The sequence below is a fragment of the Thioalkalivibrio sp. ALJ16 genome (assembly GCF_000377345.1).
Classification (GTDB): Bacteria; Pseudomonadota; Gammaproteobacteria; order Ectothiorhodospirales; family Ectothiorhodospiraceae; genus Thioalkalivibrio.
In genome coordinates this window covers 1-53,433 of sequence record NZ_KB898039.1, presented here as the reverse complement: position 1 = coordinate 53,433, position 53,433 = coordinate 1, and the positions used below count along the sequence as shown (strand labels likewise).

General features: G+C 67.2%; 65 protein-coding genes and 1 pseudogene (1 of these 66 only partly in view). 12 read left to right on the top strand and 54 right to left on the bottom strand.

Annotated elements, in window-relative coordinates; all coding sequences use genetic code 11:
* On the top strand, positions 1-358 hold the final stretch of the coding sequence (locus D000_RS0103940; protein ID WP_018872253.1) for a PEP-CTERM sorting domain-containing protein. The gene continues 383 nt to the left of window position 1, outside the view; 358 of the gene's 741 nt are visible here — the last part of the coding sequence; its start codon lies beyond the left edge, outside the window; its stop codon occupies positions 356-358.
* Positions 359-649: 291 nt separating this feature from the next.
* Complete coding sequence (locus tag D000_RS0103935) at positions 650-1,036, top strand: hypothetical protein (protein WP_018872252.1); 387 nt, start codon at positions 650-652, stop codon at positions 1,034-1,036.
* Between the two features lie 57 nt (positions 1,037-1,093).
* On the opposite strand, the gene parE is transcribed toward D000_RS0103935, so the two are convergent.
* A complete protein-coding gene (parE, locus tag D000_RS0103930; RefSeq protein WP_018872251.1) occupies positions 1,094-2,980 on the bottom strand; it encodes a DNA topoisomerase IV subunit B in 1,887 nt (628 codons plus the stop codon).
* 323 nt (positions 2,981-3,303) lie between these two features.
* Here parE and trxA point away from each other — a divergent pair, with 323 nt between their 5' ends.
* A complete protein-coding gene (gene trxA / locus D000_RS0103925; RefSeq protein WP_018872250.1) occupies positions 3,304-4,179 on the top strand; it encodes a thioredoxin in 876 nt (291 codons plus the stop codon).
* 87 nt (positions 4,180-4,266) lie between these two features.
* Here trxA and D000_RS0103920 read toward each other — a convergent pair whose 3' ends face one another.
* The 4 genes from D000_RS0103920 to D000_RS0103905 all read right to left on the bottom strand — a co-directional run bounded on the left by D000_RS0103920 (position 4,267) and on the right by D000_RS0103905 (position 8,449).
* Positions 4,267-4,980, bottom strand: a complete 714-nt coding sequence (locus tag D000_RS0103920) for a DsbC family protein (RefSeq protein WP_018872249.1) — start codon at positions 4,978-4,980, stop codon at positions 4,267-4,269.
* Between the two features lie 104 nt (positions 4,981-5,084).
* Positions 5,085-5,990, bottom strand: a complete 906-nt coding sequence (gene xerD / locus D000_RS0103915) for a site-specific tyrosine recombinase XerD (protein WP_018872248.1) — start codon at positions 5,988-5,990, stop codon at positions 5,085-5,087.
* Positions 5,991-6,004: 14 nt separating this feature from the next.
* On the bottom strand, positions 6,005-6,850 hold the full coding sequence (locus tag D000_RS0103910) for a slipin family protein (protein WP_018872247.1): 846 nt from the start codon (positions 6,848-6,850) through the stop codon (positions 6,005-6,007).
* A 36-nt stretch (positions 6,851-6,886) separates the two neighbouring features.
* Complete coding sequence (locus D000_RS0103905; protein ID WP_018872246.1) at positions 6,887-8,449, bottom strand: nodulation protein NfeD; 1,563 nt, start codon at positions 8,447-8,449, stop codon at positions 6,887-6,889.
* Positions 8,450-8,559: 110 nt separating this feature from the next.
* On the opposite strand from D000_RS0103905, the gene mobA reads away from it, so the two are divergent.
* From mobA to glp, 3 genes are all read left to right on the top strand, one after another.
* Positions 8,560-9,153, top strand: a complete 594-nt coding sequence (gene mobA, locus D000_RS0103900; RefSeq protein ID WP_038047491.1) for a molybdenum cofactor guanylyltransferase MobA — start codon at positions 8,560-8,562, stop codon at positions 9,151-9,153.
* A gap of 70 nt (positions 9,154-9,223) precedes the next feature.
* Positions 9,224-9,760 carry a molybdopterin-guanine dinucleotide biosynthesis protein B gene (gene mobB / locus D000_RS0103895; RefSeq protein ID WP_018872244.1) on the top strand — a complete coding sequence of 179 codons (537 nt, stop codon included), beginning with the start codon at positions 9,224-9,226 and terminating at the stop codon, positions 9,758-9,760.
* Between the two features lie 19 nt (positions 9,761-9,779).
* A complete protein-coding gene (gene glp, locus D000_RS0103890) occupies positions 9,780-11,033 on the top strand; it encodes a gephyrin-like molybdotransferase Glp (RefSeq protein ID WP_018872243.1) in 1,254 nt (417 codons plus the stop codon).
* A 61-nt stretch (positions 11,034-11,094) separates the two neighbouring features.
* Here glp and D000_RS0103885 read toward each other — a convergent pair whose 3' ends face one another.
* On the bottom strand, positions 11,095-11,448 hold the full coding sequence (locus D000_RS0103885) for a PilZ domain-containing protein (RefSeq protein WP_018872242.1): 354 nt from the start codon (positions 11,446-11,448) through the stop codon (positions 11,095-11,097).
* 59 nt (positions 11,449-11,507) lie between these two features.
* Here D000_RS0103885 and D000_RS0103880 point away from each other — a divergent pair, with 59 nt between their 5' ends.
* Complete coding sequence (locus D000_RS0103880) at positions 11,508-12,044, top strand: RDD family protein (protein ID WP_018872241.1); 537 nt, start codon at positions 11,508-11,510, stop codon at positions 12,042-12,044.
* A 214-nt stretch (positions 12,045-12,258) separates the two neighbouring features.
* Here the strand turns inward: D000_RS0103880 and D000_RS0103875 are convergent, their stop codons facing one another.
* Genes D000_RS0103875 through lptF form a run of 3 tightly spaced genes read right to left on the bottom strand, consistent with a single transcriptional unit; the run spans position 12,259 to position 15,088 of the window.
* Positions 12,259-12,903 (bottom strand): GDSL-type esterase/lipase family protein, encoded by a 645-nt coding sequence (locus D000_RS0103875; RefSeq protein WP_018872240.1) that lies wholly within the window; start codon positions 12,901-12,903, stop codon positions 12,259-12,261.
* Positions 12,900-13,973, bottom strand: a complete 1,074-nt coding sequence (lptG, locus tag D000_RS0103870) for an LPS export ABC transporter permease LptG (RefSeq protein ID WP_018872239.1) — start codon at positions 13,971-13,973, stop codon at positions 12,900-12,902. The genes D000_RS0103875 and lptG overlap by 4 nt, the downstream gene beginning before the upstream one ends.
* On the bottom strand, positions 13,970-15,088 hold the full coding sequence (gene lptF / locus D000_RS0103865) for an LPS export ABC transporter permease LptF (protein WP_018872238.1): 1,119 nt from the start codon (positions 15,086-15,088) through the stop codon (positions 13,970-13,972). Before lptF ends, lptG begins: the two co-directional genes overlap by 4 nt.
* 88 nt (positions 15,089-15,176) lie before the next feature.
* Between lptF and D000_RS0103860 the strand changes: the two genes are divergently transcribed.
* Together D000_RS0103860 and D000_RS0103855 are read left to right on the top strand one after the other, a co-directional pair.
* Complete coding sequence (locus D000_RS0103860; protein ID WP_018872237.1) at positions 15,177-16,670, top strand: leucyl aminopeptidase; 1,494 nt, start codon at positions 15,177-15,179, stop codon at positions 16,668-16,670.
* Positions 16,671-16,686: 16 nt separating this feature from the next.
* On the top strand, positions 16,687-17,109 hold the full coding sequence (locus tag D000_RS0103855; RefSeq protein ID WP_018865706.1) for a DNA polymerase III subunit chi: 423 nt from the start codon (positions 16,687-16,689) through the stop codon (positions 17,107-17,109).
* A gap of 21 nt (positions 17,110-17,130) precedes the next feature.
* Here the strand turns inward: D000_RS0103855 and D000_RS0103850 are convergent, their stop codons facing one another.
* The 8 genes from D000_RS0103850 to leuS are packed head-to-tail and all read right to left on the bottom strand — an operon-like array spanning position 17,131 to position 24,728.
* Positions 17,131-17,721: a nucleoside triphosphate pyrophosphatase gene (locus tag D000_RS0103850; protein WP_018872236.1), complete on the bottom strand. Its 591-nt coding sequence runs from the start codon at positions 17,719-17,721 to the stop codon at positions 17,131-17,133.
* Positions 17,721-18,191 carry a 23S rRNA (pseudouridine(1915)-N(3))-methyltransferase RlmH gene (gene rlmH, locus D000_RS0103845; RefSeq protein WP_018872235.1) on the bottom strand — a complete coding sequence of 157 codons (471 nt, stop codon included), beginning with the start codon at positions 18,189-18,191 and terminating at the stop codon, positions 17,721-17,723. Before rlmH ends, D000_RS0103850 begins: the two co-directional genes overlap by 1 nt.
* 15 nt (positions 18,192-18,206) lie before the next feature.
* Positions 18,207-18,599: a ribosome silencing factor gene (gene rsfS, locus D000_RS0103840; protein ID WP_018872234.1), complete on the bottom strand. Its 393-nt coding sequence runs from the start codon at positions 18,597-18,599 to the stop codon at positions 18,207-18,209.
* Positions 18,600-18,606: 7 nt separating this feature from the next.
* Positions 18,607-19,257 carry a nicotinate-nucleotide adenylyltransferase gene (gene nadD / locus D000_RS0103835; protein WP_018872233.1) on the bottom strand — a complete coding sequence of 217 codons (651 nt, stop codon included), beginning with the start codon at positions 19,255-19,257 and terminating at the stop codon, positions 18,607-18,609.
* A 6-nt stretch (positions 19,258-19,263) separates the two neighbouring features.
* A complete protein-coding gene (locus D000_RS0103830; RefSeq protein WP_018872232.1) occupies positions 19,264-20,568 on the bottom strand; it encodes a glutamate-5-semialdehyde dehydrogenase in 1,305 nt (434 codons plus the stop codon).
* Between the two features lie 4 nt (positions 20,569-20,572).
* On the bottom strand, positions 20,573-21,610 hold the full coding sequence (holA, locus tag D000_RS0103825) for a DNA polymerase III subunit delta (protein WP_018872231.1): 1,038 nt from the start codon (positions 21,608-21,610) through the stop codon (positions 20,573-20,575).
* Positions 21,610-22,140, bottom strand: a complete 531-nt coding sequence (lptE, locus tag D000_RS0103820; RefSeq protein WP_018872230.1) for an LPS assembly lipoprotein LptE — start codon at positions 22,138-22,140, stop codon at positions 21,610-21,612. Before lptE ends, holA begins: the two co-directional genes overlap by 1 nt.
* Entirely contained in the window at positions 22,137-24,728 is a 2,592-nt protein-coding gene (leuS, locus tag D000_RS0103815) for a leucine--tRNA ligase (protein WP_018872229.1), read from the bottom strand. Before leuS ends, lptE begins: the two co-directional genes overlap by 4 nt.
* 242 nt (positions 24,729-24,970) lie before the next feature.
* On the opposite strand from leuS, the gene D000_RS0103805 reads away from it, so the two are divergent.
* The gene (locus D000_RS0103805; protein ID WP_018872228.1) at positions 24,971-25,843 is read left to right on the top strand and encodes a DUF2189 domain-containing protein; all 873 of its coding nucleotides are present in this window, start codon (positions 24,971-24,973) and stop codon (positions 25,841-25,843) included.
* Positions 25,844-25,855: 12 nt separating this feature from the next.
* Here the strand turns inward: D000_RS0103805 and D000_RS0103800 are convergent, their stop codons facing one another.
* On the bottom strand, positions 25,856-28,276 hold the full coding sequence (locus D000_RS0103800; RefSeq protein ID WP_018872227.1) for a Lon protease family protein: 2,421 nt from the start codon (positions 28,274-28,276) through the stop codon (positions 25,856-25,858).
* A 160-nt stretch (positions 28,277-28,436) separates the two neighbouring features.
* Here D000_RS0103800 and D000_RS0103795 point away from each other — a divergent pair, with 160 nt between their 5' ends.
* On the top strand, positions 28,437-28,994 hold the full coding sequence (locus tag D000_RS0103795) for a zinc ribbon-containing protein (protein ID WP_018872226.1): 558 nt from the start codon (positions 28,437-28,439) through the stop codon (positions 28,992-28,994).
* Between the two features lie 42 nt (positions 28,995-29,036).
* On the opposite strand, the gene lnt is transcribed toward D000_RS0103795, so the two are convergent.
* The 7 genes from lnt to D000_RS0103760 form a co-directional block, all read right to left on the bottom strand.
* Positions 29,037-30,515, bottom strand: coding sequence for an apolipoprotein N-acyltransferase (gene lnt / locus D000_RS0103790; protein ID WP_018872225.1), 1,479 nt, complete (start codon positions 30,513-30,515; stop codon positions 29,037-29,039).
* 3 nt (positions 30,516-30,518) lie between these two features.
* Positions 30,519-31,448, bottom strand: a complete 930-nt coding sequence (locus tag D000_RS0103785; protein ID WP_018872224.1) for an HlyC/CorC family transporter — start codon at positions 31,446-31,448, stop codon at positions 30,519-30,521.
* A complete protein-coding gene (gene ybeY / locus D000_RS0103780) occupies positions 31,441-31,956 on the bottom strand; it encodes an rRNA maturation RNase YbeY (RefSeq protein ID WP_018872223.1) in 516 nt (171 codons plus the stop codon). The genes D000_RS0103785 and ybeY overlap by 8 nt, the downstream gene beginning before the upstream one ends.
* Complete coding sequence (locus tag D000_RS0103775) at positions 31,943-32,938, bottom strand: PhoH family protein (RefSeq protein WP_018872222.1); 996 nt, start codon at positions 32,936-32,938, stop codon at positions 31,943-31,945. Before D000_RS0103775 ends, ybeY begins: the two co-directional genes overlap by 14 nt.
* A 6-nt stretch (positions 32,939-32,944) precedes the next feature.
* On the bottom strand, positions 32,945-34,297 hold the full coding sequence (miaB, locus tag D000_RS13300; protein WP_018872221.1) for a tRNA (N6-isopentenyl adenosine(37)-C2)-methylthiotransferase MiaB: 1,353 nt from the start codon (positions 34,295-34,297) through the stop codon (positions 32,945-32,947).
* 48 nt (positions 34,298-34,345) lie between these two features.
* Positions 34,346-34,828 carry a single-stranded DNA-binding protein gene (ssb, locus tag D000_RS0103765; RefSeq protein ID WP_018872220.1) on the bottom strand — a complete coding sequence of 161 codons (483 nt, stop codon included), beginning with the start codon at positions 34,826-34,828 and terminating at the stop codon, positions 34,346-34,348.
* 93 nt (positions 34,829-34,921) lie between these two features.
* The gene (locus D000_RS0103760; protein ID WP_018872219.1) at positions 34,922-36,325 is read right to left on the bottom strand and encodes an MFS transporter; all 1,404 of its coding nucleotides are present in this window, start codon (positions 36,323-36,325) and stop codon (positions 34,922-34,924) included.
* A gap of 177 nt (positions 36,326-36,502) precedes the next feature.
* On the opposite strand from D000_RS0103760, the gene uvrA reads away from it, so the two are divergent.
* Positions 36,503-39,358: an excinuclease ABC subunit UvrA gene (uvrA, locus tag D000_RS0103755; protein WP_018872218.1), complete on the top strand. Its 2,856-nt coding sequence runs from the start codon at positions 36,503-36,505 to the stop codon at positions 39,356-39,358.
* A gap of 254 nt (positions 39,359-39,612) precedes the next feature.
* Here the strand turns inward: uvrA and rplQ are convergent, their stop codons facing one another.
* The 29 genes and pseudogenes from rplQ to D000_RS13295 form a co-directional block, all read right to left on the bottom strand.
* Positions 39,613-40,002, bottom strand: coding sequence for a 50S ribosomal protein L17 (rplQ, locus tag D000_RS0103750; protein ID WP_018872217.1), 390 nt, complete (start codon positions 40,000-40,002; stop codon positions 39,613-39,615).
* 44 nt (positions 40,003-40,046) lie between these two features.
* On the bottom strand, positions 40,047-41,036 hold the full coding sequence (gene rpoA, locus D000_RS0103745; protein ID WP_018872216.1) for a DNA-directed RNA polymerase subunit alpha: 990 nt from the start codon (positions 41,034-41,036) through the stop codon (positions 40,047-40,049).
* 30 nt (positions 41,037-41,066) lie between these two features.
* A complete protein-coding gene (gene rpsD, locus D000_RS0103740; RefSeq protein ID WP_018872215.1) occupies positions 41,067-41,687 on the bottom strand; it encodes a 30S ribosomal protein S4 in 621 nt (206 codons plus the stop codon).
* A 15-nt stretch (positions 41,688-41,702) separates the two neighbouring features.
* Complete coding sequence (rpsK, locus tag D000_RS0103735; RefSeq protein WP_018872214.1) at positions 41,703-42,092, bottom strand: 30S ribosomal protein S11; 390 nt, start codon at positions 42,090-42,092, stop codon at positions 41,703-41,705.
* A gap of 21 nt (positions 42,093-42,113) precedes the next feature.
* The gene (gene rpsM, locus D000_RS0103730; RefSeq protein ID WP_018872213.1) at positions 42,114-42,470 is read right to left on the bottom strand and encodes a 30S ribosomal protein S13; all 357 of its coding nucleotides are present in this window, start codon (positions 42,468-42,470) and stop codon (positions 42,114-42,116) included.
* A 66-nt stretch (positions 42,471-42,536) separates the two neighbouring features.
* Entirely contained in the window at positions 42,537-42,650 is a 114-nt protein-coding gene (rpmJ, locus tag D000_RS13720) for a 50S ribosomal protein L36 (RefSeq protein ID WP_018881305.1), read from the bottom strand.
* Between the two features lie 15 nt (positions 42,651-42,665).
* Positions 42,666-44,012: a preprotein translocase subunit SecY gene (secY, locus tag D000_RS0103725; RefSeq protein WP_026279744.1), complete on the bottom strand. Its 1,347-nt coding sequence runs from the start codon at positions 44,010-44,012 to the stop codon at positions 42,666-42,668.
* A gap of 3 nt (positions 44,013-44,015) precedes the next feature.
* Positions 44,016-44,447, bottom strand: a complete 432-nt coding sequence (gene rplO, locus D000_RS0103720) for a 50S ribosomal protein L15 (RefSeq protein WP_018872211.1) — start codon at positions 44,445-44,447, stop codon at positions 44,016-44,018.
* Between the two features lie 2 nt (positions 44,448-44,449).
* Positions 44,450-44,629, bottom strand: a complete 180-nt coding sequence (gene rpmD / locus D000_RS0103715) for a 50S ribosomal protein L30 (protein WP_017941089.1) — start codon at positions 44,627-44,629, stop codon at positions 44,450-44,452.
* A 3-nt stretch (positions 44,630-44,632) separates the two neighbouring features.
* Entirely contained in the window at positions 44,633-45,139 is a 507-nt protein-coding gene (gene rpsE / locus D000_RS0103710) for a 30S ribosomal protein S5 (RefSeq protein WP_018872210.1), read from the bottom strand.
* Positions 45,140-45,165: 26 nt separating this feature from the next.
* Positions 45,166-45,519, bottom strand: coding sequence for a 50S ribosomal protein L18 (gene rplR / locus D000_RS0103705; protein ID WP_017941087.1), 354 nt, complete (start codon positions 45,517-45,519; stop codon positions 45,166-45,168).
* Positions 45,520-45,529: 10 nt separating this feature from the next.
* Positions 45,530-46,060: a 50S ribosomal protein L6 gene (rplF, locus tag D000_RS0103700; protein WP_018872209.1), complete on the bottom strand. Its 531-nt coding sequence runs from the start codon at positions 46,058-46,060 to the stop codon at positions 45,530-45,532.
* A gap of 10 nt (positions 46,061-46,070) precedes the next feature.
* Entirely contained in the window at positions 46,071-46,463 is a 393-nt protein-coding gene (gene rpsH, locus D000_RS0103695; RefSeq protein WP_018872208.1) for a 30S ribosomal protein S8, read from the bottom strand.
* A gap of 14 nt (positions 46,464-46,477) precedes the next feature.
* Complete coding sequence (rpsN, locus tag D000_RS0103690; RefSeq protein WP_018872207.1) at positions 46,478-46,783, bottom strand: 30S ribosomal protein S14; 306 nt, start codon at positions 46,781-46,783, stop codon at positions 46,478-46,480.
* A gap of 15 nt (positions 46,784-46,798) precedes the next feature.
* Positions 46,799-47,338, bottom strand: coding sequence for a 50S ribosomal protein L5 (gene rplE / locus D000_RS0103685; protein ID WP_018872206.1), 540 nt, complete (start codon positions 47,336-47,338; stop codon positions 46,799-46,801).
* Positions 47,339-47,355: 17 nt separating this feature from the next.
* Complete coding sequence (rplX, locus tag D000_RS0103680) at positions 47,356-47,670, bottom strand: 50S ribosomal protein L24 (protein WP_017941082.1); 315 nt, start codon at positions 47,668-47,670, stop codon at positions 47,356-47,358.
* A 7-nt stretch (positions 47,671-47,677) separates the two neighbouring features.
* On the bottom strand, positions 47,678-48,046 hold the full coding sequence (rplN, locus tag D000_RS0103675) for a 50S ribosomal protein L14 (protein ID WP_012983522.1): 369 nt from the start codon (positions 48,044-48,046) through the stop codon (positions 47,678-47,680).
* A 22-nt stretch (positions 48,047-48,068) separates the two neighbouring features.
* On the bottom strand, positions 48,069-48,335 hold the full coding sequence (rpsQ, locus tag D000_RS0103670; RefSeq protein ID WP_018872205.1) for a 30S ribosomal protein S17: 267 nt from the start codon (positions 48,333-48,335) through the stop codon (positions 48,069-48,071).
* A 4-nt stretch (positions 48,336-48,339) separates the two neighbouring features.
* Positions 48,340-48,534, bottom strand: coding sequence for a 50S ribosomal protein L29 (gene rpmC, locus D000_RS0103665; protein ID WP_018872204.1), 195 nt, complete (start codon positions 48,532-48,534; stop codon positions 48,340-48,342).
* Complete coding sequence (gene rplP / locus D000_RS0103660; RefSeq protein ID WP_018872203.1) at positions 48,534-48,947, bottom strand: 50S ribosomal protein L16; 414 nt, start codon at positions 48,945-48,947, stop codon at positions 48,534-48,536. The genes rpmC and rplP overlap by 1 nt, the downstream gene beginning before the upstream one ends.
* A 10-nt stretch (positions 48,948-48,957) precedes the next feature.
* Entirely contained in the window at positions 48,958-49,638 is a 681-nt protein-coding gene (gene rpsC / locus D000_RS0103655; protein ID WP_018872202.1) for a 30S ribosomal protein S3, read from the bottom strand.
* Between the two features lie 2 nt (positions 49,639-49,640).
* Positions 49,641-49,982 (bottom strand): 50S ribosomal protein L22, encoded by a 342-nt coding sequence (gene rplV, locus D000_RS0103650; protein ID WP_018872201.1) that lies wholly within the window; start codon positions 49,980-49,982, stop codon positions 49,641-49,643.
* Positions 49,983-49,991: 9 nt separating this feature from the next.
* The gene (rpsS, locus tag D000_RS0103645) at positions 49,992-50,264 is read right to left on the bottom strand and encodes a 30S ribosomal protein S19 (protein WP_018872200.1); all 273 of its coding nucleotides are present in this window, start codon (positions 50,262-50,264) and stop codon (positions 49,992-49,994) included.
* Positions 50,265-50,276: 12 nt separating this feature from the next.
* Entirely contained in the window at positions 50,277-51,098 is an 822-nt protein-coding gene (gene rplB, locus D000_RS0103640; RefSeq protein WP_018872199.1) for a 50S ribosomal protein L2, read from the bottom strand.
* 2 nt (positions 51,099-51,100) lie between these two features.
* The gene (gene rplW, locus D000_RS0103635; protein WP_018872198.1) at positions 51,101-51,397 is read right to left on the bottom strand and encodes a 50S ribosomal protein L23; all 297 of its coding nucleotides are present in this window, start codon (positions 51,395-51,397) and stop codon (positions 51,101-51,103) included.
* Positions 51,394-51,999 (bottom strand): 50S ribosomal protein L4, encoded by a 606-nt coding sequence (gene rplD, locus D000_RS0103630; RefSeq protein ID WP_018872197.1) that lies wholly within the window; start codon positions 51,997-51,999, stop codon positions 51,394-51,396. Before rplD ends, rplW begins: the two co-directional genes overlap by 4 nt.
* 4 nt (positions 52,000-52,003) lie before the next feature.
* Entirely contained in the window at positions 52,004-52,648 is a 645-nt protein-coding gene (rplC, locus tag D000_RS0103625) for a 50S ribosomal protein L3 (RefSeq protein WP_018872196.1), read from the bottom strand.
* Between the two features lie 110 nt (positions 52,649-52,758).
* Positions 52,759-53,070, bottom strand: a complete 312-nt coding sequence (rpsJ, locus tag D000_RS0103620) for a 30S ribosomal protein S10 (RefSeq protein ID WP_018139871.1) — start codon at positions 53,068-53,070, stop codon at positions 52,759-52,761.
* Positions 53,071-53,075: 5 nt separating this feature from the next.
* Positions 53,076-53,433, bottom strand: a pseudogene (locus D000_RS13295) (elongation factor Tu); the annotation flags it as partial.

Here is a 53,433-nt window from a genome sequence, read left to right as displayed (position 1 = left end):
CCTCGAAATCGACGGCCATCCGATCTTCCTGGATCTCCCGGACCTGATCGACCTGCAAAATCCGGGCTGGGGCGTCTGGTCCAGCGGCTGGACGGCCGGCGCGGGCGCAACCGGTCTCGGCAGCCTGGCCGGCGGCTCCGCGGCGGTCCTCGGCAACAATGGCCAGAGCCTGCTCCTGGGGCCGCTGTTCGACGCCTATGCCGACACCGGCGCGGGAGCGCAACTGGTCGTCAACTCCATCCAGTTCCTGCGCGGGGATCCCACCCCGGTCCCGGAACCTGAAGCCATCGCCCTGATGGCCATCGGTTTGCTGGCACTCGGCATCGTGATGCGCCGGCGTGGCCAGAACACCGGGTAGGCGCCACGGTTCTTGGCAGCAGGACACGCCCCCGCCTTCCGCGGGGGCTCTATAACCTCGGCCATGCGTCCGCCACCGGTTCCGGCCTGCCCGTGTGCTGGCACCCGGGTGCCGTGCGTCCGCGGCACTCAAGCACTTTCTAATTAACGCAAGGGCTTGCCGGACACCACCGCCAGCGGCACGGTGGGCGGCGAGCAGCCTGGACTGCTCGTCAGGGATGGCCCGACCGCTGCGCCCCGGCAGGGGCGGCATGCGGCCGGCAACGCAACCAGAAGATCAAGGACGAGACACATGACTGAACCCGTCAACACCGCCAGCGACAGCATCGCCACCGCCACCTCTCCGGCCCTGGATGACCGCGTCGAAAGCGCTCGCAAGACCAGCCTGCTGGTCTACATCCTGCAGGCCTCCGGTTTCTTTTTCGGCATCACGTTTATCGCGGCCGTAATCGTCAACTACATCAAGAAGGACGAGGTGCAGGGCACCTGGCTGGAATCGCACTTCCGCTGGCAGATGCGCACCTTCTGGTTTTCCGCGATGTGGACAGTGCTCGCAGCCATCCTGTTCATCGTGGTGATCGGCTATTTCATCCTGCTGGCCAACGTGGTCTGGACCCTCTACCGCGTGATCAAGGGCCTCATCCGCCTGAACGGCCAGCAGGAGATGTACACCAACTGAGCTTGAACCCCGGGGTCGGATGGCCGACCCCGGTTTCTCCCCGATTCCCCCTCCGGGTCAAACGGCGACGTCGGCCAGGTGGCCCTTGCCTTCCAGCCAGGCGCGGCGTTCGGCCGCGCGCTTCTTCCCGAGCAGCATGTCCATCAGTTGCTGGGTGTCGTCGGCGGCGTCCAGGGTGAGCTGCACCAGGCGCCGGGTGTCCGGGTTCATGGTGGTCTCGCGCAGCTGCAGCGGATTCATCTCGCCGAGACCCTTGAAGCGGGTCACGGAGACCTTGCCCTTCAGCTTCTCCGCCTCAATGCGTTCCAGCACGCCGGCCTTCTCGTCGTCGTCCAGTGCGTAAAAGGTCTGCTTGCCGACATCCACGCGATACAGCGGCGGCATCGCCACATAGACATGGCCCTGCTCCACCAGCGGCCGGAAGTGCCTCAGGAACAGCGCACACAGCAGCGTGGCGATGTGCGCGCCATCGGAGTCCGCATCCGCCAGGATGCAGACCTTGCCGTAGCGCAGCCCGTCCAGGCTGGGCTGACCCGGGTCCACGCCCATGGCCACGGAGATATCGTGGATCTCCTGCGATCCGAGCACCTGGTCGGGATCGACCTCCCAGGAATTCAGGATCTTGCCGCGCAGCGGCATGATCGCCTGGAAGTCGCGGTCGCGCGCCTGCTTGGCGGAGCCACCGGCGGAGTCGCCCTCGACCAGAAACAGCTCGGTGCGCTCCAGGTCCTGGCTGGCGCAGTCGGCCAGCTTGCCCGGCAGCGTCGGGCCCTGGGTGACCTTCTTGCGCACCACCTTGCGCCCGGCGCGGCTGCGCTTCTGCGCGTTCTGGATCGCCAGCTCGGCGATGCGCTCGCCCTGCTGCGGGTGCTGGTTCAGCCACAGGCTGAACGCGTCCTTGACCACGCCGGAGACAAACGGCGCGGCCTGGCGCGAGGACAGGCGCTCCTTGGTCTGCCCGGCAAACTGCGGGTCCTGCATCTTGAACGACAGCACGCTGGCGACCCGCTCCCAGACATCCTCCGGCGCCAGCTTGATGCCGCGCGGCAGCAGGCTGCGAAACTCGCAGAACTCGCGCACGGCGTCGGTCAAACCCGTGCGCAGGCCGTTCACATGCGTCCCGCCCTGGGTGGTCGGGATCAGGTTCACGTAGCTCTCGCTGACCACCTCGCCGCCCTCCGGCAACCAGGTCACCGCCCAGTCCACTGCCTCGGTGGCGCCGGCCATCGAGCCCATGAACGGCTCCTCCGGCAGGCGCTCCAGGCCATCCAGCGCCTCCACCAGGTAGTCGCGCAGGCCCGCCTGGTAGCACCACTCGCAGGCCTCGCCGGTGGTCTCGTCGCGGAAGGTGACGGTCAGGCCCGGGCACAGCACGGCCTTGGCGCGCAGGATGTGCTTGAGTCGGGGGACCGAGAACTTCGCGGAGTCGAAGTACTGCGGGTCCGGCCAGAAGTGCAGTGTGGTGCCGGTGTTGCGCTTGCCGACCTCCCCCACCGCTTCCAGGTCCTGTGTCTTGTGACCGCCGGCGAAGGCCATGCGGTACTCGCGGCCGTCGCGCTTGATCTGTACCTCGAGCTGCTGCGACAGGGCATTGACCACCGAGACCCCCACTCCATGCAGGCCGCCGGAGAACTGGTAGTTCTTGCCCGAGAACTTCCCGCCCGCGTGCAGGGTGGACAGGATCACCTCGACCCCCGGGCGATTCTCGCGCGGGTGCAGGTCTACCGGCATGCCGCGGCCGTCATCGGCAACGGATACCGAGTCGTCCTTGTGCAGGATCACATCGATGCGCTTCGCGTAGCCGCTGATCGCCTCGTCCACCGAGTTGTCGATCACCTCCTGCGCGAGGTGATTCGGGCGGGTGGTGTCGGTATACATACCCGGGCGCTTGCGCACCGGGTCCAGCCCCTCGAGGACCTCGATATCGGATGCGGAATAGCTCACACAAACCCCTTTATTGATTATGCCCCCCAGCCAAGCTCGGTCGGCTCGACAGACACCGCCAGGCCAAGGGGCAAAACGACGAAGCAGACCCGGGCGCGGATATCGGCACTGGGTTGCCGGCGTTCGAGGCGCCCGGGGAGATTGCTTCGTCGGCTACGCCTCCTCGCAATGACGGGGGCAACCGTATTTGCGGCCAGCGCGGTCGCGCAGTGGCCTGTGCGCAGCGTACCAAAGCCTGCGGGGAAAAGGCTGCTTGCATTCCCGGGGACGATCCCAACAATGCACAGCAGATTCCGTACTCAAGCCCCGCAGGAGGTTTCCCCATGACCGAAGCCGCGAGCGCAACCGGCGACGACATCCTCGACGTCACCGAGGAGAGCTTCCAGCAAACGGTGCTGGACGAGTCCCACCGGCGCCCCGTCGTGGTCGACTTCTGGGCCGCCTGGTGCGGCCCCTGCCAGCAGCTGATGCCGCTGCTGCAGCAACTGGCCGCGCAGTACGCGGGCAAGTTCCGCCTGGCCAAGGTCAACAGCGACGAGCAGCAGGCCCTGGCCCAGCAATACGGCGTACGCAGTCTGCCCACCGTGATGGTGTTCCGCCACGGCAAGCCGGTGGACCAGTTCATGGGCGTGCAGCCGGAGCCGAACATCCGCGCGATGATTGACCGCTACCTGGAAAAGCCCTCGGACAGGATCATCGAACAGGCGCGGGAACAGGCCAAAACCGGCGACGTGGACGGCGCCCTGGCCGCGCTTGGGACCGCGCTGGAGGAAGACCCCGACAATGGCGACCTGCGCATCGAGCTGGCCCGCGCGCTGGCCCAGTCCGGCGATGCAGACGCCGCCGAGGCGGAACTGAACAGACTGCCGATGGACCAGCACGAGCAGGAGGCGGTAAAGGAACTTCGGGCGCGACTGGTATTCGCCAAAACCGCCGCGGGCATCGATCCGCAGGCCATCGCGCGGGAGCTGCAGCAGGACAACCCGCGCCCCGAGGCACTGGAACAGATGGCCGCCTACGCGATGCTCTCGGGCCGCGCCGAGGAGGCCCTGGGCCTGTACCTGCAACTCATGAAGCAGCACCGCGCCTACAACGACGGCGCCGGCCAGAAAGGCCTGCTGGCCGCGTTCAAGGTGCTGGGCGATGACCATCCGCTGGTCGGACAGTACCGCCGCCAGATGGCGTCGCTGCTGTACTGAATCACCGCCGGCGAACCGCGTTGGGCTCGACCGAGGCGCGGCCCTGCCACAACCGCGCCGCCGGTGGCGGCGCGGCCCGCGGCGCGATCAGTCGCCGCCGAGGATGCGGTCGATCACTACCTGCGGCTCCTGATAGCCGGACATCTGCTGCCCGCTGTCGGTGATCAGTGCCGGGGTGCCACGCAGCCCCAGCTGCTGCCCCATCACCATGTGCTCATCCTGCGGGGTAGCGCAGCTGCCATCGATGTCATCCAGCTTGTCACCGGCCTTCGCTCGGTCCATCGCATCCTCGCGATCATCGGCGCACCAGATACGGTCCATGATCTGCGGGGAATCCCGCCCGAGGACCGGGAACATCAGGTAGCGCACCTTGATGCCGGCCGCCAGGTATTCCGGGAGGTCCTGGTGGATATCCCGGCAAAACGGGCAGTTCGGATCGGTGAAGATGTTCAGCACGCCACGGGTGTCCCCGTTCGGCGCGTAGGTCACGAGTTCACTGTCTTCGAGCGCCGCGAACATGTCCGCGCGCACCCCGCTCAGGGCCGACTGGGTCAGATTCTCGCGGGTCTCGAGGTCGATCAGGGTGCCCTGCATCAGGTAGCGGCCATCCCCGGAGACGTAGAAGATATCGGTCCCGTAGCGCACCGCGTAGATGCCGTCGACCGGGGTGGACTGGATGCTGTCGATCTCCGCATCCGGGATCACCCGGGACATGTACTCCTCGATGGCGTCGGTGGCCATGAGCGGGGTGCTGAATACGGCCAGGGCCGCGGCGAGGGGAAGAGTGCGTTTCAGGAACATGGATTCTCTCGTATCGATACAAAAAACCGCGCCAGTCTAGCAGCCCCGAGACGGGGTGCCCGCCGAGACTGGCATGACGGGGTCGGCAGAACGTTCAATAGACGTCAGCCGCGGGGATGATGTTCCGCATGCAGGCTTTGCAGGCGGGCACGCGCAACGTGGGTATAGATTTGAGTGGTCGACAGGCTGGAGTGGCCCAGCAGCATCTGCACCACGCGCAGATCCGCCCCGTGGTCGAGCAGATGGGTCGCGAACGCATGGCGCAGGGTATGTGGCGACAGCGGCGCCTCGATGCCGGCCGCCCGCGCATAGTGCTTGATGCGATACCAGAAGGCCTGGCGCGTCAGGCCCCGGCCACGCCGGGTCACGAACACGGTATCCACCGGCGGATGGCCGGCCATCAGCTCGCCCCGCGCCTCGCGCAGATAGCGGGCCAGCCAGTGCACGGCCTCCTCCCCCAACGGCACCAGGCGTTCCTTGTCGCCCTTGCCGGTCACCCGCACCACGCCCTGGCGGGTGTTCACCTCGGACTGTTCCAGACCCACCAGCTCGGACACACGCAGGCCGGTCGCGTACATCAGCTCCAGCATCGCGCGGTCGCGCAGGCCGACCGCGGTATCCAGTTCCGGGGCCGCCAGCAGGGCGTCGACCTGGCCCTCGGACAGGCTGTCCGGCAGCGGGCGCCCGGCGCGCGGGGACTCGATCCCGGCGCTGGGGTCATCCTCGCGCTCGCCCTGGTGCACCAGATAGCGGTAGAACCGCCGCACGCTGGACAGGGCACGCGTAATCGACTTCGGCCGCGCCCCCGCCTGCATGCGCGCGCTGACAAACCCCAGCAGATCGGCACCACTGGCCGCCTCCAGCTCGACCCCGCGCCCGTGCAGCCAGCGCGCCAGGGCCTCGAGATCGCGGCGATAGGCCGCCAGGGTGTGATCCGACAGGCCCTCGACCGCCCAGAGCTCGTCGAGGAAGCGGTCGAGGGTGTCGGACTGGACCGCCGCTGCGGTCACGGCCCGCGCGCGGCCTACGGGTTACCTCCCGGATTGCCCGGGTCGCCGGGATTGCCGAGACCGCCCAGCGGATTGCCCGGCGCCTCGGGGTTCTCCGCGCGGAACTTGCCGGCCAGGTTCTCGAACACCTTGGTCAGTTCCAGCGGCAGCGGGAAGAAGATCGAGTTGGCGTTGCCATTGGTCGACATGTCGGACATCGTCTGCAGGTAACGCAGCTGCAGCGCGGCCGGGCTCGCCTCCATCTGCTGCGCGGCCTGCACCAGCTTCTCGGCTGCCTGCAGCTCGCCCTCGGCGTGGATGACCTTGGCCCGACGTTCGCGCTCGGCCTCCGCCTGGCGCGCGATCGCGCGGATCATCGAGTCGTCCAGGTCGACATGCTTGATCTCGACGTTGGTGACCTTGATGCCCCAGGCATCGGTCTGCGAGTCGAGGATCTCCTGAATGTCGTTGTTCAGCTTGTCGCGCTCGGAGAGCATCTCGTCCAGATCATGCTTGCCGAGCACGGAGCGCAGCGTGGTCTGCGCAAGCTGGCTGGTCGCGGCGTAGTAGTCCTCGACCTGGATCACCGACTTGGCGGAATCCACCACGCGGAAGTACAGCACCGCATTCACCCGAACCGTCACGTTATCCTGCGAGATCACGTCCTGGCTGGGCACGTCGAGCGTGATGATGCGCAGGTCGATCCGCACCATTTGCTGAATGCCCGGAATCACAATGATCAGGCCCGGGCCCTTCACCGACTGGAAGCGGCCGAGGAAGAAGATGACGCCGCGCTCGTACTCGCGCAGCACCTTGATCGACATCACGATGATGGCGACCAGGATGACTAGCGGGACGACAAAGAAACCGAGATCGTTCATGTCCTGCTCCTTCTGGGTTGAGGGTGCCTCGGCCGGTTAACCGGCCGAGGCAGTGCTCGGGGTGTCTTCTTCGGTCACGGGTTCGACTCGAAGCTTGAGTCCTTCGATCGCGGTCACCCGCACCTTCTGTCCTTCGCGGATCGGTGCCGAGGTCTCCGCGTTCCACTGTTCGCTGTGGACCCAGACTCGACCGCTGCGATCGAAGTCCTCGCGCGCCTCGCCGATCATGCCGATCATCTCTTCATGGCCGGTGGCGGGCTTCTTGCCGCGCAGGCTGAACAGCCGGCCCAGCACCCAGACCGACAGGATGCCGATGGCGATGGCGGTGCCAATCACCAGCGGGATTGCCACATTCAGCTGCGGGTCGTCCCACAGGATGATGGAGCCAACGGTAAAGGCCACGATTCCTCCTATGCCCAGCGCCCCGAAACTGGGCACGAAGGCCTCTGCAACCATGAAAATCATGCCCAGCAGCATCAGCGCCAGGCCCGCGTAATTCACCGGCATCACCTGCAGCGCGAAGAATGCCAGGATCAGCGCGATCGAACCGATCACGCCGGGGTAGATCGCACCCGGGTTGGCCAGCTCGAAGATGATGCCGTAGATCCCGATCAGCATCAGGATATAGGCGATATTCGGATTGGTGATCAGCGACAGCAACTGGGTTCGCCAGTCGGGGGCCATGCGCACGATCTCCAGACCTTCGGTGGACAGCGTGCGCTCGCCGTCGTGCATGCGCACGGTATGGCCGTCGATCTGTGCCAGCAGGTCGTCGAGGTTGTCCGCGACGAAGTCGATCACGTTCTGTTCCAGGGCCGCCCGCGCGGTCAGGTTGGAGCCCTCGCGCACCGTCTCCTCGGCCCAGTCGGCATTGCGGTCGTAGCGCTCGGCCAGTCCGCGGATGTAGGACACCGCGTCCTCGAGGATCTTGCGCTCCATCGCATCGCCGCCCCGGCGCGGAGTGGCCGCACCCTCGTCCAGCAGCTCTTCCTCGGTGGCCGGCGCGACCTCGTCGTTGTTCCCGTTCCCGTTCCCGTTCCCGTTCCCGTTCCCGTTCCCGTTCCCGTTCCCGTTCCCGTTGCCGTTGCCGTTGCCGTTGCCGTTGCCGTTGCCATTCGCCGAGTCTGCGGCCTCTTCTTCCTCCTCTTCCGGCGGATCCATGCCCGGCAGCCCGCCCCCGCCCATCTGCACCGGCGTGGCGGAACCGAGGTTGGTGGCCGGGGTCATCGCGGCCACATGCGAGCCGTAGAGGATATAGGTCCCGGCGCTGGCCGCGCGGGCACCCGAGGGATGCACATAGGTGACCACCGGGACATCCGACTGCAGGATGTTGCGGATGATACTGCGCATGCTGGAATCCAGCCCGCCGGGGGTGTCCAGCATCAGGACCATGATCTCGGCGTCCTCGGCCTCCGCGCGTTCGATGCCGCGACGGATGTAATCGCCGATGGCCGGGCCGATGGCATCGTCCACAGTCAGCACCAGCGCGTGCCGTTGCCCGGTTTCCGCCAGCGTGGACGCCGTCAGCGAGCCAGCCCCCAGCAGCAGGAACGCCAGCCAGATTACGGTTCGCCAGAGGCGCATGCCGCCTCGCTTCATGGGCTTCTTCTCCCGTCGGTCCCGTTTCGTCGTACACTCCGCGACGGCCAGGCCGTCGCGCACTCATGCCCTGAACCATAGGCCATTGCGGCCCCTAACCCCCAGATACGATGCCTCCAATACCCGGTTCCAACACCCCGCATCCGCCCCTCGGCCTGGTCCTGGCCGGTGGACAGGGTCGGCGCATGGGCGGGCGCAACAAGGGCTGGGTGGAATACCAGGGCCGCCCACTGGTGGAACGGGTGATCGAACGCCTGCGGCCGCAAGTGGACTCCATCGTAATCAGTGCCAACACCGATATCGACCGCTATCAGGCGCTGGGGTTTCCCTGTCTGCCGGATACGCGCCCGGACTACCCGGGGCCGCTGGCCGGGATTGCCGCGGCATGGGCCCACTACCCCGGGCACACCCTGCTCAGTGTCCCGGTGGATGCCCCGTACCTGCCGGTCGACCTGGCCAAACGGCTGGGCCAGGCACTGGCGGCCGGTGCCACCCCGGCCGTGATCGCTCACGACGGCGAACGCCTGCAACCGCTGTTCGCCCTGTTAAGACCCGAACTGGCCGCGCGCCTGGAGGCGGACCTTGCGGGTGGCTCACTCGCGGTCGGGCGCTGGTTTCGCGACATCGGCGCCACGGTGGTCGACTTCTCCGACCAGCCCGGCGCCTTCGTCAATCTCAATACCCCAGAGGACCTCACGGGCTGACTTGCCCGCCCCCCTCCCGATACGGGCGGTTATCGCTATACTCGAGCGCGCACAACGCAAGCAGGTAGCCATGAACCCGAACCCGACCAACCTCCCGCGCATCGGCTTTGCCGCCTGGAGCGGCAGCGGCAAGACCACCCTGCTCAAGGCGGTGATCCCCGCCCTGCGCGCTCGTGGTCAGCGCCCGGCCGTAATCAAGCATGCCCATCACGCCTTCGACGTGGACACCCCCGGCAAGGACAGCTACGAGCTGCGTCACGCCGGCGCGGATCAGATGCTGGTCGCCTCCTCCCGCCGCTATGCGCTGATGGTCGAGACCCCGGAGACCGACGATGGCCGCGTACCGGACCTGGACATGCTCTGCTCGCGCCTGGACCCGGAACGCGCGGACCTGATCCTGGTCGAGGGCTTCAAGCAGGCCGACCTGCCGAAGATCGAGGTCCACCGTCCCTCTGTCGGCAAGCCCCCGCTCTACCCGGAGATCCCCGGCGTGATCGCGGTCGCGACCGATGCCACCGAGCTGGACTTTGACGGCCCCCTGCTGCCAGTCAACGACCCCGATGCGGTCGCCCGCTTCATCATCGACTACTTCAACCTGAACCCCTGACCCGGAGACGCCGAGCGCCATGTCCGTGCCCAGCTGCGACGAATTCGACCCCAACGCCCTGACCCTGGAACAGGCACGCGCGGCCATCCTGCAGGCCTGTGATGCACTGACCGAATCCGAGACGTTGGCACTGGAATCGGCCCTGGGGCGCACCCTGGCCGAGCCGGTCGCCGCCCGCATCGACGTCCCGCCGGCCGCCGTCTCCGCGATGGATGGCTACGCCCTGCGCGCCGACGATGCCGTCGCGGGCCGCGAGCTGATGCTGGCCGGGACCTCGGCCGCTGGACACCCCTGGGACGGCACCGTGGAGCCAGGCCAGTGCGTACGCATCCTGACCGGCGCCGTGGTTCCAGACGGGGCCGACGTGGTGATCATGCAGGAGCAGGTCGAGCGCGTCAGCGAGACCGGGGTTCGCCTGAACAACGGCGGCCTGGCGCCCGGGCACAACATCCGCGGCCCGGGCAGCGACACGGCCAGCGGCACCGCGCTGTTCGCCCAGGGGCAGGTCATCGGCGCCGCCGAGATCGGCGTACTGGCCAGCCAGGGGATTGCCGAGCTGCGCGTGCTGCGCAGGCCGCGCGTCGCATTCTTCTCCACCGGCGACGAACTGGTGCCGCTGGGGCAGACGCCGGGCCCGGGCCAGATCCACGACTCCAACCGCCACACGCTCCGCGCGCTGCTGGCGGCCTACCCGGTCGAGGCGCTGGACTACGGCGTGATCCGCGATACCGAGGCCGCGGTGCGCGAGGCGCTGCAGCGCGCCGGGCAGGAGGCGGACCTGATCATCACTACCGGCGGGGTCTCGGTCGGTGATGCCGACCACGTGACTCGCGTGCTGCAGGCCGCGGGTCAGGTCGGCTTCTGGAAGATCGCGATCAAGCCCGGCCGCCCGCTGGCCTTCGGGCGTTTCGGCAACGCCCATTTCCTGGGCCTGCCCGGCAACCCGGTCGCGGTGATGACGACCTTCGCCCTGCTGGTCCGGCCGGCCCTGCTGCAGCTGGCCGGCCGCGCGGCACCCGAACCGCAAACGCTCAATGCACGTCTGCTGGAGGACCTGCACAAGACCCCCGGACGCAAGGACTTTCAGCGCGCCTGCCTGGAGACCGATGAACGCGGCTGGGTGGTACGGGCAGCCGGCGGGCAGAGCTCGCACCAGTTGCGCGCGATGGCCGAGGCCAACGCCTATGTGGTGCTGCCGCGGGAATCCTCCGGGGCCCGAGCGGGCGACTGGGTCGAGGTCCTGCCGTTTCGGGAAATCTTCCCGGCCTGCTGAGACGCGCACCGGGGCCAAAGACATAGGCCCAGAACCACAGGCCCAGAACCACAGACCCGGATCAGCGGGCCTGGATCAATGCGGCGAACTCGCGCTCCAGCAAGTCCTCGTCGCCGAGGTTGAGCTCTACCAGACGGCGCAGATGGGAGGCGGAGTCCAGCGGCATGGCCTCGATCTCCACGCCCAGCCACAGGCCCTCGTGCCAGCGCACCCGACCCTCGAAGGTGATGCGGGCCTCGTCACTGAGGGGGATGTCCACACAGACCTCGTCGCCGTCGTTCAGCGCCGGCAGGTCCGCCGCCTCCAGCAGCACCCCCTTGAGGGAGATATCCTCCACCCGGACGCCACAACCGCCGCCATCGGTCAGCAGGGAAGCCCGGAATTCGAGGGGGATACGTTGAAAGCGTCGCTCCATGCAGCAAGACTACGCCCTCCCCGCATGTGCGGCCAAGTCCAGAATCCCCCGGGAACCCCATGTCCGAATCCGCATCCTCCGTCGACGGTCAGCCCTCCAGCCTGCTGCGCCGCCTGGCCGCCATCGTCTACGACACCCTGTTGCTGCTGGCGATCTGGATGGTCCTGGGGCTGCTGGTCGTCATCCTCGGCAACACCACCGGGCTGTATTCACCGCGGGCGCACTTCGTGCTCAACCTGGTGGTGGCCTGGGGCTTCTTCTACTGGTTCTGGACCCGTACCGGCCAGACCCTCGGCATGCAGGCCTGGAACATCCAGCTGCGCACCGAGGGCGGCCAGGCGATCAATGCCTGGCAGGCAACCCTGCGCTACCTGGTCGCGGTCGCCCAGTGGCTGGTCATCCTGATGGCCATCTGGGCGGTGCGCGAATACGGCGCGGCCGCCATCATCGTCGTGACCGCCGCCGCGTTGTTCGCCCTCGCCCTGTCGCAGTTCCACCCGCGCCGCTGGATGCTGCACGACTGGCTCACCGGCACCGAACTGGTGCGCATCCCCGGCCTCGCCAAACCCCGCTGGAAACAGAACCGCAAGACCTGAAGCCCCCTCACCGCTTGCTCTAACCGTGAAGAAGGACAAGGGCGGTTTACAGGAAGTCTGGAAGACAGGAAGGATTTTTGGGTTTGGCGCTCGGGTTGCCCGAGCGGGGGGCCCTGCCATCGTCGTTCGGTTTCATCCTGACGCCCCAACACAATCCCCTTCCCATCTTCCAAGCTTCCTGTAAACCGCATTTGACCTTTCGTGAAGTCAAACGTCAGGGGGCCAGCCAGAGGCCGAGGTCGTCCAGGGCCTCGGCGATCTCGGTGGCAATGCGGCGGTAGCCGCGGGCGTTGGGATGGACCGGGTCCGCGCGCAGATCGCTCTCGGACAGCACCCCGGAGAGCACGCCCTCGATCAGGGGCACCTGTTCCTCGCGCGCCAGCTCGCGGTAGATCGGGTCGTCGCGCAGGCGTCCGGTGGCGGCACCCAGGGCGGAGGCCCGTGGCACCCCCAGCAGCAGGGGCTGGGCCCCGTGATCGCGAGCGGTCTGCACCAGGACGCGCAGATCCTCCCGCACCGCGGCCGGGTCGTGCTGACGCAGAAAATCGTTACCGCCCAGCCAGATCAGCACCAGATCGGGCTCGTGTTCGCGCAGGCTCGGGGCAAGACGCTCGCGGGCGCTGCTGGCGCGGTCCCCCGGCACCCCGTCGTTGACGATCGTCCAGCCGGTTATCGCCGCCAGGCGTGCCGGATAGTCCTCGTCGGTTCCGGCCCCGGTCCCGTGCGTCACGCTGTCACCAAAGGCCAGCACCGTGGCCTGGCGGGGCAGCGGCTCGAAATCGTCCGGACCCGCGCCGCCACAGGCCGCCAGCAGCGCCAGCAGTGCGGCCAGGAACAGCCGGCGCGGCAGCCGCGTCATGTGCGCTGCCCCATGCGCTGCAGCGCTACCAGGGCCAGCCCCAGAAACAGGAGCACCGGCAGGCTGGCCGCCAGTACCGGGGGCAGGTTGTAGACCAGGCCCAGGTGAGTCATCGCGCGCATCACGATGGCAAAGGAGACGCCGATTGCGATGCCGATGAACAGCCGGCGCCCGGCACCCCCCTCGCGCTGCGAGCCAAACAGGAACGGAATCGCCAGCAGCAGCATGACGAAGGTGCTGGCAGGCAGCGTGATGCGCTGCCAGAACGCGACCTCGTAGGGCGCGACATCCAGGCGGTTCTCGCGCAGGTACTCGATATAGCGCGCCAGATCCTGCGCCGCCATCTGGCTGGGCTCGACCACCAGCACGTCGAAGTATTCCGGCACGATCAGACGCTCGATGGTCTCGGTCTCCACGCGCTCCGCCTCCACGCGCTCCAGCGACAGCCGCGAGCGTTCCACGCCCTGCAGCTGCCAGGACCCGTCCTGGTACTGCGCGCTCTCCGCACGCGTAACCTCGCGCGGCTCGCGATCCGGGCCGATCTCGATGATGCGCACGCCGATCAGGCGGTTCCCCGGCAGCACCGTATCCGCCTGCACCATGCGGCTGCCATCACGCGCCCACAGCCCGATCGGGCTCACGCTGAGCTGTTCATCGAAGGCACTGGCCTTCAGGTTCTGCGCCCGGCTCTCGGCGGCCGGGGCAAAGAACTCGCCCACCACCACCATCACCACGACCACCACCAGCCCGGCCTGCATCACCCAGGCAATGAAGCGCCCCAGGGTCATGCCGGCCGCGCGCATCGCCGTCAACTCGCTGTTGGCGGCCAGATTGCCGAGCCACAGCAGGCCCCCAAGCAGGGCCGCCGAGGGCAGCATGTCGTACATCCGGCGCGGCAGTGTCAGCGCCACATACAGCAGCGCTTCGCCCAGGCCGTAGTCGCCGCGACCGGTGTCACGCAGCTCGTCGATCAGGGCAAACACCGCATCCAGCGCCACCAGCAGCACCACCGCCAGCGCGGTCCCGATCAGCACCTGGCGCATGATGTAGCGCCCGAGCACCGTCGTCATGGTCGCGCCCCCGCCGCTGCGGCGCGCCGCGGCGAGCGCTCGCCCAGCGCCAGCAGGCCCTTGCGCCAGGCCAGCAGCAGCCACAGCAAGAGCATCAGGCCATGGGTCCACCACAGCCCCAGCGCCAGCGGCGTACGCCCGTCGGACAGCTGGCCCTGCCCGAGGATCAGGAAATTCGCGTACAGCACGTACACACCGATCGCCGCCGGGATGCGCGCATAGCGCCCGGTGCGTGGCGGCACCAGCGCCAGCGGCAGCGCGATCAGCGCCAGCACCAGGATCGACAGGGGCATCGCGATGCGCCATTCCAGCTCGGCCCGGTGCCCCGGACGGTCACGCTGCTCCCACAGATCCAGCGTGGACATCGCATTCAGCGATCGCCGCCCCGCCCCGGCGTCCGGCTCCGTGATCTGGGTCCGCAGGCGCTCGAATTCGAGCATCTGGAAACTGCCCTCGCCCGGCACACCGACGTGGCGATAGCCGTTCTCCAGGATCAGGAAGCCGCTGCCCTCGGCCGAGGGATCGGGGATCGCACGCTCCGCCACGGTGATCTGGGCCTCGCCATCCACCTCGCGGTAGATGAACACCTCCAGCAGGGCCTCGCGATCCGCACTCAGGCGCTCGGCAAAAAAGACCTGCTCGCCGACACGCGAACGCAGAAACCGTCCCGGCGTGATCCCGACCAGATCCGAGCGCTGCTCGGCCAGGTCGCGCAGCTGGTCCACCTGGGCCTCGGTCCTCGGGACCACCAGGGTCATCAGTACCAGCAGGAACATGGCGGCCGGCGCCGCCACCCAGAACAGCGCCCGGTACAGAGCCGCAAAGGACATGCCGCTGGCCTGCAGCGCAATCAGTTCGCTGTCACGCTGCAGGCGCCCCAGCACCAGCATGAAGGCCAGGAACAGGGCGACTGGCCACAGGAACACGATGCCCTTGAAGGCACCGAAGGCCACCATTCCGGGGAGGAAATCCACCGGGATCGTGCCCTCGGCGACATCACGCAGGACCCGCGCCAGCACGCCACCGATGATGACCAGCAACAGCACGATGGTGACTGCGGTCTGGGTGACCAGCAGCTCGCGGGCGATAAAGCGCTCGGCGCGACGCAGGATCATTCGCGCATCACCCTGCTGCCCGCAGGGCGCGTGGTCGGGCGCCGCATGGCGCTGGTAACATGCTCGGACTCATTTTCGGGAGGCATTCATGCAATTCTCCGTCACCACCTCGACCCTCGACAAACCCCGCGCCGGCATCCGCGCCGCCGGGATCTATCACAAGCGCAAGCCGGCCGCGGGTGCCAGCACCCTGGATGCCGCGCGCGACGGCGAGATCGCCGCCCTGCTGAAGGCCGGCGAGATGGATGGCGAGGCCGGCAGCCGGCTGTTGCTGCCCGGCGGTGGAACCCCAGGCAATCAAGGGAAGGGTAGCGCACTCCTGATCGGCCTGGGGGCGAAGAAGGACTTCGACGCCCGCGCCGCGCGCAAGGCGGCGCAGGCCCTGGCCGCCGCGCTGGTCGAACGCCCGGCCACCAGCGCGGCGATCGCAGTCGCGGACTTCCAGCCGCGCGGCAAGGACATCGCCTGGGTCGTGCACACCCTGGTCGCGGCGATCTCGGAGGCCGCCTACCGCTTTACTCCGTTCAAGGGCAAGGAGAAGACCACCCCGGTGAAGCTGGACAAAATCCAGCTGTGCGTGGAGCGCAAGGACGCCGAGGCCGCGAAGCAGGCCTGCACCGAGGCCGCGGCGATCGCCACCGGCGTGAACCGGGCGAAGGACCTGGGCAACACCCCGCCGAATGTCTGCTACCCGGAGAGCCTGGCCGAGACCGCGCGCGAGCTGGCCAGGCAGCACAAGCAGCTGAAGGCCACGGTGCTGGACGAGAAGGATCTGGAGAAGCTCGGCGCCGGGGCGATCCTGGCGGTGGGCAAGGGCTCCGAGCGCCCGCCGCGCCTGATCGCGATGGAGTACTCCGGCGGCAAGAAGGGCGACGCGCCGGTGGTGCTGGTCGGCAAGGGCATCACCTTCGACACCGGCGGCATCTCGCTGAAGCCCGGTGCCGAGATGGACGAGATGAAGTACGACATGTGCGGCGCGGCCAGCGTGTTCGGGGTGATCGAGGCCTGCTGCGAGCTGGGGCTGCCGATCAACGTGGTCGGCGTGGTCACCAGCGCCGAGAACATGCCCGACGGCCGCGCGACCCGCCCGGGTGACATCGTCACCACCCTGTCCGGGCAGACCGTCGAGATCCTGAACACCGACGCCGAGGGCCGCCTGGTGCTGGCCGACGCCCTGACCTGGGTCGAGCGCTACAAGCCGAAGGCGGTGATCGACATCGCCACCCTGACCGGGGCCTGCATCATCGCGCTGGGCCATCAGGGCGCGGCGATCCTGGGCAACAAGGAACCCTTGATCAAACGCCTGCTGGCCGCCGGCGAGGAGACCGGCGATCGCGGCTGGCAGCTCCCGCTGTGGCCGGAGTACCAGGAACAGCTGAAGAGCAATTTCGCCGACATGGCCAATATCGGCGGGCGCCCGGCCGGCACCATCACCGCCGCCTGCTTCCTGTCGCGCTATACCGAGGACTACACCTGGGCGCATGTCGATATCGCCGGCGTGGCCTGGAAGAGCGGCAAGGAGAAGGGCGCGACCGGCCGCCCGGTACCAATGCTGATGCGCTACCTGCTCGACCAGGCCTGACCCGGGTCGGGCGCGGATGACCCACGTCAGCTTCTACCTGCTGCAGGACCCGGCCCCGGAGGCGCGCCTGCGCTTCACCTGCCGCCTGGCGAAGAAGGCCAGCGGCCAGGGCCATCGCGTGCACATCCACACCGGCTCGCCGGAGCTGACACGCACGCTGGACGAGTGGCTGTGGACCTTCGAGGACACCGCCTTCCTGCCGCACAGCACCGACGTACGCGATGCGGACGTCCCGGTCTCGCTGCACGAGGCCCATGCCCCGTCGGATCGCTGTGATGTGCTGATCAACCTGGCGCCGGAGGTGCCAGAGTACTGCGGGCGCTTCGAGCGCGTCGCGGATATCGTCGGCGGCGAGGAATCGGAACGCGAGGCGGGTCGCGCCCGCTATCGCTACTTCAAGGAGCGCGGCTACCCGCTGGAGCACCACAACATCCAGTAAAGGGGCGCTGACGGGGGCGGTTCAGACGCGCGGCGGCGGATCGGGGATCTCGCGCAGCCAGGCCTCCAGCTCGAACAGGGGCAGACCGACCACATTGGTGTAGGACCCCTCGATCCACTCGACAAAGGCGGCGCCGCGGCCCTGGATGGCATAGGCGCCGGCCTTGCCACGCGGCTCGCCGGTCGCCCAGTAGGCCTCGATGTCGGATGACGTCAGCGGCCGCATCCGCACGCGGGTCGTCACGGTGCGCGCCCGCATGGATGCACCGGGCCGGCCCAGCGCCATGCCGGATACCACCCGGTGCTCCCCGCCGGAGAGGCGCTGCAGCATGGCCTCGGCGTCGGCGAAATCCGCGGGCTTTCCCAGGGCCTCGTCGCCCGCCGCGACGACGGTATCCGCGGCCAGCACCCACTGCCCCGGGATGCCGCACTCGAGGGCCGCCTCCGCCTTGGCGATGGCGAGGCGCTCGACCAGTGCCTCCGGGGGCTCGCCCGGGCGCGGGGTCTCGTCCACGTCCATCGGGGCCACCTCGAAGGCGAGCTGGATCTGCTCCAGCAGTTCGCGCCGGCGCGGGGAGGCGGAGGCCAGCAGCAGCGGATGCGCCACGGGCATCACGCGCGATGGTAGGGGTGGTTGTTCAGCAGCGACCAGGCGCGGTAGAGCTGCTCGGCGACCAGCACCCGCACCAGCATGTGCGGGAAGGTCAGCGGCGACAGCGACCAGGCCCATTCCGCGCGGGAACGCACGGTGTCATCGAGTCCGGCGGCCCCGCCGATCACCAGCGCGACATCGCGCCCGTCCTGCTGCCAGTCCTCCAGGCGCCGCGCGACGCCCCTGGTGTCCACGCCCTTGCCGCGCTCGTCCAGCAGGATCACGCGGGCGCCCTCGGGGATGGCCTTCAGCAGGATCTCGCCCTCGCGCCGCAGCAGCGTGGCCGTATCCATGGACTTGGCCCCGGAGGGGCCGGCCAGGGCCTGCAGGTTCAGGTTCAGCTCGCGCGGCAGACGACCGGCGTACTCGTCGAACCCGGCCGCCACCCAGTCGGGCATGCGCTTGCCGATCGCGATCAGGTCCAGGCGCATGGCGGCGCGCTGCGCTCAGCCGCGCAGGCGGCGGACGCGCTCCAGGCTGGGGTCCTCGGGCGCGGCCTTTTCGGTATCCGCGGCCTCCTCGGCCAGCCAGAGCTTTTCCAGGTTGTAGAAGTCGCGGGTCTCCGGGAGCATCACGTGGACGATCACGTCGTTCAGGTCCACCAGCACCCACTCCTGGCTCTCCTGGCCCTCGACCCCCAGCGGCTGGATGCCGGCCTTCTTCGCCTCGAGCGCGACCGACTCGGCGGACGACTGCACATGCCGCCCGGAAGTCCCGGAGGCGATCACCATGAAGTCGGCCAGTGTGGTCTTGCCGCGCACATCGAGGGTGCGGATGTTCTGCGCCTTGATGTCTTCCAGCGCGGTGGTCACGAGTTCAAGCAGTTGTTCGCTGTTCATGTGTCGATCAGGTTCCATGATGTCGTTGGGCCCCGGCCCGGTACAGGCCGTGGTCCTGAATGTAGCGGTTGACGGCCCCGGGGAGCAGGAAGCGCGGGCTGCGCCCGGCGCGCAGCTCGTCGCGGATGGCCGTGGCGGAGATGTCGAGCTGGGTCACCGGCTGGAAATAGACCAGCCCGCCCGGGGCATTGCGCAGCGCCGCCGGGTTGTGGGTGGCGGCATCGCCCAGCCAGCCCCCCAGGTCCTGCGAGGCCGGGCTTCCGGGACGATGCGAGACCACGATATGCGCCAGCTCGAAGATCTGCTTCCAGCGATTCCACGATGGCAGCCCGGCGAAGGCGTCCATGCCCATAATCAGCACCAGCGGCGCCTCCGGCCCCAGCTCCTCGCGGAAGCTGAGCAGGGTATCGACGGTGTAGGACGGCCCTTCGCGATCCAGTTCACGGCGGTCGGCCACGAAGCCCGGCACGTCCGCGATGGCACTCTCCACCATCGCCAGCCGGTCGTCGCTGCCGGTGCCCGGACTGGCGCGATGCGGCGGCACGTGACAGGGGATGAAGTGTACCCGTTCCAGACCCAGATGCTGCTGGATCTCCAGCGCCGGACGCAGATGCCCGAAGTGGATCGGATCGAAGGTGCCGCCAAGGATCCCGATCACGCCGGGTCAGCCACGCACATGGCCGTCGCCGAACACCACGTATTTGAGGGTGGTCAGGCCATGCAGGCCTACCGGGCCGCGCGCGTGCAGCTTGTCGGTGGAGATGCCGATCTCGGCGCCCAGGCCGTACTCGAAACCGTCGGCGAAGCGGGTGGAGGCGTTCACCATCACCGAACTGGAATCCACCGCACGCAGGAAACGCCGGGCGCGGGTGTAGTCCTCGGTCACGATGCTGTCAGTATGGTGCGAACCGTAGGTATTGATGTGGTCGATCGCCGCATCCAGGTCGTCGACCACGCGGATCGCGAGGATCGGTCCCAGGTATTCGGCCACCCAGTCGTCCTCGGTGGCCTCGGCGATATCCGTCCCGGCATTCGCGAGGATGGCCCGGGTGCGCGCACAGCCACGCAGGCTCACCTGGTGCTCGCCCAGGGCCGTCGCCAAGCGCGGCAGGAAGGCCTCGGCCTGGTCCGCATGCACCAGCAGCGTCTCCATGGTGTTACAGGTGCCGTAGCGCTGGGTCTTGGCGTTCACCGCGACCGCCAGCGCCTTGTCGAGATCGGCCCCGCCGTCCACATACACGTGGCAGACGCCGTCCAGGTGCTTGATCACCGGGATCTGCGACTCGTTGCTGACCCGCTCGATCAGGCCCTTGCCGCCGCGCGGCACGATCACGTCCACGTACTGCGGCATGCGCAGCAGCGCGCCCACCGCCGCACGGTCGGTGGTCGGCACCACCTGCACCGCCTCGCGCGGCAGGCCGGCCTGCTCCAGCCCGGCCTGGATAATCGCGGCCAGCGCCTGGTTGGAGTGCAGGGCCTCGGAGCCGCCGCGCAGGATCGCGGCGTTGCCGGACTTCAGGCACAGGGCGGCGGCGTCGATGGTCACGTTCGGGCGCGACTCATAGATGATGCCGATCACGCCCAGCGGCACGCGCATCTGGCCCACCTGGATGCCGCTCGGCTGATAGGCCATATCGGTGATGGTGCCCACCGGATCGGGCAGCCCGGCCACCTGGCGACAGCCCTCGATCATGGTGTCGATGCGCGCGTCGGTCAGCGCCAGGCGGTCCAGCATCGCGGCGTCCAGGCCGCGCGCACGCCCGGCCTCCAGGTCACGGCTGTTGGCCTCCACCAGCTCCGCGCGGCGCGCGGCAATGCCCTCGGCAATCGCGTGCAGAGCCGCGTTCTTCGCGCCCGGCTCGGCCTCGGCCATGCGCCGCGAGGCGATACGGGCGGCACGCCCGAGGGCCTCGACCTGGGCGATCACGTCGGCAGCGGCAGATTCGGCGGGGTTCACGGCAGCGTTCATGCAGTCAGACTCGTTCCGGATTCAGGGCGGGTTCGGGTGGTGTCAGTTCGCATCCCGCCATACGGGCCACCAAGTCTAGCAACCCCTGCCGGGCGTTGCCGTTTTCCTGACCCTTGATGACCCGATCCACGCGCGCGGCCTCGCCCAGCAGCCCGCGCGCCGCCGGCAGGCTCAGCCGCGACATCGCTTGGCGCAGGGCCTTCTGGCCGTCCCCGAAGCTGCCCTGGAAGGCCTCGCGATCCGGCGCCCCGGCCGCCTTGCGTTCCATCGCCTGCACCAGCAGGCGGCATTCGCGCGCCAGCGCCCAGAGGATCAGGGGTTCCGGCTGCCCTTCGTCCAGCAGCCCCTCCAGCATGCGCAGGGCATGGCGGACATTGCCGCGCAGCGCGACCGGGGCCAGCGCAAACAGCTCGAAGCGCGCGGCGTCGGTGGTGGCCTCCGCCAGCACGGCCTCGTCGATCTCGGTCACGCCCGCCAGGGCCAGCTTCTCGATCTCCTGGCGCGCAGCCAGCAGATTGCCCTCGACCCGGGATACCAGCAGTGCCAGGGCATCATCGGTGATGCGCAGGTCGTTCTTCTGCAGGCGCCCGCGGATCCAGCCCCCAAGCTGCGCCGGCGGGACCGGGCGCGCATGGATCACCACCGCGCGGTTCTCCAGCGCCTTGAACCAGGCCGCCCGGCGCATGTCGCGGTCCGGCCGTGGCAACTGCAGCAGCAGTACCAGGTCCTCCTGCGGGTCGGCCGCATAGGCCTTCAGGTGATCGCCCCCGGTCTTGCCCGGCTTGCCGGTGGCCAGACGCAGGTCCAGCAGCGCCCGCTCGGCGAACAGCGAGCGGTCACGCACCGCGGCCTCGAATGGTCCCCAGTCGGACTGCGCGGTCAGGTCCAGCACCGTCCGTTCCAGAAAGCCCTGGGCACGCGCAGCCGCGCGGATCGCATCCGCCGCCTCGATGGCCTGCAGCGGCTCCTCCGCCAGCAGCAGATAGACGGGCGCCAGCCCGCGACCCAGATCCTGCTCCAGCCGTGCCACATCCAGGGCCATCAGCGGTCGCGGACCTCTTGCGCATCGCCATCCGACCCGACCAGTGCGGTCATCCGCCGCTGCAGCTGCGCCACCAGGTCGCGGTTCATCGCCTCGCGCAGGGTCTCCTCGCGCTCGGAGCGGCTGAGCACCGCCGAGCCATCGAACAGGTAGACCCGACTGGCCTGCAGCGGCCCGAGTTCGACGGCCTCGCCCTGCACCGGACGCAGACGGGCTTCGACCGTGCGCACCAGTTCGTACTCCGAGACCCGGGCGGTCTCCGTCACCGACAGGGTGCGCCGCTGATCGCGGACCGAACGAATCTCCAGGGTCGCCCCGTGCCTATCGGGACGCTGATCGACCACCTCGACCCCGGCCGAGCCGAAGGCCACCGCCAGCTCGCGGTACAGGGAGTCACGCGGGCTCAAACCGGTGATGTGCACCGGCGCCAGCGCCTCCGGCCAGTCCATGCTGCCGCGCAGCTGGAAGCCGCAGGCGGCCACGGAGGCCGCCAGCCACACCACCAGCCCTGCGCGCAGCAGCGCGCTCATTGCGGCTTGACCACGAAGTTCACCAGGCGCGCGGGCACCACGATTACTTTCACCACGTTCTGCCCCTCGATGTGCCGCTGCACATTCTCGTCGCCGCGGGCGACGGCCTCGATCGCGTCCTTGTCGGCACCGGCCGGGACCGCGATCTCGGCGCGGCGCTTGCCGTTCACCTGCACCGCCAGGGTCTCCTGCGCAGCCTGGCGCGCGGCCTCGTCGACCGTCGGCCAGGCCGCGGTCGCGACCGGCCCGTCATGGCCCAGCGCGCGCCACAGGGTCTCGGTCACATGCGGGATGATCGGCGCCAGCATGCGCACGATGCCCTCCAGGGCCTCCTGGCGCACGGCCGCGGCCTGGGGCGCATCCTTCGGGAATCGGCCGAGGTCGTTCAGCAGTTCCATGTTCGCGGCCACGGCCGTGTTGAAGGTCTGGCGCCGGCCGATATCGTCGGTGACCTTGGCGATGGTGTCGTGCAGCTTGCGCCGCAGCTCGCGCCCGGCGTCGTCCATCGCGTCCACGTCCAGCGCAGCCGGGCTATCGCCGTTCACGTGCTCGTGCACTGCCCGCCACAGGCGCTTGATGAAGCGCTGCGCGCCCTCGACGCCGGAGTCGGACCACTCCAGCGACAGGTCCGGCGGCGCGGCGAACATGGTGAACAGCCGCGCGGTGTCGGCACCGAAGCGCTCGATCAGGGCCTGGGGGTCCACGCCGTTGTTTTTCGACTTGGACATCTTCTCCATGCCGCCCACGACCACCGGCTGGCCGTCTTCGCGATGGCGCGCGGCCTTCACCGAGCCGTCCTCCGCGCGTTCCAGCTCGACATCGGCGGGGTTGATCCAGTCCTTCCCGCCGTCGCCGCGTTCGCGGTAGAAGGTCGGCGCGATCACCATGCCCTGGGTCAGCAGCCGGGTGAATGGCTCGTCCGAGGCCAGCAGGCCCTCGTCGCGCAGCAGCTTGTGGAAGAAGCGCGCATACAGCAGGTGCAGTACCGCGTGCTCGATGCCGCCCACGTACTGATCCACCGGCAGCCAGTGGTCGGCGCGCGCATCCAGCATCGCGTCGTCGTTGTCGGCACAGGCATAGCGGGCGAAGTACCAGCTGGATTCGAAGAAGGTGTCGAAGGTATCGGTCTCGCGCCGTGCCGGCTTGCCGCATTCCGGGCAGGTGGCCTCGAAGAACTCGGGCATGCGCGCCAGCGGCGAGCCGGCGCCGTCCGGGATCACGTCCTCCGGCAGGCTCACCGGCAGGTCCGCCTCCGGCACCGGCACCGCACCGCAGTCGTCGCAGTGGATCACCGGGATCGGGCAGCCCCAGTAGCGCTGGCGCGAGATGCCCCAGTCGCGCAGGCGGTAGTTGCGCCGGCGCCGGCCCAGCCCGGCCTGTTCCAGGTGCTCGGCGATCGCGACCTTGGCCGCCTCGGAGGCCTGCCCGTCGAAGTCGCCGGAGTTCACCAGCACGCCGGGATCGGTGAAGGCTGTGGCCTGTACATCGCACTCGGCACCGTCGGCCGGGGCGATCACCTGGCGGATCGGCAGCCCGTATTTTGTCGCGAACTCGTGGTCGCGTTCGTCGTGCGCCGGGACCGCCATCACCGCGCCGGTGCCGTATTCCATCAGCACGAAGTTGGCGACCCAGACCGGGACCTCCGCTCCGGTCAGCGGGTGGCGGGCGGTAAAGCCCAGCGACCGGCCCTTCTTCTCCATGGTCGCCAGATCGGCCTCGGCCACCCCGCCCTGCGCGCAGTCGGCGACGAACGCGGCCAGTTCGGCGTCATGTTCCGCCAGCGCCTGCACCCGCGGGTGCTCCGGCGCGAGCGCCATGTAGGAGACGCCGAACAGGGTATCCGGGCGCGTGGTGTAGACCGTCAGCGGCTCGCCGCCATCCACCGCGAACTCCAGCTCCACGCCCTCGGAACGGCCGATCCAGTTGCGCTGCATGGTGCGCACCTGGTCCGGCCAGCCGTCCAGCCCGTCCAGGGCCTCCAGCAGCTCGTCGGCGTAGTCAGTGATGCGCAGGAACCACTGCGGCATCTCGCGGCGCTCGACCAGCGCGCCGGAGCGCCAGCCACGGCCCTCGATCACCTGCTCGTTGGCGAGCACGGTCTGGTCCACCGGGTCCCAGTTCACGGTCGCCTTCTTGCGGTAGACCAGGCCCTTCTTCAGCAGGCGCACGAACAGCCACTGTTCCCAGCGGTAGTAGTCGGCATCGCAGGTCGCGAACTCGCGCGACCAGTCGTAGGCGAAGCCCAGGCGCTTGAGCTGGGTGCGCATCTGCTCGATGTTCTGGCGCGTCCACGCGGCCGGCGGGACGTGGTTCTGCATCGCCGCGTTCTCCGCCGGCAGGCCGAAGGCGTCCCAGCCCATCGGCTGCAGCACGCTCCGGCCCTGCATGCGCTGGAAGCGGGCGATCACGTCACCGATGGTGTAGTTGCGCACATGCCCCATGTGCAGCTTGCCCGAGGGGTAGGGGAACATGGACAGGCAGTAGAACGGCTCGCCGGGGGCGTCCTCGCGCGCGCGGAAGCAGTCGGCCTCCTCCCACTGGCGCTGTGCCAGCGCCTCGACCGCCTCGGGGGAATAGTGCTCCTGCATGCGCCTCACCTGTGCCTTTAATCGCGGGAAACAAAGAACTGCGCAGAATACCAGCCGCCCCCACCCCCTCCAAGGGAAACACTGATCAGGGCTTCCCAAGCGATCACGGTCCAGCCCGGATCGATCGCGCCCTGCCCTGCGGCCGTGATGACCATCACAGAACCTGCGGAACGGATGCTATTTCCGACTGCCACAAGGGGTAAATGCATCGATAGCGTCCACGCGACGTTAGGAGGCAGCACATGAGTTTCGAAAATGACTCGATCCCCGTCGCACGGCGCGCCTACCCCGAGGACCTTGGCGAGGTGGCGCAGGAGCACACCCCCGAGACCGATTCCCCGGAGATCCGGGAGGTCGCGCCCGAGGACCTCGGCACCTGGCTGGGCAAGGGCTGGCATGACCTCTGGCAGAGGCCCGTTGCGCTGGTGCATGGCCTGGTCATCGCCATGGTTGGACTGGTCCTGCTGGGGCTGTCCTGGAATCAGCCGTGGATGGCCTTCTCCTGGCTGGCCGGCATCCTGCTGCTGGGTCCGGTTCTGGCGGTGGGCGTGAACTACCTGGCCCTGCAGAAGGAGCGCGGCCAGCCGGGCGGTCTGGGCCTGGGGTGGCTCGGGGCGCTTGGCGGTTCGGTCTGGGGCTTTGCCGCCCTGCTGGCCGTCCTGTTCGTGATCTGGGCCAGCTTTGTGTGGATGTGGATTGCCGTGCTCAATATCGGCGAGCTGGGTGTGAGCGGTCAGCTGCACCATATGGTCGGGGCGATGCTGACCAGCGGCACCGGCATCATCTCGCTGGTGGGCGTGGTCGTTGCGGCCATTGCCTTCGGCCTGGTGGCCTTCGCCCTGAGTCTCGCCACCATCCCGGCACTGCTGGATCACCGCATGCGCGATGACGCGCCGCAAAAGTCACTGGTGGAATCCATCGGTGTGAGCCTGAAGGCCTTCAGCCACAACCCCGGGACCCTGGTCCTGTGGGGCCTGATCATCACCGCACTGTTCATGGTCTCGCTGGCCACGGCCCTCCTGGCCCTGATCGTGATCTTCCCGTGGCTGGGCTTCGCCATGTGGCACGGGTATCGCGATCTGGTGGCGACCCGCCTGCCGCCCGCGGGGGCCTGATCCGGGCATCCCTCAGGTATCGTCCTCCCCGGTCGGGTCTTCTTTCGCTACAGCCTCCGCGGACTCATCGCGGTGGCCGTGGCGATGGCTCAGACGGGCGAACGCCCGCAGGCGATCCGCCACCGCTCGGTTGAAGCTGTCCTTCGGGAACCCGCCCCGGGCGTCACGTTCGCCCGCCGGCAGGTCGGCCAGCAGCTCGATGGCCTCGTCCAGCGTGGTTACGGGATAGACGGAGAAACGCCCCTGCGCGATCGCCGCGCGGACATCCTCGCGCAGCATCAGGTGCTCGACATTGCTCGCAGGCAGCAGCACCCCGTGACCGTCCAGTTCCCCCGCCTCGCGGCAGACGTCGAAGAAGCCCTCGATCTTCTCGTTGACCCCGCCTACGGCTTGCACCTCGCCATGCTGGTTCAGCGAGCCGGTCACCGCCAGCGACTGCCGCAGCGGGATCCGGGCGATCGCCGACAACAGAGCGCAAGCCTCGGCGACCGAGGCGGAATCCCCCTCGATATCGCCGTAGGACTGCTCGAAGGCCAGGCTGGCGGACAGCGAGAGTTCGCTGTCCGCGGCGTAGTGGCTCGCAATGAAGCGCGACAGAATCATCACTGCCTTGCTGTGGACCGGACCACCCAGCTTCGCCTCGCGTTCGATATCCACCACCTGACCCTTGCCCGAGCGCGCCGTCGCGGTAATCCGGATCGGGCACCCGAACATCATGTCGCCCAGCTGCATCACGGACAGCCCGTTGACCTGGGCGGGCTGCGTGCCCCGGGTGGCGATCAGCACCACCCCGCGCCGGATCTGCTCCAACCGGCCCCGCTGCAGCCGCGCCCCGCGCGCCTCACGCTCGCGGATGGCCTGATCGACCTGTGCAGCACCCACGACCTCGGCACCGGCCTGGCCGGCCCAGTGATCGGCCTCCAGCAGCAGGTCGCGCAGGGTGCGGTCATGCGCCGACAGCTTGCGCTGATCCCCGGCCAGGCGGCTGGCGTGTTCGATCACGCGCGCGACTGCGGCGCGGTCCAGCGGCCGCAGCTCCGCGCGACGCGCCATGGTGGCCAGCATGCGCGCATACAGCATGAGACTGGCCTCGTCGCGCTCAAGGTCGTCCTCGAAGTCCGCCTCGACCTTGAACAGCTCGAGGAAGTCCGGGTCGTAGGCCGACAGCAGGTAGTAGAGCAGGCGATCCCCGATCAGCACCACCTTGGGGTTGACCGGGATCGGCTCCGGCTCCAGCCCCACGGTGCTCGCCAGGCCGAACAGGTGTTCCAGCGACTCGATGCGGACCTCGCCGGAGAACAGCACCCGCTTGAGGCTTTCCCAGGCCAGCGGCTGCAGCAGCACACGCCGGGCATCCAGCATCAGGTAGCCGCCGCTGGCCCGGTGCAGGGCCCCGGCCCGTACCAGCGAAAAGTCGGTAAACAGGGCGCCCTCGTGTACCTGGTGCTCGATCTGGCCGGTCAGGTGCTGATGGTTCGGCAGGTCCTCGTAGATGACCGGGGCACCGCGGGTCTCCGCGTGATCCACCAGCAGGTTGATGCGAAAGCGTTCCAGCAGGCCCTCGGGCGGCGCGTGGCCGTGCCCGCTGCGAAAGGCCTCCGCATGCTGCACCACGTCGTCCAGGATGGCCTCCAGATGGGCGACCACGGCCGGCAGCCCCGACCACCGCTCCTTCAGTTCGCGAATCGGGCCACCGAGGGTCCACTGCAGCATCTCCGCGCTCAGCGCCCGGACCTTCTCCTGCAGCTCCTTGCGCAGGCGTGGAATCTGACGCAGGGCCTGGCGCAGCTTCTCCTGCAGCACCTCGACGTTTTCGTCGATCCGCCCGCGCTCATCTTCGGACAGCGCGTCGTATTCCTCCGGCTTGAGGATCTCCCCGTCCCGCATCGGCGCGAACGAAAACGTATTCTGGGCACTGATCAGGGCAATGTCGTTCGCCTCGGCCTCTTCCTGAACCCTGCGCACGCCCTCGCTCTGCGCTTCCTCGGACGCGTCCTTCAGCTCCTGCAGGCGCCGCTGGTATTCTTCCGCCTCGAAGGCCGCCGGGATACTGCTGCGCAGATCCTCGATCAACCGCTCCAGGTCAGCCTGCAGGGTCCGCCCTTCGCCGGCCTCCAGACGGATCGCGCGCGGGCACTCCGGCTGATCGAAGTTGAATACGTAGCACCAGTCCGGCGGCGCCGGCTCCTCGGCCGCGCGCCGCTCCAGGAAGCGCCGTACCAGGTCGTGCCGTCCACTGCCGGCCGGCCCCAGCACGAAGAGATTGAAACCGTCACCACGCATCGCGGCCCCGAACTCCAGGGCACGTAGCAGGCGTTCCTGCCCACAGGGCAGTTCCAGCGCCTCCAGCGCCTCGGTCGTTGCAAACTCCAGCTGCTCCGGCGGGCAGTGCTGGTAGACCTGGTCCTCGGTCAGGGGTTCGGGTCGCGCCATGTCCGTCTCCTTTTCCCCCTACCTTGCAGCAGATACGGCCCGGCATGCACCTCCCGGGGAGCACTGGCAACGGCCATTTATCGTGCTAACGTGGACACAGAAGGGCCCCAACGCCGCAAGCGGGGCACATGTTCAACGATCAAGCCACGAGGAACCGCGCATGAGCGACAAGTCCAGGGAATCATCCGCCGAGGTGGACCAGGAACGCGAGCACCGCCTGAGCGATGCCTATCACCGCATGCTGAACGAGGTCACCGAGGATCTCGAGAAACTGGAAGACAAGACCAGCAAGGCCGTCACCGGGGCCCTGGAAAACGCCCGCGACCGCGTGCAGAAGGCCAGCGACCTGACCCGCGAAGAGGCCCACGAGGTGATGGACTACCTGCGCCGCGACCTGCAGGACCTGGGCGCCTATCTGGATTCGCGCAGCGAGGACTGGCGCAGCTGGCTGCGCATCGATCTCGGCCTGATCGAGGCCAGCATCAAGAGCGCGCTGGAGCGCATCGCCGACCGCACCCGGGTGGAGATCACCGAACTGACCGCCCGCGCCCAGGTCATGGGCGAGTGGCGCACCGGCGAGATCACCGGACCAGGCGAGCTGCTTTGCAAGCAGTGCGGGCACGCCGTGCATATGACCCGGGTCGGGCGCATCCCGCCGTGCTCCAACTGCCACAACACCAGCTTCCGCCGCGGCCCCGGGGGCACCGAGGCCGAATAGCCCCGGGGGGATGTCCTGGGGTGATCGTCCCGGGGTATGGCCTCAGGCGGTGCGCCGGCGCACCGCCGCACCGATCACCACCAGCACCAGGGCCGCCAGCAGGGCGGGCCCCTCACCGAGGGCCGCCGCCGGGGTCATCCCGGTACGCGGCTCGAGCGTGCCCTGCACCACCTCGCGGCTGAACAGTCCGGAACGCTCCAGCAGACGCCCGTCGGCTGCGATCAGGGCCGAGATGCCGGTGTTGGTGGCTCGCACCATCGGGCGCCCGGTCTCCACCGCCCGCACCCGCGCGATCTGCAGATGCTGGGCCGGCGCGAGACTGTCACCGAACCAGGCATCGTTACTGACATTGACCAGGAAGCGCGCCTCCGGCAGCGGCGCGCGCATGTGCCGGGCATAGGCCGATTCGTAGCAGATGCTGATCCCGGCGCGGGTCCCGGCCACATCCATCTGACCATCGTCGCCCCCCCGACTGAGATCCGACATCGGGATCTGCAGCAGGCGGTCGAGCCAGGTCAGACGATCACGCAGCGGGATGTATTCACCGAACGGCACCAGCTGGCGCTTGTTGTAGCCCGCCCCGGACTGCGTATGCACGACCGAGTTGAAGACCGACCGGGTCTCCGGGTCATGGTCGAAGATCCCGACCAGCAGTTCGCTGCCGGTCTCCTGCAGCTCCAGTGCGGTGCGGCCCAGGTCGCCGCGGACCTCGGCCAGCAGCGCCGGGATCGCCGTCTCCGGCCAGACGATCAGGTCCGCCCCGGTCGCTGCCCGGGTCAGCGTCTCGTAGACCTCCAGCGAATGATCGATGCCGTCAGGGGCCCACTTGCGCGCCTGCTCGATATTGCCCTGCACCATCGCCACCCGAAGCGACTCACCCTCGGGCTGGGTCCACTCGACCAGGGTCAGCGGCAACGAGAGCGCGAACAGCCCGGCCACCAGGCCGGCACCGGACCACCGGCGCCCGCGCTGCAGCACCAGCACCAGTCCGGCCGCCAGCAGCGCCACCACCAGGCCGGCCGCCAGCTCACCGCCCAGCGGCAGCCAGCCCTGCAGCGGCGTCTGCAGCACGGTATGCCCGAACAGCAGCCAGGGGAATCCGGAGAACAGCCAGGAACGCGCCAGCTCCATCAGCACCACCCCGGCGGCCAGGGCGATCAGCCCGGCCGGCCGCTCCAGCGCCAGGAAGCGTGCCGCCAGGCCCGACAGGACCGCCGGATACAGGGCCATCACCAGCACGAACAGCACCGTGATCAGCGAGGCCACCACCAGCGGGGCCTGGCCGAACACCAGCAGCGAATTGAAGATCCAGGTAACCCCGACCCCGAAGAAGCCGAGACCGAAGGCATAACCGGTCACGGCGGCGCGGCGCCAGGAGGCGCCGACCAGCAGGGCAAACCAGAGCGCCAGGGCGAGCGGCGCGGCCAGGAACCAGCCGACCGGGGCGAAGGCCAGGGTCGCGCCCGCACCCGCCAGCAGCGCCAACAGGCCGGAGGCCCAGAGTGGCAGGCGATCCACCACCGCTCAGTCCTCGCGCGGGCTGACGGGATCGGCGGGCTGTCCCTCGAAGGTCTGACCCGCCTCCGGCGCCGGGACCGTGTCGGGCTCCGGAAGGCGCATCTCCAGCAGGTGCAGGCGGCGGTTATCCGCGCGCAGCACGCGAAAACGCATGCCGTCGATCACGATCTGCTCGCCGCGCCGCGGCACATGGCCGAAGTGCGACAGCACCATGCCACCGATGGTGTCGAAGTCGGCCTCGCTGTAGGCGGTCTGGAAGTAGGCGTTGAACTCCTCCATCGGCGTCAGTGCCTTGATCGTGTAGCGCCCGCCGGGGTGCTGCATGATCTGGGTCAGGTAGTCCTCGACATCGTGTTCGTCCTCGATCTCGCCGACGATCTGTTCGAGCACATCCTCGATGGTCACCAGACCGGCCACGCCACCGTATTCATCCACCACGATCGCCATGTGATTACGGCTCAGGCGGAACTCCTTCAGCAGCACGTTCAGGCGCTTGCTCTCGGGCACGAACACGGCCGGGCGCAGGATCTCCTGCATGTCGAAGGCGGCATCGTCGGTCTCGCCGAAAAAGCGCAGCAGGTCCTTGGCCAGCAGCACACCCACCACCTCGTCGCGATGATCCCCGACCACCGGCAGGCGCGAGTGGGCCGAGGCCACCACGTCGGGCAGAAACTCCGACAGGCGCGCATCGCGGCGGACGACCTCCATCTGCGCGCGCGGAATCATGATGTCGCGCACCTGCATATCGGCCACGTTGAGCACGCCCTCCAGCATGGTCAGGGCCTCGGGGTCGACCAGCTCGCGGCCATGCGCGGCCCGCAGGGTCTCGATCAGTTCGCGGCGGTTGGCGGGATCGCGGCGCGGCCACAGGCGTGTCTTCGCACGCTCCAGCCAGCGCCGCCAGGCAGGTTGCTCGTCGGGGACAGGTTCAGGCATCGGGGACGGTTCCGGTGGCGGGCGCGTTCGTTTCACGGGCCGGAGAGCCGGTCTGATAGGGGTCGGGATAGCCTAACCCGGCCAGGATGGAGCACTCAACGGCTTCCATCGCCGCCGCCTCGCCGGGTTCCTGGTGATCCATGCCCTGCAGATGCAGCAGGCCATGCACCACCATGTGCGCGTAGTGCGCACGCAGGGTCTTGGCCTGTTCCGCCGCCTCGCGGGCCAGCACCGGGGCGCACAGCACGATGTCGCCGAGATAGCGCGGCGCCCCGGCGGGCATTGCGGGCAGATCGGGGGCAGGAAAGGACAGCACGTTGGTGGCGTAATCGCGGTTGCGAAAATCACGATTCAGCGCATGGCCCTCTTCGCCGTCGACCACGCGCAGGGTCACCGCCGCCGCTCCGGACCCGCGCCATGCAGCGCAAGCCGCACGGTGCAGGCTGGCCGCCGCCGGCACCCCGCGGCGCGGCAGGGCGTACTGCACCGCAACCTCAAGTGCCGCCATCGGTCCCGGTCCGCGCATCGGGTTCCGCACCGACGTCGTGGGCGTCATAGGCCTCGACGATGCGCTGCACCAGCGGATGGCGCACCACATCGCCGGCCTGGAAGCGGGTTACGTGCACACCCTCGACACCCTTCAGGATCTGCATCGCGTGCTTAAGCCCGGAGCGCTGGCCGCGCGGCAGGTCCACCTGGGTGATATCGCCGTTGACCACGGCCGTGGAGCCAAAGCCAATGCGGGTCAGGAACATCTTCATCTGCTCGACGGTGGTGTTCTGCGCCTCGTCGAGGATGATGAAGGCCTCGTTCAACGTACGCCCGCGCATGTAGGCCAGCGGGGCCACCTCGATCACCTGACGCTCCATCAGGCGCGCGGTCTGGTCGAAGCCCATCAGCTCGTACAGGGCGTCGTACATCGGGCGCAGATAAGGGTCGATCTTCTGCGCGAGATCGCCAGGCAGGAAGCCCAGGCGCTCGCCCGCCTCCACCGCCGGACGCACCAGCACCAGGCGCTGCACGCGGTCTTGCTCCAGCGCGGCGACGGCGGCGGCAACGGCGAGAAAGGTCTTGCCGGTCCCGGCGGGCCCGACGCCAAAGCTCAGGTCGTGCTGCGCAATCGCGGCCAGATACTTCGCCTGGCGCGGACCGCGGCCGCGAATGACCGCGCGCTTCAGGCGCAGGGCGGGGTCGGCGGCGGCCGGCTCGGCCTCTGCCAGCCCCTGCACATGAGCGGTCTGCAGCGCGGTGTGCACCTGCTCCAGACTGACCGGTTCCTCCTGGGCCATGCGGTGCAGGTCGTGGATCAGCGCGTCCGCCGCCTGCACCGCGGCCTTCGGCCCGGTCAGGTTGAAGCGCGGGCCGCGGTTGTGCACGGCCACGCCCAGGCGCGACTCGATCAGGCGCAGATGGGCATCCAGCGGACCGGACAGGCGTGCCAGGGTCTCCTGGTCACCCGGGTCCAGGGTGAAATCGGCACGGTTCGCCATCGCGGATCAGGCGCTGACGGCGGCGGGCATCGCCCGCTCCACCGTGCGCCCGCGCAGGGAGTGCGCCAGGGCCTCGGTGATCTCGACCGGGATCATCTGTCCGATCAGGCCGGGGTCGCCCGCGAAGTTCACGATGCGGTTGTTCGCGGTGCGTCCGGCCAGTTCGCCAGGATTGCGCTTGGCCGGGCCCTCGACCAGGACCGGCTCGATGCTGCCCACCATGGCCTGATTGCGTTCGCGCCCGTGCTGTTCGATCAGGGCCTGCAGCTCGGCCAGGCGGGCCTTCTTGGTGGCCAGCGGCACGTCATCCGGCAGCGCGGCCGCCGGCGTGCCCGGACGCGCGCTGTAGATGAAGCTGAAGGAGAAGTCGAAGTGCAGCTCCTCGATCAGCTTCATGGTCGCCGCGTGGTCGGCATCCGTCTCGCCGGGAAAACCGACGATGAAGTCGGAGGACAGATCCAGGTCCGGGCGCGCCTCGCGCAGGCGGCGGATCTTGGACTTGTATTCCAGGATCGTGTGACCACGTTTCATCTGCGCCAGGATGCGGTCGGAACCGCTCTGTACCGGCAGGTGCAAGTGGCTGACCAGCTTGGGTTCGTCGGCATAGGCCTGGATCAGCGAATCGGAGAACTCCACCGGATGCGAAGTGGTGAAGCGGATTCGCTCGATACCGTCCACCGCGGCGACGTAGTGGATCAGCAGCGCGAGGTCGGCGGTATCACCGTCCTCCATCGGCCCGCGGTAGGCATTCACGTTCTGCCCCAGCAGGTTGATCTCCTTGACCCCCTGCCCGGCCAGCGCCACCACCTCGGCGATCACGTCGTCGAACGGCCGGCTGATCTCGTCACCCCGGGTATAGGGCACCACGCAGAAGCTGCAGTACTTGGAACAGCCCTCCATCACCGACACGAACGCGGTCGGGCCATCGGCCTTCGGCTCGGGCAGGCGGTCGAACTTTTCGATCTCTGGAAAGGAGATATCCACCACCGGCGCCCGCTCGCGGCGCACCGACTGGATCATCGCCGGCAGGCGGTGCAGGGTCTGCGGCCCGAACACCAGGTCCACGTACGGGGCCCGCTCGCGCAGGGCGTCGCCCTCCTGGCTGGCCACACAGCCGCCAACCCCGATGATGACCTCCGGCCGTCGCTCCTTGATCTGCCGCCAGCGCCCCAGCAGCGAGAACACCTTCTCCTGCGCCTTTTCGCGGATGGAGCAGGTGTTCATCAGCAGAAGATCGGCCTGCTCCGGATCGTCGGTACGCTCCGCCCCGTGCAGCTCACGCAGCGCGTCGAGCATGCGATCGGAGTCGTACTCGTTCATCTGGCAGCCGTGCGTCTGGATATAGACCTTGCGGATCATGCTCTCGGTACTTCGCTGGTTGGGCCAGTCAGGGATCGCCGTGCGTTCTCAAAAAGGGACGTCGTCGTCATCAAAGCCGCCGGAGACCGGGGCGCTGCTGCGATTGCCGCCCTGCTGGCCGCCACCGCCATAGGAACTGCCGCCGCCATAGCCCGGGTCCTGGTCGTACCCGCCGCCACCGCCGCCGCTGCCCCCGCGACCGCCAATCAGCTGCATGTCGTTGGCCACGATCTCGGTGCTGTAGCGGTCATTGCCGGACTGGTCCTGCCACTTGCGGGTCTGGATCTTGCCCTCGATGTAGACCTGCGAGCCCTTGGACAGGTACTGCGCGGCGATGTCCGCCAGGCGCCCGAACATCACCACGCGGTGCCATTCGGTGTTCTCGCGCTTCTCTCCAGAGTTCTTGTCGGTCCACTGCTCCGAGGTCGCCAGCCGCAGATTGGTAACCGTGACCCCATTGGGGGTCTCGCGCTTTTCCGGATCGGCTCCGAGATTACCGAGCAGGATGACTTTGTTGACGCCGCGGGCCATGGGAACTCCTTGTGTCGGGCATGGAGGAACAAGTCCGGTAGTGTAGCAGCCCCATGCGGCGGCGACAGGGCGGCGCCCCGCGCTGTGACCCCTTCAGCCGGGAGTCGAGCCGCCGCGTTCGCCCTGGTGTTCATACGGGCGCTGCGCCAGCCAGGCAGCCAGTTCGTGCGCGTCCGGCCCCTGACGCGCGACCTTCAGGTAGAGGGATCGGGCATCGGGCGAGAGATCGGCCTCGTGTATCCCCGGCTGAGCCAGGATCCACTGCAGCAGGTCCGCCTCGCGCCCGCTCCAGTGCGCCGGGACCGCTACAACCCGGTTCGACCCGTAGCGCGGCTGCAGGTCGCGCGCGACCCACCACCAGATCAGTAGCAAGGGGACACCGGCCAGGAACACGCCAACCGGGCCGGCCACCGCGAGCACCGCGCCACCGAGCACGCCACCGACAAAGATGCCCAGGAACTGGGCGGTGGCAAAACCGCCCATGGCGGAACCCTTGTGGGCGACCGGGGCCGCGCGCGCGACCAGCGACGGCAAGCCGGCCTCAAGCAGGTTGAATGCGGCGAAGAACAGGATCATCAGGCCCGCCAGCCACCAGAGCCCGCCACCGCCCGGCACCAGCAGGGCAAGCAGCACCTGCACCCCGGCCAGCAGCGCGATGGCCACGCGCAGGACACTGTGCACCCTCTGGCGCCGTTCGCCGAAGATGATCCCGGGCAGCATCAGCACGAAACCCGCCAGCAGCACCGGCACGTAGAACTGCCAGTGGCTGGCCGCCGGCAACTCCACCGACTCCAGCAGGAGCACGGGGATCACCAGAAAATTCGCGGCCAGCACCACATGCAGCACGAAGATCCCGAGATTGAGCCGCAGCAGATCGGGTGCCCGCAGGACTCCGGGCAGGGCGGACCACACCGGGACCATGTCCGGGTGCGAGCGCGTGCGCGCAGGGCGTGGCACCCAGAGGTACAGGATCGCGATGGCCACCACGCCGAGCACGGCGGAAAGACCGAAGATGCCCTCGAGCCCGGCGACGCGGTCCACCACCGGGCCCAGCGCCATCGCCAGGGTAAAGGTCAGGCCGATGGTGAGGCCGATCACCGCCAGTGCACGCATCCGGCGCTCCTCGCCCACCAGATCGGCGGTCAGCGCAAGGACCACGGCCGCCACCGCACCCGCACCCTGCAGGGCGCGCCCGAGGATGATGCCGTGGATGGACTCCGCCACCGCCGCCACCAGGCTGCCGGCCACAAACAGCAGCAGGCCCGCGAGGATCAGCGGCTTGCGTCCGACGCGATCGGAGAGCAGGCCGAAGGGGATCTGCAGCAGCGCCTGGGTCAGGCCATACACGCCCAGCGCCAGCCCCATCAAAAACGGAGTCGCCCCCGGGATGCGATCGGCATGCAGCATGAAGACCGGCAGGACCATGAACAGGCCGGCCATGCGCACGCCATAGATCGCGGCCAGCCCGGTGGTCGCACGCAGCTCGCGGGGGTTCATGCCGGCGGGTATCCGGGGTGGAAGAGGAGGCTGTTCATGCGAGCGCAGTTTACCGGCAACCCCGACGCGGAAACCATGGCGCGACCCGGCCGGGTGTTACCATGATCGGTTTGCGACGCGGCCAGGGCCAACCCCGCCGCAGCGCGCGATCCAACCCAGTGGAGTCGATCCTGCCTCATGGACAGCATTCGCATACGCGGCGCCCGCACCCACAACCTGAACAACGTCGACCTCGACCTGCCGCGCGAGCGCCTGATCGTGATTACCGGCGTCTCCGGGTCCGGCAAGTCGTCGCTCGCCTTCGACACCCTGTTCGCCGAGGGCCAGCGCCGCTACGTCGAGAGCCTGTCCACCTATGCCCGGCAGTTCCTGTCGATGATGGAAAAGCCGGACGTGGACCAGATCGAGGGGCTCTCGCCGGCGATCTCGATCGAACAGAAGAGCACCTCGCACAACCCGCGCTCCACCGTCGGCACCATCACCGAGATCTACGACTACCTGCGCCTGCTGTACGCACGCGCCGGCGAACCGCGCTGCCCGGAACACGGCGAGACCCTCGCCGCCCAGACCATCTCGCAGATGGTGGATCAGGTACTGGCCCTGCCGGAAGGCGACAAGCTGATGCTGCTGGCGCCGGTGGTGCGCGGGCGCAAGGGCGAGCATCACAAGATGCTGGAGGCCATGCGTTCCCAGGGCTATCTGCGCGCGCGCATCAACGGCGAGATTCACGACCTGGACGCACTGCCGGCACTGGACCCCAAGCGCAAGCACAATATCGAGATCGTGATCGACCGCTTTCGCGTGCGCGAGGACCTGCGCCAGCGTCTGGCGGAGTCCTTCGAGACCGCCACCGAACTCGCCGACGGGCTCGCCCTGGTGGCCTGGATGGACGCGCCGGACCGCGAGCCCATGATCTTCTCCGCCCGCTTCGCCTGTCCGGTCTGCGGCTACGCCCTGCGCGAGCTGGAACCGCGCCTGTTCTCGTTCAACAACCCGGCCGGAGCCTGCCCCACCTGCGACGGCCTGGGCGTGCATCAGTTCTTCGATCCCGAACGCGTCGTCTCGCAGCCGGAACTGAGCCTGGCCGGGGGCGCCGTGCGTGGCTGGGACCGCCGCAACGCCTGGTATTTCAGCCTGCTGAACAGCCTCGCCCGGCACTACGGGTTCGATGTCGAGACCCCCTGGGCCGAGCTGCCCGCGGAGGTGCGCGCCGTGGTCCTGCACGGCTCCGGCCGCGAGAAGGTCAAACTCTCCACCCCGGCGGCCAACGGGCGCATGCGCACCGACGAGCGGGTGTTCGAGGGCGTGATCCCGAACCTGGAACGCCGCTACCGCGAGACCGATTCCGCCGCGGTACGCGAGGAGCTGGGGCGCTACCAGGCGGAACGGCCCTGCCCGGAATGTCACGGCACGCGGCTGAACTCCGCCGCCCGCCACGTGTTCGTCAACCACCACACCCTGCCCGATGTCACGCGCATGAGCGTGGCCCATGCCCAGACCTTCTTCGCCGACCTGCACCTGCCCGGGCGCTTCGCCCAGATCGCCGAGAAGATCGTGCGCGAGATCGCCGCACGCCTCGGATTCCTCAACGACGTGGGGCTCGACTACCTCACCCTGGACCGCTCGGCCGATACCCTCTCGGGCGGCGAGGCCCAGCGCATCCGCCTGGCGTCACAGATCGGCTCGGCGCTGGTCGGCGTGATGTACATCCTTGACGAGCCCTCCATCGGCCTCCATCAGCGCGACAATACCCGACTGCTGAACACCCTCAGCCACCTGCGTGATCTGGGCAATACGGTCATCGTGGTCGAACACGACGAGGACGCAATCCGCCAGGCCGATTACGTCGTCGACATCGGGCCGGGCGCCGGCCGCCATGGCGGTCACATCGTCGCATCGGGGACACCGGAGGAGGTGGCGAACCACCCCGACTCCCTGACCGGGGCCTACCTGCGCGGCACCCGCGCCATCCCGGTACCGGAACAGCGCAGCGCAACCGATCCGGAACGCGAGATCCGGGTGATCGGCGCGCGTGGCAACAACCTCAAGGGCGGCGACTTTGCCTTTCCCACCGGCGTCCTCACCTGTGTCACCGGCGTCTCCGGGTCCGGCAAGTCGACCCTGGTCAACAACACCCTGTACCCGGCGGTGGCCACGGCCCTGCATGGCGGGCGTCACCTGATCGCCGCCCACGACCGCATCGACGGGCTGGAGCTGATCGACAAGGTGGTCGACATCGACCAGAGCCCGATCGGGCGCACCCCGCGCTCGAACCCGGCCACCTACACCGGCCTGTTCACCCCGATCCGCGACCTGTTCTCGGCCACGGCCGAGGCGCGTTCCCGTGGCTACAAGCCCGGGCGCTTCTCCTTCAACGTCCGCGGCGGGCGCTGCGAGGCCTGCCAGGGCGATGGCGTCATCAAGGTGGAGATGCACTTCCTGCCGGATGTCTTCGTCCCCTGCGACGTCTGCAAGGGCCAGCGCTACAACCGCGAAACCCTCGAGGTCCGGTACAAGGGCAAGAACATCCACGAGGTGCTGGAGATGACCGTGGAGGAGGCCCTCGACTTCTTTCAGCCGGTCCCGGTGATCCACCGCAAGCTTGAGATGCTGATGGAGGTCGGCCTCTCCTATATCCAGCTGGGACAGAACGCGACCACGCTGTCGGGTGGCGAGGCGCAGCGCATCAAGCTCGCACGCGAACTCTCCAAGCGCGACACCGGCCGCACCCTGTACATCCTCGACGAGCCCACCACCGGGCTCCATTTCGAGGACATCGCCCAGCTCCTGCGCGTGCTCCACCGCCTGCGTGACCACGGCAACACGATTGTCGTGATCGAACACAACCTCGACGTGATCAAGACCGCCGACTGGCTGATCGACATCGGTCCCGAGGGCGGCAGCGGCGGCGGCGAACTCCTGGTCGCCGGCACCCCCGAGCAGGTCGCCGCCACCCCGCGCAGCCATACCGGCCGTTTCCTCGCGCCGCTCCTTCCCGGCGCGCCCGTGCCAGCCGCCAACCGGGCCTCCTAGGCGGAATCGGCGGCACGTCCGTCCGCCGGACCCGGGGGCACTCGTGCCCGGCCACCATCAGCCGCTCATCGGTCACGTCCCCGGCCCCGACCCAGCGTAGGTCCCATACCGTCTCGCGCAAAAGCTGCGCCCCAGAAGCCGGCCCCACACACCCCGTGCAGGACCCCAGACGCAAGAAAGCCGGCTCGAGGCCGGCTTTCTCTCCGACGGGGCATCGGTCTCCCCCGTCGTATTTCACCCGTTGCGGGCAGGCCTCAGGCGGCCTCGTCCTCGCCGGTCTCGCCTTCCGGACGATCCACCAGCTCGACATACGCCATCGGGGCATTGTCACCCGGGCGGAAGCCACACTTCAGGATCCGCAGGTAGCCACCCGGACGCGCCTTGTAACGCGGGCCCAGCTCGTTGAACAGCTTGCCCACGATTTCCTTGTCCCGCAGGCGCGAAAACGCCAGACGCCGACCGTGTACGCTGTCTTCCTTGGCCAGCGTGATCAGCGGCTCGGCAACCCGGCGCAGTTCCTTCGCCTTGGGCAGCGTGGTCTTGATCAGTTCATGCCGGAACAGGGCCAGGGACAGCGCCTGAAACGTGGCCTTGCGGTGCGAGCTGTTACGGCCCAGCTGACGGCCGGAATGACGATGACGCATGAGAGGCTTCCTCTAGAAAAACGGTGGGCGCAGCAGCGCCGTGATTACTCGTTGTCGTCGCGGAGACCCGGCGGCGGCCAGTTCTCGAGACGCATGCCGAGCGACAGCCCGTGGGTCGCCAGCGTATCCTTGATCTCGGTCAGCGACTTCTTCCCGAGGTTCGGCGCACGCAGCAGCTCGACCTCGGTGCGCTGGACCAGATCACCGATGTAGTACAGGTTCTCGGCCTTGAGGCAGTTCGCCGAGCGCACGGTCAGCTCCAGCTCGTCCACCGGGCGCAGCAGCACCGGGTCGATCGCGCCTCCGGAGGCACCGGCCACTTCGCCCGCCTCTTCCTGCAGATCCACGAACGGCGCCAGCTGACCCTGAAGAATGGTCGCGGCCTGTCGCACGGCATCGTCCGGGGCGATCGCGCCATTGGTCTCGAGCTCCAGCACCAGCCGGTCCATGTCGGTCCGCTGCGCCAGGCGGGCACTTTCCACGCGATAGGACACCCGACGGATCGGGCTGTAGCTCGCGTCCAGCAGCAGGCGGCCAATACCGGTGTCGTCGCCACCCTCGACCTTACGTCGCGCGCTGACCGGCTCGTAGCCGCGTCCGGCACGGGCGGTCAGGCTCATGTCCAGCTCGACGTTCTTGGTGATCGTCGCGATCACGTGCTCCGGATTCACCACCTCGACATCGTGGTCCACCTGGATATCGCCGGCGGTGACCACGCACGGGCCCTTCTTCTTCAGCGACAGGCTGGACTCGTCGCGACTGTGCATGCGCAGTGCCACACCCTTCAGGTTCAGCAGGATGTCAACGACATCCTCCTGCACACCCTCGATGGTGGTGTACTCGTGCAGCACGCCGTCGATGCGCGCCTCGACAATCGCGGCGCCCGGGATGGACGACAGCAGCACACGCCGCAGCGCGTTGCCCAGCGTATGCCCGAAACCGCGTTCCAGCGGCTCCAGCGCGACCTTGGCCTGATTCCGGTTCTCGGCCTCGACCTCGATCTGCTGTTTCTTGACCAGTTCGTTCGACTGCATTGTGACTCCTGGCACCTGGCCGATAAGCGGTTACTTCGAGTACAGCTCGACGACGAGCGACTCGTTGATGTCGGCGGGCAGATCGGAGCGATCCGGGATCGCCTTGAAGGTGCCCTCGAACTTGCTGGTGTCCACCTCGACCCAGCTCGGGAAGCCGCTCTGCTCGGCCAGCGTCATCGCATCCTGAATGCGCACCTGCTTGCGCGCCTTCTCGCGAACCGTAACCACGTCGGAAGGCTGCACCTGGTAGGCGGCGATGTTGACCACCTGACCGTTCACCAGGATCGCGCGGTGCGACACCAGCTGGCGCGCCTCGGAACGGGTCGCCCCGAAGCCCATGCGGTAGACCACGTTGTCCAGACGGCCTTCCAGCAGCTTCAGCAGGTTTTCACCCGTGGAGCCCTTACGCTGTGCGGCCTTCTTGTAGTAATTGCGGAACTGCTTTTCCAGCACCCCGTAAATACGACGCAGCTTCTGCTTTTCACGCAGCTGCACGGCGTAGTCGGACAGGCGGGTACGGCGCTCGCCGTGCTGCCCAGGGGCCTTGTCCAGCTTGCACTTGGTCTCCAGCGCGCGCGCCCGGCTTTTTAGCCCCAGGTCCACGCCTTCGCGGCGACTCAATTTGCACTTCGGTCCAATGTAACGTGCCATTCTCGAACTCCAGCCTTAAACGCGGCGTTTCTTGGGCGGCCGGCAGCCGTTGTGGGGGATCGGGGTCACGTCACTGATGTTGGTGATCTTGAACCCTGCGTTGTTCAGCGCACGCACCGCCGACTCACGACCCGGGCCCGGGCCGCGGACCATCACGTCGAGGTTCTTCACGCCGTGCTCGGCGGCCGCGGTGCCCGCACGCTCGGCAGCAATCTGCGCGGCGAACGGCGTGGACTTGCGGGAACCCCGGAAGCCGGACCCACCAGAGGTCGCCCAGCTGATGGTGTTGCCCTGCCGGTCGGTGATCGTGATGATCGTGTTGTTGAACGTGGCATATACGTGAGCCACGCCCTCGGCGATATTCTTGCGGACCTTTTTCTTGGTCCGAGTCTGCGCTTGTGCCATGTACCTGAGATCCCAGTCTGATTACTTGCGAATCGGGCGACGCGGGCCCTTTCGGGTGCGTGCGTTCGTCTGCGTCTGCTGACCGCGCAGCGGCAGACCGCGGCGATGACGCACGCCACGGTAGCAGCCCAGATCCATCAGCCGCTTAATGTTCATGCTGACCTCACGACGCAGATCACCTTCCACGGGGATCTTGTCGATCTGGGCGCGCAGAGCATCCACTTCGGCATCGGTCAGATCCCGCACCTTGATGTCCCGACGCACACCCGCGGCATCGCAGATCTGGGCCGCCCGAGTCGGGCCGATCCCGTAGATCGCGGTCAGCGCGATTACCGTGTGCTTCTGGTCAGGAATATTGATTCCAGCGACGCGAGCCATCCAACCTCTCCATCTAAATCCGGCAAAGCCGGCTATAGTAGCAACGAATTTACACTACGCCAAGGGTTAACCCTGGCGCTGCTTGTGTCGGGCGTCCGAACAGATGACCCGAACCACGCCGTTCCGCCGGATAACCTTGCAGTTGCGGCAAATCGGCTTAACAGATGCACGTACCTTCATGGTGTTTCTCCTGGTCTAGCGGATCCCGGTCCCGCCGAAACCCTTCAGATTCGCTTTTTTCATCAAGCCTTCGTACTGGTGGGAGACCAGATGCGACTGCAGCTGGGCCATAAAATCCATCACCACGATCACAATGATCAGCAGTGAGGTTCCACCAAAGTAGAACGGCACGTTCCAGTACAGGATCAGGAACTCCGGCAGCAGGCACACCGCGGTGATATACACCGCACCCACCGCCGTCAGTCGCGTCATCACGCCGTCAATAAACCGTTCGGTCTGCACACCCGGCCGGATCCCGGGGATGAACGCACCCTGCTTCTTCAGGTTCTCCGCCGTGTCGCGGGAGTTGAACACCAGCGCCGTATAGAAGAAACAGAAGAAGATGATCGCGGCCGCATAGAACATCACGTACAGCGGCTGTCCGGGCGCGAGCGTCGTCGACAGCTCGCGCAGCCAGTCCATACCCTCCGCCTGGCCGAACCACTGTCCCAGCGTCGACGGGAACAGGATGATACTCGAGGCGAAGATCGGCGGAATCACCCCCGCCATGTTCAGCTTCAGCGGCAGATGCGACGACTGCCCGCCAACCATCTTGCGCCCGACCTGACGTTTGGCGTAATTGATCGTGACCCGTCGCTGACCGCGCTCGACAAACACCACGAAGGCGGTCACCGCGAGGGCCAGCACGATCAGGATCACCACGAAGGCGGCCGCCAGCTCGCCGGTACGGGCCAGCTCCAGGGTCCCGCCAATCGCACCCGGCAACCCGGCGACGATACCCGCGAAGATGATGATCGAGATCCCGTTCCCGATACCGCGCTCGGTGATCTGCTCACCCAACCACATCAGGAACAGCGTACCCGTCACCAGCGAGACGACCACGGTAAAGATAAAGATCGGCCCCGGATTCAGTGCCATCGGCATGCCCTGGATGGTCTGACCATTCAGCGCGATCCCGATACCGATACTCTGAAACAGCGCCAGCGCCACGGTCCCGTAGCGCGTGTACTGCGTGATCTTGCGACGGCCCTGCTCGCCTTCCTTCTTCAGCTGTTGCAGCGCCGGTACGGTGGCCGCCAGCAACTGCATGATGATCGCCGCCGAGATGTAGGGCATCACGCCCAGCGCAAAGATCGACAGACGTTCCAGCGCACCCCCCGAGAACATGTTGAACATGTCCAGGATGGTGCCGCTCTGCTGCTCGAAGAACTGCGACACCGCGACCGGGTTGATCCCCGGCACCGGAATGAACGTACCGATGCGATAGACGACCAGGGCGCCCAGCACGAACAGCAAGCGTTGGCGTAACTCGGTAAAACCGGTGAGGCCGCCACCGGAACGTGCTGTCGCTCCACGCGCCATTATTTAGGCCTCAACGCTCCCGCCAGCCGCTTCAATCGCGGCCCGCGCACCCTTGGTCACACCCACACCCTTCACGGCGCAGGCCCGAGATACCTCACCGGAGGCGAAGATCTTAGCGCTCTGGGCGTCGCTGCGGACCACACCGGCCGCCTTGAGGCTCTCCAGGGTCACGTCGCCGTCGACCTTGGCCAGTTCGCCCAGCCGCACCTCGGCCGCGTACTGTTGCTTGCGGGAGCGGAAGCCCACCTTCGGCAGGCGACGCTGCAGCGGCATCTGACCGCCCTCGAACCCGACCTTGGTGAAGCCGCCGGAGCGGGACTTCTGGCCCTTGTGGCCGCGACCGCCGGTCTTGCCGAGACCGGAGCCAATGCCCCGACCCACGCGCTTGCCCGGCTTCCGGGCGCCGTCGGCGCTTGCGATTTCATTCAGACGCATCGTTAGACTTCCTCTACCTTCAGCAGGTACGACACCTTCTTGACCATACCCAGGTTTTCCGGGGTGGCCTCGACCGTCGAGGTGCTGTGGGTCTTGCGCAGTCCGAGCCCTCGCACGCACGCCTTGTGCGATGCGATGCGGCCGGCGGTGCTGCGTACCAGGGTCAGTTTCAGCTTGCTCATGGCTTAGCTCGTCACTTCGTCAACGGTCTTGCCGCGCTTGGCAGCGACCCGTTCCGGCGCGCTCACCGCGGTGAGGCCGTCGATGGTCGCCTGCACGACGTTAATCGGGTTACGCGATCCCACGCACTTGGCCAGCACGTTCCGTACACCCGCCACTTCCAGCACGGCACGCATCGCGCCGCCGGCAATGATCCCGGTACCTTCCGAGGCCGGCTGCATGTAGACGTTCGCGGCACCGTGGCGGCCATTGACCGCGTAGTGCAGGGTCCCGTCGGTCAGGGACACATCACGCATCTCCTGGCGGGCCTGCTGCATCGCCTTCTGAATCGCGGCCGGAACCTCGCGGGCCTTGGCATAGCCATAGCCGACGCGGCCTTCGCCATCGCCCACCACGGTCAGCGCGGCAAACCGGAACTGGCGACCACCCTTGACCACCTTGGCCACGCGGTTCACGCCAATCAGCTTCTCCTGCAGGCCATCTTGCGCTTCGCTTACATCGTTACGTGCCATATCTCTCTCCGCTCGATCCCGTTTGACTAGAACTGCAGGCCGTTTTCGCGTGCGGCGTCGGCCAGAGCCTTCACCCGCCCGTGATAACGGAAACCCGCGCGGTCAAACGCGACCTGTTCAATACCGGCCTTGCGCGCGCGCTCGGCAATCGCCTGCCCGACACGGGCCGCGGCCTCGGCGTTCCCGGTCGAACCGCCGGCATTCTTCAGATCCTTCTCCACCGTAGACGCCGCGGCGAGAACCGCGTCGCCGGACGGGGCGATGATCTGCGCGTACATGTGGCGCGGCGTCCGGTGGATACAGAGACGATGCACCCCCAGCTCACGGATCTTGAACCGTGCGCGACGCGCCCTCTTAAGTCTGGCCTCTTTCTTGTCCACTGGTGCCTACCTACTTCTTCTTGGCTTCTTTGCGCACAATGCGCTCGTCTTTGTACTTCACGCCCTTGCCCTTGTAGGGCTCCGGCGGGCGGAAGGCGCGAATGTTAGCAGCCACCTGCCCCACCTTCTGGCGATCCGTTCCCTTGACCACGACCTCGGTCGGGGTCGGCGTTTCGACCGTGACCCCTTCCGGGATCTCGAAGTCGATCGGGTGCGAATACCCGAGCGTCAGGTTCAGTTTCGCGCCCTGCATCTGGGCACGATAACCAACGCCGACCAGCTCCAGAGCACGTTCGAAGCCCTGGCTCACGCCGTGGACATGGTTACCCAGCAGCGCCCGGATGGTCCCGGCCATCGCGGAGTTCTTTGCGTTCTCCGCGGGCTTCACGCGAATCACGCCATCCTCGACGGTAACGGTGACCGCCTCGGGACAGGTGAGCTGCAGTTCGCCCTTCGGACCCTTGACCTTGATCTCGCCGTCGGTCTGCTCGACGGAAACGCCGTTGGGCAGCTTGATCGGCAGATTTGCAATGCGCGACATGGCTGATTCCTCAGTAAATCTTGCAGAGGACCTCGCCGCCCTGGCCTGCGGCCCGGGCTGCGCGATCACTCATGACACCCTGCGGCGTGGAGATCACCGCGACCCCGAGGCCCGCGTTGATCCGCGGCAGCTCGTCCTTGCCGCGATAGATCCGCAGACCGGGGCGGGAAATGCGTTCGACCGTCTCGATGACCGGCCGCCCTTCGAAGTACTTCAGCTTGACCACCAGCTTCTTGGTGGCGGCTTCGCCTTCGACCTGGATGTCGCCCACAAAGCCCTCGTCCGCGAAGACCTTAAGGATGCGCTCCTTGGCCTTCGAGTAGGGAATGGCGACCTGCTCCTTGTTCGCGCGCTGGGCGTTACGCACGCGGGTGAGCATGTCGGAAATCGGATCGGTCATCATTGCTTCAAATCTCCTTACCAGCTCGCCTTGCGCAGGCCGGGGATCTCGCCCTTCATGGCGTACTCGCGCAGCTTGTTGCGCCCCAGCCCGAACCGGCGGTAATAGCCCTTGGGCCGACCGGTCACGCCACAGCGATTCGTCTGACGGACGCGCGCGGAATCACGCGGCAGCTTCTGCAGCGCATGCATCGCTGCGAGGCGTTCTTCCGAGGACTTGGTTTCGTCCACCAGGATCGCCTTCAGCTCGGCCCGCTTGGCCGCGTACTTCTTCACCAGTTTTTCGCGCTTCTTCTCGCGCTCGAGCATCGATGTCTTCGCCATCTGCGCCTACCTCGGTTACTGCCGGAACGGGAATCGGAAGGCCTCCAAGAGGGCCTTGGCTTCCGCGTCCGTCCTTGCGCTGGTTGTAATCGTGATGTCCATGCCGCGCAGCTTGTCGACACGGTCATAGTCGATTTCCGGGAAGATGATCTGCTCCTTGATCCCGAGGCTGTAATTGCCACGCCCGTCAAACGCCTTCGCGGAGAAACCACGGAAGTCGCGCACGCGCGGCAAGGCCACGTTGATCAGTCGATCGAGGAACTCGTACATCTGCCGACGGCGCAGAGTCACCTTGCAGCCGATCGGGTAGTCGTCCCGGATCTTGAAGCCTGCGATCGACTTGCGCGCCTTGGTGACCACCGGCTTCTGGCCGGCGATCGCGGTCATGTCGCTGACCGCATGCTCGATCACCTTCTTGTCTGCCACGGCATCGCCCAGACCCATGTTCAGGGTCACCTTGGTGATGCGCGGGATCTCCATCACGTTGGCATAGCTGAACTGCTCGCGCAGTGCCTGCTTCACGTTGGATTCGTATTCTTCTCTCAAGCGTTCCATAAACCGTCCGTCCCGCGTTATGCGTCCACGACCTCGCCGTTCGAACGAAAGACCCGCACCTTGCGGCCGTCTTCCAGGGTCTTGAACGACACGCGATCACCCTTGTCGGTTGCCGGGTTGAAGAGCATCACGTTGGAGATATCGATCGGCATTTCCTTCTCGATGATCCCGCCACCGACACCCTGCTGCGGGTTCGGCTTCTGATGCTTCTTCACCATGTTGATGTTCTGGACCAGGACCTTGCCGTCCAGGACCTTGATGATGGTCCCGCGGCGGCCCTTGTCCTTGCCCGCGATCACGACGACATCGTCGCCCTTGCGAATCTTGTTCATCACGTCCTCACAGCACTTCCGGGGCGAGGGAAATAATCTTCATGTACTTCTCCCCTCGCAGTTCACGCGTCACCGGCCCAAAGATACGGGTGCCGATCGGCTGGTGCTGGTTGTTCAGCAGGACCGCGGCGTTGCGGTCGAAGCGGATGATCGAACCATCCGGACGCCGCACGCCCGCGGCGGTGCGAACGACCACCGCGTTGTACACGTCGCCCTTCTTGACCTTGCCACGCGGGATGGCGTCCTTGACGCTCACCTTGATGACATCGCCCACACGGGCGTACCGGCGGTGCGAGCCGCCCAGTACCTTGATGCACTGGATGCGTCGGGCGCCGCTGTTGTCGGCGGCCTCGAGCACGGTCTGCATTTGAATCATGACTTATCTCCTGGCGGCCGGATCAGAGCGCGTCCTGCCCGACCACTTCGATCAGGGCAAAGCGCTTCTGCTTAGAAATCGGCCGGCATTCCCGAATACGGACACGATCACCCATGCGCGAGATGTTTTCCTCGTCATGGACGTGCAGCTTGGTGCTGCGGCGAATGAACTTGCCGTACAGCGGGTGGCGCACACGGCGCTCCACCAGGACGGTACGGGTCTTGTCCATCTTGTCGCTCACCACACGGCCCACGACAGATCGCTGAGTCTTGGAACCTTCCTCGGTCATCTTTTTAGCCTGCCCTTCTGCGTTCATTCATCAGCGTCTTGATCTGCGCGATCTCGCGCCGCACCTTGCCGACGCGATCGGGGCGCGCAAGCTGCCCAACCGCCTTCTGCATGCGGAGGCCGAACTGTTCCTTGTAGAGCGCGTCCAGCTCCTGGTTCAGATCGTCGTCCGACTTCTTTCTGAGTTCTTCTGCTTTCATCACATCACCTGCCGACGGGTGAAGACCGTCTTGACCGGGAGCTTGGCGGCGGCCAGACGCATCGCCTCGCGGGCCACGTCTTCATTCACGCCTTCCATCTCGTAGAGCACGCGACCGGGCTGGATCTTGCAGACCCAGTACTCGACGCCACCCTTGCCCTTACCCATGCGCACTTCAAGCGGCTTCTTGGTGACCGGCACATCCGGGAACACCCGAATCCAGATCTTCCCGCCGCGCTTGATGTGTCGCACCATCGCGCGACGCGCGGCCTCGATCTGGCGAGCGGTAATCCGCCCACGCTCGACGGCCTGCAGGCCGTATTCGCCAAAGCTGACCTTGGCACCGGTCGAGGCCATGCCCCGGTTCCGGCCCTTGAACTGCTTGCGGAATTTCGTTCGTTTTGGCTGCAACATGGTCTATGTCCTAGCTCGCGTTGGCCGCAGCGCGCGTCCCTTCGACCGGTTCCAGACCGAAGACTTCGCCCTTGAAGATCCACACCTTCACACCGATGATCCCGTACGTGGTACGGGCCTCGGCGAAGCCGTAGTCGATATCGGCGCGCAGCGTATGCAGCGGCACGCGACCTTCGCGGTACCACTCGGAGCGCGCGATCTCGGCGCCGTTCAGGCGACCGGAGACGTGCACCTTGATGCCCTGGGCGCCGAGGCGCATCGCGTTCCCGACGGCGCGTTTCATCGCGCGGCGGAACATAATGCGGCGTTCCAGCTGCTGGGCGATACCTTCCGCCACCAGCTGGGCTTCGATCTCGGGCTTGCGCACTTCTTCGATGTTGATCTTGACGCTGCCCTGATCCAGCCCCGTTTCGGCGGAGACCTCACGGCGCAGCTTCTCGATATCCTCACCCTTCTTGCCGATCACGATCCCCGGACGCGCCGTATGGATCGTGATGTGCGCGGCCTTGGCCGGACGTTCGATGGTGATCCGACTCACCGACGCATGCGCCAGCTTCTTCTGCAGGAACTCGCGCAGCTGGATGTCGTTGTTCAGCGTTTCGCCGAATTCCCGGCCATCGGCGTACCAGGTGGCCGACCACGGGCGAGAAATGCCCAGCCGGATGCCGGTTGGATGTACTTTCTGACCCATGGTTACTTCGCTCCCTTCTCGCTGACGCCAACCACGATGTGACTGGTGCGCTTCATAATGCGGTTGCCACGACCCTTCGCCCGGGCCTGCATGCGCTTCAGGACGGGACCTTCGTCGACCTGGATGCGGGAGATCCGCAGCTCGTCAATATCGGCACCGTCGTTGTTCTCGGCGTTCGCAATCGCAGACTCCAGGACCTTCTTCACAATCGCGGCGGACTTCTTCGGGCTGAAGGTCAGCTCGTTGAGGGCCTCTTCCACACGCATGCCACGAACCTGGTCGGCGACCAGCCGCGTCTTCTGCGGCGAGATGCGCGCGTAGCGCAGTTTTGCAATCGTCTCCATCGTTCGTCCTCAGCGCGACTTCTTGTTGGCGATGTGACCCTTGAAGGTCCGCGTCAACGCAAACTCGCCCAGCTTGTGGCCGACCATGTTCTCGTTGACCAGCACCGGAACATGCTGACGCCCGTTGTGAACCGCGAGGGTCAAACCGACCATCTGCGGGATGATCATCGAGCGGCGCGACCAGGTCTTGATCGGGCGGCGATCGTTCTTCTCGAGCGCCTCTTCCACCTTCTTGCGCAGGTGGTGGTCGACGAACGGGCCTTTTTTCAGTGAACGCGGCATGCTGGCACTCCGTTACTTCTTGCGCCGACGCACAATCATGCCGTCGGTACGTTTGTTATTACGGGTCTTGTAACCCTTGGTCGGACGGCCCCACGGGGTCACCGGGTGACGCCCGAAGTTGCGCCCTTCACCACCACCATGCGGGTGGTCCACCGGGTTCATCGCGGTGCCGCGCACGGTCGGGCGTACGCCCACCCAGCGCTTGGCACCGGCCTTCCCGAATTTCTTGAGGCTGTGCTCGGTGTTGCCGACTTCGCCGATCGTCGCGCGACACTCGGACGGGATGCGACGCATCTCGCCGGAGCGCAGGCGGATCGTGGCATGCGCACCTTCACGCGCCACCACCTGGGCGGAGGCACCGGCGGAGCGCGCAATCTGCGCACCCTTGCCGGGCTTCATCTCGATGCAGTGGATCACCGTACCGACCGGGATCGAACGCAGCGGCATCGCGTTGCCCACCCGGACCGGCGCCTGGGTGCCACTCGCGATCGCGTCACCCTGCTTCAGACCACGGGGCGCGATAATGTACCGACGTTCGCCGTCCGCGTACAGTACCAGCGCGAGATGAGCGCTCCGGTTCGGATCGTATTCCAGGCGTTCGACCTTGCCCGGCACGTTGTCCTTGTTGCGCTTGAAATCCACGATGCGGTAGCGCTGCTTGTGACCACCGCCAACGTGACGGGTGGTGATCCGGCCGGCGTTGTTACGACCACCGGAACGGGTCTGCTTTTCCACCAGCGCCGCATGCGGGGCACCCTTGTGCAAGTTCTCGCCGCGGATCTGAACCGCGTGCCGACGACCGGCCGAGGTCGGGTTGGTCTTGATAATCGCCATGACTAGACCTGTTCTCCTTCACCCATGTCGATGCTCTCGCCTTCGGCGAGCGACACATAGGCCTTCTTCCAGTGGTTGCGGCGACCAAACTGGCGCCCGAAACGCTTGTTCTTGCCCTGCTGGTTCAGCGTGCGCACCTGCTGCACGCGGACCTCGAACAGCTTCTCGATCGCGGCCTTGATCTCGGCCTTGTCGGCATCGGGGAGCACGCGGAACACGTACTGCCCGACCTCGCCGGCGTTGGTCGACTTCTCCGACACTACCGGGCCCTGAATAATCTGCATCAGACGCGAATTCATGCCAGCCACTCCTCGAGCTTGCGGATGGCGCCTTCCGTGATCACGACCGATTCGGCCCCGACCAGGTTGGCGGGATTGACGCCGGTCACATCGATCACGTCCACATGCGGCACGTTCGCCAGCGCACGGGCGGTCATCGCGTCTTCCTCGGCGAGCACCACCAGACCCTTCTCGAGGCCGAGCTCCTTCAGCTTGGCGACGCCGTCGCGGGTCTTGCCCGACTCGACCGCGAACCCGGCCACGACCTTCAGACGCTCCTGACGCACCAGCTCGGAGAGGATCGACGCCATCGCGGCGCGATACATCTTCTTGTTCAGCTTCTGCGAGAAGTCCTGGGTGCGGGACGCAAACACCTTGCCCCCGCCGGTCCACAGCGGGCTGCGGATGGTACCGGCGCGAGCACGCCCGGTTCCCTTCTGGCGAAACGGCTTGATGCCGCCGCCACGCACCTGGGCACGCGTCTTCTGGGCCCGGGTGCCGCTGCGGGCACCGGCCAGGTGCGCGACCACGCTCTGGTGCACCAGCGACTCGTTGAAATCCCGCTCGAAGCAGGCGGGCGACAGCTCCACGCTGGCCCCGGTATCGGCAGTCGTTACTTGCATTGTCTTAACCCTTCGCCTTCACGGCCGGACGGATCATCACGTCGGAACTCGGCGCGCCCGGCACGGCACCCTGAACCAGGACCAGGCTGCGATCGGCATCCACTCGCACGACCTTCAGGTTCTGAATGGTCTTGCGCTCGGCGCCCATGTGGCCGGCCATCTTCTTGCCCTTGAACACGCGGCCAGGGCTCTGGTTCTGACCGATAGAACCCGGCGCACGATGCGACAGCGAGTTGCCATGGGTCGCGTCCTGGGTGCGGAAGTTGTGACGCTTCACCGCACCCTGGAACCCCTTGCCCTTGCTCTGCGCGGTCACGTCGACCATCTGACCTTCTTCAAAGCGGTCAACGGTGATCGCGTCCCCGGCGGCGAGGCCTTCGAGTTCGCCCGCTTCCACGCGGAACTCCCACAGGCCGCGCCCCGGTTCCACCGACGCCGCGGCGAAATGCCCGGCCTCCGGCTTGCTTACCCGAGACGGCTTGCGCGAGCCCGCCGTCACCTGGACCGCGTTGTAGCCGTCGCCTTCAGTGCGCTTGATCTGGACCACGCGATTATTGTCCACCTGCAGCACCGTGACCGGCACGGAGACGCCGTCGTCCGTAAAGACGCGCGACATGCCGAGCTTGCGACCGATGAGTCCAAGAGCCATTACAAAACCCCTTCCGTATCAGACGGCGCTGACGAGCGCCCTAAAGCCGTGGCCCGGCGAAGATTCCGCCGGGCCACGGAAAGCCCAATAGTATGGCAGAAAATTTAACGTTAGTTAAGCCTGATCTGAACATTCACGCCCGCGGCCAGATCCAGCTTCATCAGGGCATCCACGGTCTTGTCGGTCGGATCGAGGATATCCATCAGTCGCTTGTGCGTGCGCAGCTCGTACTGGTCTCGCGCATCCTTGTTCACATGCGGAGAAATCAGGACGGTGTACGCTTCACGCTTGGTCGGCAACGGGATCGGGCCCTTCACACGGGCGCCGGTCCGCTTCGCGGTCTCGACAATCTCGGCCGCGGAGCGGTCGATCAGTCGATGATCAAAGGCCTTCAGACGAATTCGAATGCGCTGGTTAGCCATCTGGTTCACTCAATAATCTTGGAGACGACGCCGGCACCGACGGTGCGGCCACCTTCGCGGATCGCGAAGCGCAGACCATCTTCCATCGCGATAGGGCTGATCAGCGATACGGTCATCTTCACGTTGTCGCCCGGCATCACCATCTCGGTGCCCTCCGGCAGCTCCACCGAACCCGTCACGTCCGTCGTGCGGAAGTAGAACTGCGGGCGATACCCGTTGAAGAACGGGGTATGACGACCACCCTCGTCCTTGCCCAGGATGTACACCTCGGCCTCGAAATGCGTGTGCGGGTTGATCGAACCCGGCTTGCACAGCACCTGACCACGCTGCACTTCGTCGCGCTTGGTACCACGCAGCAGAATG

What these genes read in the sequence shown, in the direction of transcription:
- rpmC (WP_018872204.1), bottom strand. Translation starts at nt 48,534, where the DNA reads ATGAAAGCAGAAGAACTCAGAAAGAAGTCGGACGACGATCTGAACCAG.
- rplC (WP_018872196.1), bottom strand. Translation starts at nt 52,648, where the DNA reads ATGGCTCTTGGACTCATCGGTCGCAAGCTCGGCATGTCGCGCGTCTTT.
- secY (WP_026279744.1), bottom strand. Translation starts at nt 44,012, where the DNA reads ATGGCGCGTGGAGCGACAGCACGTTCCGGTGGCGGCCTCACCGGTTTT.
- D000_RS0103905 (WP_018872246.1), bottom strand. Translation starts at nt 8,449, where the DNA reads ATGAAGCGAGGCGGCATGCGCCTCTGGCGAACCGTAATCTGGCTGGCG.
- lptF (WP_018872238.1), bottom strand. Translation starts at nt 15,088, where the DNA reads ATGATCCTGCGTCGCGCCGAGCGCTTTATCGCCCGCGAGCTGCTGGTC.
- miaB (WP_018872221.1), bottom strand. Translation starts at nt 34,297, where the DNA reads ATGATCCGCAAGGTCTATATCCAGACGCACGGCTGCCAGATGAACGAG.
- D000_RS0103785 (WP_018872224.1), bottom strand. Translation starts at nt 31,448, where the DNA reads ATGCCTGAACCTGTCCCCGACGAGCAACCTGCCTGGCGGCGCTGGCTG.
- rpsM (WP_018872213.1), bottom strand. Translation starts at nt 42,470, where the DNA reads ATGGCTCGCGTCGCTGGAATCAATATTCCTGACCAGAAGCACACGGTA.
- mobA (WP_038047491.1), top strand. Translation starts at nt 8,560, where the DNA reads ATGCCTCCAATACCCGGTTCCAACACCCCGCATCCGCCCCTCGGCCTG.
- rpmD (WP_017941089.1), bottom strand. Translation starts at nt 44,629, where the DNA reads ATGAGCAAGCTGAAACTGACCCTGGTACGCAGCACCGCCGGCCGCATC.
- ybeY (WP_018872223.1), bottom strand. Translation starts at nt 31,956, where the DNA reads ATGGCGGCACTTGAGGTTGCGGTGCAGTACGCCCTGCCGCGCCGCGGG.
- rpsQ (WP_018872205.1), bottom strand. Translation starts at nt 48,335, where the DNA reads ATGACCGAGGAAGGTTCCAAGACTCAGCGATCTGTCGTGGGCCGTGTG.
- rpsS (WP_018872200.1), bottom strand. Translation starts at nt 50,264, where the DNA reads ATGCCGCGTTCACTGAAAAAAGGCCCGTTCGTCGACCACCACCTGCGC.
- rplP (WP_018872203.1), bottom strand. Translation starts at nt 48,947, where the DNA reads ATGTTGCAGCCAAAACGAACGAAATTCCGCAAGCAGTTCAAGGGCCGG.
- D000_RS0103885 (WP_018872242.1), bottom strand. Translation starts at nt 11,448, where the DNA reads ATGGAGCGACGCTTTCAACGTATCCCCCTCGAATTCCGGGCTTCCCTG.
- D000_RS0103935 (WP_018872252.1), top strand. Translation starts at nt 650, where the DNA reads ATGACTGAACCCGTCAACACCGCCAGCGACAGCATCGCCACCGCCACC.
- leuS (WP_018872229.1), bottom strand. Translation starts at nt 24,728, where the DNA reads ATGCAGGAGCACTATTCCCCCGAGGCGGTCGAGGCGCTGGCACAGCGC.
- rplF (WP_018872209.1), bottom strand. Translation starts at nt 46,060, where the DNA reads ATGTCGCGCATTGCAAATCTGCCGATCAAGCTGCCCAACGGCGTTTCC.
- D000_RS0103805 (WP_018872228.1), top strand. Translation starts at nt 24,971, where the DNA reads ATGAGTTTCGAAAATGACTCGATCCCCGTCGCACGGCGCGCCTACCCC.
- rplV (WP_018872201.1), bottom strand. Translation starts at nt 49,982, where the DNA reads ATGGAGACGATTGCAAAACTGCGCTACGCGCGCATCTCGCCGCAGAAG.
- rplQ (WP_018872217.1), bottom strand. Translation starts at nt 40,002, where the DNA reads ATGCGTCATCGTCATTCCGGCCGTCAGCTGGGCCGTAACAGCTCGCAC.
- rpmJ (WP_018881305.1), bottom strand. Translation starts at nt 42,650, where the DNA reads ATGAAGGTACGTGCATCTGTTAAGCCGATTTGCCGCAACTGCAAGGTT.
- rsfS (WP_018872234.1), bottom strand. Translation starts at nt 18,599, where the DNA reads ATGAACAGCGAACAACTGCTTGAACTCGTGACCACCGCGCTGGAAGAC.
- rpsK (WP_018872214.1), bottom strand. Translation starts at nt 42,092, where the DNA reads ATGGCACAAGCGCAGACTCGGACCAAGAAAAAGGTCCGCAAGAATATC.
- holA (WP_018872231.1), bottom strand. Translation starts at nt 21,610, where the DNA reads ATGGCCCTGGATGTGGCACGGCTGGAGCAGGATCTGGGTCGCGGGCTG.
- trxA (WP_018872250.1), top strand. Translation starts at nt 3,304, where the DNA reads ATGACCGAAGCCGCGAGCGCAACCGGCGACGACATCCTCGACGTCACC.
- ssb (WP_018872220.1), bottom strand. Translation starts at nt 34,828, where the DNA reads ATGGCCCGCGGCGTCAACAAAGTCATCCTGCTCGGTAATCTCGGAGCC.
- rplN (WP_012983522.1), bottom strand. Translation starts at nt 48,046, where the DNA reads ATGATTCAAATGCAGACCGTGCTCGAGGCCGCCGACAACAGCGGCGCC.
- D000_RS0103795 (WP_018872226.1), top strand. Translation starts at nt 28,437, where the DNA reads ATGAGCGACAAGTCCAGGGAATCATCCGCCGAGGTGGACCAGGAACGC.
- D000_RS0103920 (WP_018872249.1), bottom strand. Translation starts at nt 4,980, where the DNA reads ATGTTCCTGAAACGCACTCTTCCCCTCGCCGCGGCCCTGGCCGTATTC.
- rpsH (WP_018872208.1), bottom strand. Translation starts at nt 46,463, where the DNA reads ATGATGACCGATCCGATTTCCGACATGCTCACCCGCGTGCGTAACGCC.
- D000_RS0103860 (WP_018872237.1), top strand. Translation starts at nt 15,177, where the DNA reads ATGCAATTCTCCGTCACCACCTCGACCCTCGACAAACCCCGCGCCGGC.
- D000_RS0103910 (WP_018872247.1), bottom strand. Translation starts at nt 6,850, where the DNA reads ATGAACGATCTCGGTTTCTTTGTCGTCCCGCTAGTCATCCTGGTCGCC.
- rpsD (WP_018872215.1), bottom strand. Translation starts at nt 41,687, where the DNA reads ATGGCACGTTACATTGGACCGAAGTGCAAATTGAGTCGCCGCGAAGGC.
- rpsJ (WP_018139871.1), bottom strand. Translation starts at nt 53,070, where the DNA reads ATGGCTAACCAGCGCATTCGAATTCGTCTGAAGGCCTTTGATCATCGA.
- D000_RS0103850 (WP_018872236.1), bottom strand. Translation starts at nt 17,721, where the DNA reads ATGCCCGTGGCGCATCCGCTGCTGCTGGCCTCCGCCTCCCCGCGCCGG.
- rpoA (WP_018872216.1), bottom strand. Translation starts at nt 41,036, where the DNA reads ATGCAGTCGAACGAACTGGTCAAGAAACAGCAGATCGAGGTCGAGGCC.
- rplO (WP_018872211.1), bottom strand. Translation starts at nt 44,447, where the DNA reads ATGCGTCTGAATGAAATCGCAAGCGCCGACGGCGCCCGGAAGCCGGGC.
- D000_RS0103830 (WP_018872232.1), bottom strand. Translation starts at nt 20,568, where the DNA reads ATGAACGCTGCCGTGAACCCCGCCGAATCTGCCGCTGCCGACGTGATC.
- rplW (WP_018872198.1), bottom strand. Translation starts at nt 51,397, where the DNA reads ATGAATTCGCGTCTGATGCAGATTATTCAGGGCCCGGTAGTGTCGGAG.
- rpsE (WP_018872210.1), bottom strand. Translation starts at nt 45,139, where the DNA reads ATGGCACGTAACGATGTAAGCGAAGCGCAAGATGGCCTGCAGGAGAAG.
- D000_RS0103880 (WP_018872241.1), top strand. Translation starts at nt 11,508, where the DNA reads ATGTCCGAATCCGCATCCTCCGTCGACGGTCAGCCCTCCAGCCTGCTG.
- rlmH (WP_018872235.1), bottom strand. Translation starts at nt 18,191, where the DNA reads ATGCGCCTGGACCTGATCGCGATCGGCAAGCGCATGCCCGACTGGGTG.
- uvrA (WP_018872218.1), top strand. Translation starts at nt 36,503, where the DNA reads ATGGACAGCATTCGCATACGCGGCGCCCGCACCCACAACCTGAACAAC.
- lptG (WP_018872239.1), bottom strand. Translation starts at nt 13,973, where the DNA reads ATGACGACGGTGCTCGGGCGCTACATCATGCGCCAGGTGCTGATCGGG.
- rpsC (WP_018872202.1), bottom strand. Translation starts at nt 49,638, where the DNA reads ATGGGTCAGAAAGTACATCCAACCGGCATCCGGCTGGGCATTTCTCGC.
- rplX (WP_017941082.1), bottom strand. Translation starts at nt 47,670, where the DNA reads ATGAACAAGATTCGCAAGGGCGACGATGTCGTCGTGATCGCGGGCAAG.
- D000_RS0103760 (WP_018872219.1), bottom strand. Translation starts at nt 36,325, where the DNA reads ATGAACCCCCGCGAGCTGCGTGCGACCACCGGGCTGGCCGCGATCTAT.
- D000_RS0103855 (WP_018865706.1), top strand. Translation starts at nt 16,687, where the DNA reads ATGACCCACGTCAGCTTCTACCTGCTGCAGGACCCGGCCCCGGAGGCG.
- lptE (WP_018872230.1), bottom strand. Translation starts at nt 22,140, where the DNA reads ATGAGCGCGCTGCTGCGCGCAGGGCTGGTGGTGTGGCTGGCGGCCTCC.
- rplD (WP_018872197.1), bottom strand. Translation starts at nt 51,999, where the DNA reads ATGCAAGTAACGACTGCCGATACCGGGGCCAGCGTGGAGCTGTCGCCC.
- D000_RS0103775 (WP_018872222.1), bottom strand. Translation starts at nt 32,938, where the DNA reads ATGGCGAACCGTGCCGATTTCACCCTGGACCCGGGTGACCAGGAGACC.
- rplB (WP_018872199.1), bottom strand. Translation starts at nt 51,098, where the DNA reads ATGGCGATTATCAAGACCAACCCGACCTCGGCCGGTCGTCGGCACGCG.
- D000_RS0103875 (WP_018872240.1), bottom strand. Translation starts at nt 12,903, where the DNA reads ATGACGCGGCTGCCGCGCCGGCTGTTCCTGGCCGCACTGCTGGCGCTG.
- mobB (WP_018872244.1), top strand. Translation starts at nt 9,224, where the DNA reads ATGAACCCGAACCCGACCAACCTCCCGCGCATCGGCTTTGCCGCCTGG.
- D000_RS0103800 (WP_018872227.1), bottom strand. Translation starts at nt 28,276, where the DNA reads ATGGCGCGACCCGAACCCCTGACCGAGGACCAGGTCTACCAGCACTGC.
- rplE (WP_018872206.1), bottom strand. Translation starts at nt 47,338, where the DNA reads ATGGAACGCTTGAGAGAAGAATACGAATCCAACGTGAAGCAGGCACTG.
- glp (WP_018872243.1), top strand. Translation starts at nt 9,780, where the DNA reads ATGTCCGTGCCCAGCTGCGACGAATTCGACCCCAACGCCCTGACCCTG.
- rpsN (WP_018872207.1), bottom strand. Translation starts at nt 46,783, where the DNA reads ATGGCGAAGACATCGATGCTCGAGCGCGAGAAGAAGCGCGAAAAACTG.